This window comes from Diaphorobacter aerolatus, from assembly GCF_014489535.1.
In the GTDB taxonomy this organism is placed as follows: domain Bacteria; phylum Pseudomonadota; class Gammaproteobacteria; order Burkholderiales; family Burkholderiaceae_C; genus Diaphorobacter_A; species Diaphorobacter_A aerolatus.
Window position 1 is genome coordinate 346,029 of the sequence record NZ_CP060783.1, and the last position, 57,671, is coordinate 403,699.

Sequence of the window (57,671 nt, forward strand, 5' to 3'; positions counted from 1 at the left end):
TATTTCAGCGCCAATGTTTGAGCCGGAGCTAGGTGCTCTCGCGCACCACCAGCTCGTATTGCAGTTCCACCGCCGTTGCCTTGGTCACCTGTCCGCGCATCAGATCGAGCAACATGCGCGCGGCGGATTCGCCTACCTGTTTGCGTGGGGTGCGCACGGTGGTGAGGGCGGCACCATCTGGTCGCTGCCGGCGAGGTCGTTGAAGCCGGCCATGGCGATGCGGTCGGGCACGGGAATGCCGAGCCGGTTGGCGGCGAGCAGGCCGCCTTGCGCCAGGTCGTCGTTGCAGAAGAACACGGCATCGACGTCGGGGTTCAGCGCGAGCAGACTTTCAAACAGGCGGCCGCCCAGCGCCATGGAAGAGGGCTCGGCGCTCAATAGTTCAAGACGCGGATCGTATTGCCCGGCCTGCTTGAGTGCGCGGCGGTAGCCCTCGGCGCGTTGCATCACGCGCGGGTCGAGCTGGGCGGCGCAAAACGCAATGCGGCGGTAGCCACGCTCGAGCAGGTGCTGCGTCATCGCCGCGCCAGCGTCGGCCTGCGAGAAGCCGACGCTGGCGACGTTGGGCGCGGTGCTGGTCTCCATCATGTGCACGCAAGGGACGCCGCTGCGCGCAATGAGCTGGCGCGCGGCTTCGCTGCGATCAAAGCCTGTGACCAGCAGGCCCGCGGGACGCATCGGCAGATAGGTGCGCAGCAGCAGTTCTTCTTCGGCAGTGTCGTAGTGGGTCACGCCGATCAGCGGCTGAAAGCCCTGCGGGAACAGCGTGCGATGAATGGCTTCGAGCACGTCAACGAACAGGTTGTTGGACAAAAGCGGCACGAGCACCAGCACCTGCGTGCTGCGCTGCGAGGCGAGGGCGCGCGCGGCCGGATCCGGTACGTAGTGGAGTTGCTCGACCGCCTTGCGCACGCGTTCGACCAGTTGTGGATCGACGCCGCGCTCGCCGCGCAGCGCGCGAGAGACCGTGATCGGGCTGACCTCGGCGGCCCGCGCCACGTCCGCTAGCGTGGTGCGGCCACTGGCGCGTCGGCTTTTCTTCTGGGCGTCAATCAAGGGTTACTCCTGAGCGAATTTGAATTTATTGTGACTTAAGATAGCGCTATCCCAAAGACTTTCACACTCATTTCGACCATAAATTTTGAGATCACTCGCTCCGGGGCATCATTCGATCTTCTCTGAACAAAGATTGGTGATGACACGCAGTGATCGCATTCTTTTCGATTCGGATCGATCATTATTTTGACCATGCAGGATAGCGCTATCCAAACATTCGACTCGCCAGCCATCGTGGTGATGGGCGTCTCCGGCTGCGGCAAGTCCAGCGTGGCCGACGCCTGTGCCCGCGTGCTGGGCTGGGCATTGCACGAGGGCGATGCGTATCACTCGCAGCAGAGCATCGAGAAGATGTCCGCAGGCATTGCGCTCAATGACGATGACCGTTCAGGCTGGCTCGACCGGCTCGCCGAGCTGCTCGCGCCGCAGGCAAGCGGACAGGGCACGGTGCTTACCTGCTCGGCGCTGCGTCGCAAATACCGCGACCGTCTGCGTGCGGCCAATCCGAACCTGGGCTTTGTGTTTCTCGATCTGTCCTATGACGACGCGCTGCAGCGTGTGCAATCACGCCCGGGGCATTTTTTCTCGCCGGCGCTGGTTGCCAATCAGTTTGCAACGCTGGAGCGCCCGAAGGCGAGCACGACGTGCTCACCGTCAATGCCATGGAGCCGATCGAGGCGCTGATCCAGCAGGTTGTTGCCTGGGCCGAGGGCAAAGGCTGGGCCGTGGCCGCGTGCGAAGCGCAACACAAATTCTGAACCACAGCGATATTCCTCAGGGACTCTTCCAACATGACTTCCTCCCAGAACATCATCCATCCGCTGAAATCGGGCGACAGCCTTTCATCAAACGCTTGGCCGAACACCTGATGGTCGCTGCGCTTGCGGGCATGGTGATCGCGGTGTTCGTGAACGTGGTGCTCCGCTATGTGTTTGCGACGAGCATCGTGTCGTATGAAGAAATATCGCGCCTGCTGTTCGTCTGGCTGGTGGCCGTGGGGGCCATCGTCACGGCGTTCGAGGGCAAGCACCTGGGTTTCGACATGCTGACCTCGCGCCTCAAGGGCACGCCCAGGAAGGTGCTGTTCTGGATCAGCCAGTTGCTGGTTGCAGGCTGCATGGTGCTGCTGCTGGTTGGCTCGTGGGAACAGGTCAAGGCGGGAATGGACAGCTACAGCACGGTGCTCGGTTATCCGCTCGCGATGGCGGCTGCCGCCACGCTGGTGCTGGCGGTGGGGCTGCTGGTGTGCGTGGCGGTCGATCTGCGGCGCGGTGAGGCGCCGCAGGCCGATGGCGCCGAAGTGGAATGACAAACCGGTGATGCCCCAAGGAAACCACGCACATGATCGTCACCCTCATTTTTCTGGCCGTGCTGATTGGCGGCATGGTCATCGGCATGCCGATTGCGCACGCACTGATCCTCACCGGCGTCGCGCTGATGTGGCATCTCGACTTCTTCGACTCGCAACTGCTGGCGCAGAACCTGCAGGCGGGCTTCGACAATTTCCCGTTGCTGGCCGTGCCCTTCTTCATTCTGGCGGGCGAGCTGATGAACGCGGGCGGTCTTTCGCGGCGCATCATCGATCTGGCGCGCGCCTTCGTCGGTCACATCCAGGGTGGCCTTGGCTATGTGGCGATTGGCGCGGCGGTACTGCTCGCGTCGATGAGCGGCTCGGCGATTGCCGACACCGCGGCGCTCGCAACCATCCTGCTGCCGATGATGCGCGACCAGCAATATCCGCCAAGCTACAGCGCGGGCCTGCTCGCATCGGGCGGCATCATCGCGCCGATCATTCCGCCGTCGATGCCGTTCGTGATCTATGGCGTCACGACCAATACCTCGATCAGCAAGCTGTTTCTTTCGGGCGTGGTGCCGGGCCTGATGATGGGTATTTTCCTGATCGCCGCCTGGTGGTTCATCGCGCGCAGGAACCGTCTGCCGTCGATGCCACGCGTGGTGTGGGCCGACCGCCTGAAGGCGCTGGTGCAGAGCTTCTGGGCGATGATGATGCCGGTGATCATCCTGGGCGGCCTCAAGGGCGGCATCTTCACGCCGACCGAGGCTGCAGTCGTGGCGGCGGTCTACGCGCTTTTCGTCTCGATGTTCGTCTACCGTCAGCTCACCTGGGCCAGGCTGTACGAGGTGTTTCTCGCGGCGGGCAAGACGACGGCCATTGTCATGTTCCTGTGCGGCGCGGCCACCGTCACGGCCTACATGATCACGCTCGCCGATCTGCCCAACATGCTTGCGGAGAGCTTCTCGGGGCTGATGGGCAATCCGGTGTGGTTCATGGCGCTGATGATGATTTTCCTGCTGGTCGTGGGCACGGCCATGGACCTGACGCCCACCATCCTGATCTTCGGCCCGGTGTGCGCGCCGCTCGCGGTGAAGGCAGGCATCGATCCGGTGTACTTCGGCTTCATGTTCATCTTTGTGGGCTGTATCGGCCTGATCACACCGCCCGTGGGCACGGTGCAGAACGTGGTCGCCGGAGTCGGTCGCATCCGCATGGAAACGGTGATCAGGGGCACGACGCCGTTCCTGCTGATGTATGTGCTGCTCCTGATCCTGTTCATCATCTTTCCGCAGATCGTGACCGCGCCGCTCGCGTGGATGCATTGAAACCGTTTTCGTCCGTCCGACTGTCCCATCCCTTTTACCTGTACGAGGAGAACTCCACATGCGAATCAAATTCACCCTCTGCGCGCTGGCCGTCGCTGCCGTCGCGTCCACCACGGCCGGCTTGGCGCAGGCGCAGGATTTCAAGCCGCGCATCGTGCGCTTCGGCTTCGGTCTGGTCGATGAATCCAATCAGGGCCGTGCCGTGCGCCTGTTCGCCAAGGAGGTGGAAAAGGCCACGGGCGGCAAGATGAAGGTGCGTGCCATCGGCAATGCATCGCTGGGCTCCGACACGCAGATGCAGCAGGCGCTGATCGGCGGCGCGCAGGAGATGATGGTCGGCTCGACCGCCACGCTGGTCGGTCTCGTGCCCGAGATGGGCATCTGGGACACGCCGTTCCTGTTCAGCACCGCCAAGGAAGCCGACATCGTGCTCGACGGCCCGATGGGCGACAAGGTCAAGGCCAAGCTCGAAGCCAAGGGCATGGTCGGCCTGGTGTATTGGGAAAACGGCTTTCGCAATCTCACCAACAGCAAGCGACCGGTCACCAAGGTGGAAGATCTGAACGACGTGAAGCTGCGCGTGATGCAGAACAACGTGTTCCTCGACAGCTTCAAGGCGCTGGGCGCAAACGCCGTGCCGCTGCCGTTCTCCGAGCTGTTCACGGCGCTTGAAACGCGTGCCGTCGATGGTCAGGAAAATCCGTACAACACGGTGCTTTCCAGCAAGTTCTACGAGGTGCAGAAATACCTCACGGTCACCAATCACGTCTACAGCCCGTGGATCGTCACCGTGAGCAAGAAGTGGTGGGATCAACTGAGCCCGGCGGAAAAGAAGGTGCTGCAGGACGCAGCCATCAAGAGCCGCGAGTTCGAGCGCAAGGACACACGCGAAGAAGCCGCTAAGGCGCTGGCCGACCTCAAGACCAAGGGCATGCAGGTCAACGAACTCGCGCCCGCGGAAGTCACGCGCATGCGCGAGAAGCTCACGAGCGTGAACGCCAACATCGCCAAATCGGTGGGCCAGTCCACCTGGGACGAGGTGAACGCCGCCGTGCAGAAGGCGCGCGAGCAGAAGTGAGGGCCACGCCCCTACTCAGGTCTGCGCGGGCCTGATGCCCGAAGGAAAACCTGCTTGAACGAAGCAGGTTTTTCCATTCGTGCCGCCACACTGCGGCATTACGATGGAAGCCACCCCACCTGGACTCAAGCCGTGCCTCGGGCGCGGCCACAACGCATGTCAGTACATCCCACCGTCGAAGCCGTCACGAAGCGCATTCGCGAACGCAGCGCCGCGAGCCGCCGCGCGTATCTGGAGCAAGTCGATTTCCATGCCGGGCGGGATCGCGGCGCGCAGCGCCTCGGCTGCGCGAACGTGGCCCATGCGTTTGCCGCCATGCCGGGCAACGACAAGCTGCGCGTGGTCGCCGAAAGGGCGCCAAACATCGGCGTCGTCACCGCCTACAACGACATGCTGTCGGCCCACGCGCCACTGCAGCACTATCCCGATCTGATCAAGGCCGAGGCGCGTGTTCATGGCGCGACGGCGCAGGTCGCGGGCGGCGTGCCTGCGATGTGCGATGGCGTGACGCAGGGTGCGCCGGGCATGGAGCTGTCGCTGTTCTCGCGCGACGTGATCGCGATGAGCACGGCGGTCTCGCTGTCGCACGACGTGTTCGATGCGGCCCTGATGCTTGGCGTGTGCGACAAGATAGTGCCGGGCCTGCTCATCGGCGCGCTTCAGTTCGGACACCTGCCGACGGTGTTCGTACCGGCGGGTCCGATGACCTCGGGCCTGTCCAACAGCGCCAAGGCCAAGGTGCGCGAGCAGGCGGCACAAGGGCTGGTCGGGCGCGACACCTTGCTCGATGCGGAAATGCACGCCTATCACTCCGAAGGCACCTGCACGTTCTACGGCACGGCTAACAGCAACCAGATGCTGCTCGAGGCCATGGGTCTGCACGTGCCCGGAACGGCCTTCATCAACCCCGGCAACGAGATGCGCGCCGAGCTTACCCGCGAGGCCGCGCGCACCGTGCTGCAAAAGGATTGCCCGCCCATCGGCAGGTTGATCGATGAGCGCGTGATCGTCAACGCCATGGTCGCGCTGCTGGCAACCGGCGGCTCGACCAACCACCTGATCCACTGGGTCGCGGTGGCGCGCGCGGCGGGCATCGTGATCGACTGGGACAATTTCTCTGCCCTGTCCGGCGTCGTGCCGCTGCTCGCTCGCGTCTATCCGAACGGCAGTGCCGACGTGAACCAGTTCCAGGCCGCAGGCGGTCCGGGCTACGTGATCCGCGAACTGCTCGACGGTGGCTTCATGCACGCCGATGTGCTGGCCGTGCGCGCTGGCGGCATTCGCGAATACACGCGCATCCCCGGGAGTGGGAAGGGCGCCTGCATTGGAGCGATGTGGGCGTGTCCGGCGACGACGCCGTGCTGCGCCCGCACACCGCGCCGTTTCAGCCCACCGGAGGGCTCATGCTGCTCAAGGGCAATCTCGGGCGCAGCGTCATCAAGGTATCGGCGGTGCCCGAAGACCGCCACATCATCGAAGCGCCCGCAAAGGTGTTCGATTCGCAGGCCGCATTGCAAAGCGCGTTCCAGGCGGGCGAGCTTGATCGCGACGTGGTCTGCGTCGTGCGCTGGCAGGGCCCCAAGGCCAACGGCATGCCCGAGCTGCACAAGCTCACGCCGCCGCTGGCCGTGCTTCAGAACAAGGGATTCCGCGTGGCACTTGTCACCGATGGGCGCATGAGCGGTGCGTCGGGCAAGGTGCCCGCCGCCATTCACGTCAGCCCGAAGCCCTGGACGGCGGCCCGCTCGCCAAGGTGCAGGATGGCGACATCATTCGCCTTGACGCCATCACGGGCACGCTCGAGGTGCTGTTACCCGCCGACGAGTGGCAGGGCCGCGCCAATGCAACGCCGCCCGAGCCCGAGTTGAAATCCAATGGTCACGGCTGGGGTCGCGAGCTGTTCGCCGGATTCCGCCGCAATGCGCTCAGCGCAGAAGAGGGTGCCTGCACATGGCTTTAGACAAGACACTGACCGCACTGGAAGTGATGAGCGATGCGCCGGTCATTCCGGTCATCGTCGTCCATGATGTGGCTGACGCGGTCCCGATGGCAAGGGCATTGGTCGCCGGGGGCATTCGCATGCTCGAGGTGACGCTGAGAACGCCACAGGCACTCGCCTGCATCGAAGCCATCGCGCGCGAAGTTCCCGATGCCGTGGTCGGCGCGGGCACGGTGCGCACTGCCGCCGACGCCAGGGCCGCTGCCGATGCAGGCGCGCGTTTCGCCGTGAGTCCTGGCTTCACCGAAAAGATGGCGCAGGCCACGCGCGATGCGGGTCTTCCGCTGTTGCCCGGCGTGGCCACCAGCAGCGAAGTGATGATGGCGCGCGAGGCGGGCTTCGATCACCTGAAGTTCTTCCCCGCAATGCAGGCAGGTGGCATCCCGATGCTCAAGGCATGGCAGGGGCCGTTCTTTGACGTCAAGTTCTGCCCGACCGGCGGTGTGTCACCAGCCAATGCCGCGGAGTTTCTGGCGCTGTCAAACGTGGTGTGCGTCGGCGGCTCGTGGCTGGTGCCTGCCGATGCGGTGGCCAACAAGGACTGGGCGCAGATCACGCGTCTTGCCAGGGAAACTCAGGCGCTCGTGAAGACAGATTATTGAATCCCTAACAAGAGCAAAAAAGCCCGTGCAAGCACGGGCATCGCTGCTGCAACCGCTACACGCTGCGCAGCGGATCAGTGCTCTTGACGTCCAAATGACGCCCGTCGCTGCCAGACCTCGAATTTTCCTGGATCAATTCGACCTTGTAGCCATCGGGATCGGTCACGAAGGCGATCACGGTGGTTCCGCCCTTGACGGGACCGGCTTCGCGCGTGACGTTGCCGCCGCTGGCCTTGATTTTTTCACAGGCGGCGTAGGCGTCCGGCACGCCGAGCGCGATGTGGCCGTAGGCCGTGCCCATGTCGTAGCTCGTGGTGTCCCAGTTGAAGGTCAGCTCGATTTCCGCCTGACCGGGATTGCCACCGTCATAACCGAGGAAGGCGAGCGAATATTTGTACTCGGCGTTCTCGGAGGTGCGCAGCAGCGTCATGCCGAGCACCTTGGTGTAGAAATCAACGGAGCGCTGGAGATTGCCAACGCGCAACATCGTGTGGAGTAGTCGCATGCCGCCATTTTGCCCCAGCGCAGAGGATCCGCGATGTCACACCGGCACGGTGTAGTTCAAGGCCATGCGTCCGCCATCGATGGTGATGATGTCGGCGGTCACGTAGCTCGACGCATCGCTTGCAAGCCAGGCTACGGCGTCGGCGACTTCTTCGGGCGTGCCGAGGCGCTTCATGGGCGTGCGGCTCATGACCCTGGCCTTGGCTTCTTCGCTCGTGAGAACGGCTTTCGCGGCGAGTTCGGTGGCAATCGTGCCCGGGGCAACGGCATTCACGCGCACGCCCTTGTCCGCCAGCGACAGCGCCATCACGCGCGTGAGTTGGTTGATGCCGCCCTTGCTGACGTTGTAGCTCGCGAGGTTGGGGATGGCGAGCACGCTGTTCACCGAACTCATGTTGATGATGCTGCCAGAACCCTGGCGGGCCATCTCACGCGCGACGGCCTGGCCCATGAGGAAAGCGCCCTTGACGTTCACGCGCAGCACGGCGTCGAAGTCCGCTTCGGCGATGTCGAGAAAATCCGCGACCTTGAAGATGCCGGCGTTGTTGACCAGCACGTCGATGCGCCCATGCTGCTGCATGACCTGCGTGACGAGCGCATCCACCTCGGTCTTGTTGCCAACGTCGCAATGGATGTAGGTTGCGCCGATGCTTCCGGCAAGCGCTTGTCCGACGGCGTCGTTGACATCGGTGACGACGACCTTGGCCGCCTCGCGTGCGAAGCGCTGTGCGCATGCCGCGCCAATGCCTTGCGCGCCGCCTGTGACGATGCAGACGCGATCCGACAGGCCGAAATGTATGGAAGAAGAGGGGGTTGTCTGGTGGGTCGAGGTGTTCATGCAGGCGAGCCTACGCGAACTCATGTCCTGCTGCCAAGAGGGTTTGCGGCGACGACGGGAATGGCGAATTCTTCGCACGCATGAATCACGAGGTTTGCGTCATGGTGGTGCGGGCGCTCCACCTACATCCGTGTCGTGTTGAACGGAGCAAAGTGCAGGTGATGCTTCCAACCCAAGGACTCTCCATGACGACCAACACGCGCAAACAGGACGGTGAAGAAAAGGCGGCTTCCGAGCCCACCATCATCGCCGAACAGAATCACGCAAAAGAAAAATCTTCGGCGAAAGACGGGGCACCAGCCAGTGCCCCGGTTTCACGCGAAGACGATCAAAAGTCTGCTTCGGGGCCAACGATCATTGCCGAGCAGGAGCGGCATCCGCAAAAGCGGCGTTGAATCCAGTTCACCCAGCGCCGGTCACGCCACGCGCACGGCCCAGGCTGTACGCTCCGGCGCATCTTCGGGGAAGCGTCGAGGCGGCACGAACAGCGGCTCGGGCGGTATATACGGCTCGGTGTCCGGGAAGTCGGGTTGACCGGGCTTGGCGGGCTCCTGCGTTTCTTCTGCGGGAGCGGGCGGCGGCGCGGCGCTGGTGGGGTTCATCAGGTGGTTCATGGAAAATTCTCTATCGGTGGGATGTCAACAATGACGGATGCCTGGCCCGCATATGACGAGCGCTCATTCATTGCGCATTGCGTTTGCGCGTTTCGGCGGCCTTTTTGGCCGAAGCGGACCGCTCGGCGGCGGTGCGGCTGGCCGATGCCTCGCCGCCCAGTTTTCCGCCCTTGCGCGAGGCGGACCGATCAACCTCCTGGCCCCGTCCCGAGCCTGATTTCTTTCCGCCGCCGGTCTCCTTGTTGACGGTGGCCCAAGCGCGGCGCTCGGCTTCCTTATCGCTCACACCACGGCTTTCGTAGCTTTCCTCGATGTGTTCGGCCTGACGCTTTTGCTTGTCGGTGTAGGAAGACTTGTCACCTCGGGGCATGGCTTTGTCCTTGGGGAGACGGCCTTATTCAAACAAGGCCGCAATGGTGACGTCGCAGCGCGTGTGCCTCAACGCCTTGCGAGACAGAAGCCGATCACGGCACCGACCGCGAGCGCCGCACCTGCGACGCGCCATGGCTCTTCGTGCGCGTATTCGTTGCTCACGCGCGCCGCGTCGCGGGTGCGGGTTGCGGTCTCCTCGGCAGCATGCGCGACGGTGTCACGCACACGGCCCACGCCGTCACTGAGGCGCTCGCGCACATCGCGAATCTGCGGAATGGAATCCAGCTCCTTGCTGGACAGCAGACTGCCAAGATCGCTCAGCAGTTGCTCGATTCCACCCAGGCCCTTGGATGCATTGCGGTTCGAGAATTTCATGGTGGATCACCTTTCTTGGTGGAATCTGTGTGGAACATTCACGATAGGCCAGCAACGCAAGGCCGGATGTAGGTGAATGTCATCAAGCTGTGTGGCGAAAAGTGGTTAGGGCCTGTTCACACAACGCACCGGGTGCCTACCCGCGCAAGGAACGCGCCTGGCATGAGCGGCTCTGTCTGGCTTGCGCGACCCCGTGGATTGTCTGAACAGGCCCTAGAAAAAAGCGATACCGGAAAGGACACCGGTATCGCTGATGCGTCGGGTGAACACGCGCTCACGCGCATTGTTCACATCGTTGCGGCGTGACCTGCCGCGACTTCGCTCACAGGTATGGAACGCCGTAGTAGTCATACACGCGTCGGCCGTATTCGTCGTTGTATTCGGGCGCCGCTGCGCGCTCATAGCGCGGCGCGTTCTCGAGTTGCTCCTTGGCAACCGACACCACATAGCCACCCATGCCGGTGTCGTATTTCATGGTGTCCCATGGAAGCGGATAGCGATCCGTGCCTATGCCCAGAAAGCCGCCAAACTCCATGACGGCGTAGCGCACCTGGCCGGACATCTTGTCGATCATGAGTTCGTCAATCGAGCCGAGCTTGTCACCGGCCGGGTTGTACACGTCGGTTCCGCGAACGCGTTCGGAAGAAATGACGCTGGAAGCGGTATTTGCAATAGCCATGATGATTTCCTTTCTGAGTGTGTCGCCACAAAGGTGGGCAGTGGCGGAAGTGAAATGCAGATCAGTGATTTGCACGCACCGTCAGGATAATCACAGTCGAATTTCTCGCCGGTAGTCGCTTGTATGACGGACTTGTAGGGAAATGGCTGTTGGATAATGTATCGGTCGCGTTTGTTAAATATCGCGGAGCGTCGACGGCTGATTATCTGAAAATAAAAAAATCAAATAAAAAAGACCCGCATTTGCGGGTCTTTTCTCAAGCATTGCTGGTGGTTTGATTTACCAGTTGTACTTGTTGTCGGTTTCCCAAGTCTTCACTTGCTTTTCCGCTTCGTCCTGGGCAATACCTTCGCGTTCCTGAATGCGGCCGACGAGTTGCTCGCGCTGGCCGTTGATCACGTCCAGATCGTCGTCAGTCAATTTGCCCCATTGCTCCTTGACCTTGCCCTTGAATTGCTTCCAGTTGCCCTTGATGGTGTCTTCATTCATGACGAGAACTCCTTGAGTTACGGGTTGAAAAATACTGAGATATCCAATGCAGTCAAGTGCTGCAAATCAATCCGTTCGGTGAGGTTTGATAATATTCGGGCTTTCTGGATGGGCTTGTAGGCACGCATCACCATTTGCCGCTTCCAGACTCCTACGACTGTAGTCCATTCCTGTCAGCGCCGCGCGTTTGAAGAAAATGGCGCATATCCCTACACGTCATCTAAACCAGCTCACTAGAATCATGTGCATGTAGGAATTGCCATTCAATCGTCATTATTGAAACGGAATGCCTATTTTCTGTAAGTAATTTACATGCTTGCGTTTTGAAGGAGTCATTCATGCAGCAAATGCACACCCCTCAACCGATTCCGCACGACCCCGGCACGGACACGCCGCCGCGCGATCCGAACCGGCCGGTCGATCCGTCCATTCCTGATCGTCCCATGCCGCATCCGACAGAGCCGCCAGGAATTATTCCGCCGATCGAGTTGCCGCCTGATCCGATGCAGTCGCCTGCGGTGTCCTGAAAAACTGAAGGCACGCCGGAGAATCTGATCATGCCCGTACCGACCACACCACCTACACCGCCCGTGTCGCCCCGCCGACTACCGAGCCGCCGAAGCCAGCCCCCATTGATCCGCCGACGCAGACTCCGCCGGTAGAAGATCCGCCTGCTGAGCCCACGGAGTAAGCGAAGCCGGCAGCAGGCCGGAGAGTTCAATCAGCCCGCAGCGCCACCGGTTGCCGGGGCTTTACGGGGCGTCCATCTGCGCCGCGCGCATCGGTGTCGCGCAGACCGCGTTTCACGTCCTTGTGCGCCTGCTCCATCTCTGGTGACTTGTTTCCACCGGTCATCGAGGTGGATTGGTCGCGCTCATGCGGCAACTTCGCGGTAGAGCCGGGATCTTCGGCTTGCCCGGGCTTTTCCGTGTTCACCTGAACTTCGGGCGTGCGGGTCGCGGGCGGGTTGGGTGTCTGGGGCATTGTCGTTCCTCGGGTTATTCGCATGCGCCGCAGCGGCGCACCGATGTCAGATCCGCAATGAAAAAGCGGCGAGAAGCCATCGGACTTGCCGGTTGCTTCTCGCCGCTTGGTTCATTTCATCATCGAGCAACGGGGCTCGATGTGAGTGAATGGCTCAATAGCCGGTTTCCTGCACATAACGGCGATTGGCGCGGTCCCATGCGGCCTGGAATGCTGGCTGGGCCTTTTCCCATTTCAGCTTGCCGTCCGCGTGTTCTGCGTCCCAGCGGCGCGCCCATTCGGCGCGAGCGGCGTCATAGTCGGTGCCCGCCACGCGTGCTTCCCAGCCAGCGCGGTAGGCCGGGGCGTAGTCGTCGTAGGTGTACTCGTCCGAGTAGTAGGGCTCATCCACGTGAACTTCACGCCAGTGCGCGTCTTCTTCGGTAGGGTTGATGGCTTCGGCGGCACCCTTGCCAGCCAGACCGCCAATCACGGCGCCAACGATGGCACCTGCTGCCGCGCCGATGGGGCCGCCGATGGCGCCCGCAGCAGCGCCGGTCACGGCACCGCCAGCAGCACCAATACCGGTTCCGATTGGATGCGCACCCGGTTCGCCGGTGATGGGATCGCGATTGAGTTTGTCATCTGAAGAGTTCATTGGGGTTTCCCTTTGTTGGTGAAAATCTGAGACTTGCATTGCATGATGGGCAAGTGGCTTGACGCCACTGCTGCCATGTCACCGGGCCTCATCTGCATTGGGCTTTTGTTTGCTGTCGATGTCTGTAGGAGAAGCGAGCCTGCGCTGCTAGGACAGGCAGACTCCGTGCGTTGGGTGAACAGGCCCTAGTTCATCCACACCAGCACCGCGCGCAGCGTGAACTCGGTCACCACGACCTGGAGCACGGCGGTGTGCCAGAGCACGGCGACGTTGTCGAGCGTTGCACGTGCGCGTGGGCGCAGATGGCCCGACCACGACCGCGCGAGCAGATAGCCGCCGACCACGAGCAGTACCAGCAGATGAAATCCCTGATACGCGAGCAGCATGGCGACGGAGGCGTTCCAGCCATCGGCTCGCGGCGAGAGTCCGGCCTCGATCTGTCCGGCAAGCGCCAGTCCGAATGCTGCGCACACGCACAGCAGCGCAATCGCCGTGCGCCAGCGCAACCCTTTTTGCAGCATCGCGTGACCGGCGAGCGGTGACCGCGTACTCCAGAACATCAACGCCGAGCTGGCAAGCACCAGCGCCACGTTGGCGGCACTCCATTGGCCTGCGGGAAGCGCAGAACCGGGGGGAGGGCAGACCTGCAAGGCCATCGAGAGATGGATGTAGCCGTAGATGAACGACGCAAAGATCGTGCAATCCACGACCCCAGAATGAAGGTGGCCCACCACGAGTGGGCGCGCCGCCCGACCGGCTGCGTGGGCAGGAACACGCCCTTGCCAACCCGCGCTTGATCGGTGGGCGCGGCGCGGTCGAGTTGCCAAGTCCACATCACCATGGCGGCGACGGCTCCCACGCCGAATGCAAAAGCCGTCGCGACCCACTCCACGGTGAGCAGCAGAAAGAAGCCCGCCGTGCCGATTGCCGCAAGCAGCGGCTCCCAGCCGTCCGTGGGCAGGCGCAGCAATTGCACGGGCCAGGCGCTACGCACCTCGGTGACCAGTGTTTCGCGGCCGCCGAACACCGTGCCCGGCAACCACCAGCGGCCTTGCTCGACCTCCTGCGCCAGCGCGGGGTTGTCCCACAGCGGTTCGGTGCCGCGCACTTCGGGAATGCTGCGCACGCCGTAGTCGCGCGAAGGCAGCCACTCCAGCGTGCCCGCACGCCAAGGGTTGTCATTGTCGCCCCCGGATTTGAAGGCGAGCGCGCGAATCGCATCCACGAGGAACAGCAGCACGCCCGCAGCCAGGATGAACGCGCCGATGGTGGACAGCAGGTTCAGCAGATTCCAGCCGAGATCACCCGAGTAGGTATAGACGCGCCGAGGCATGCCGAGCAGCCCGCTGATGTGCATCGGAAAGAAGGCCAGATGAAATCCCACGAACATCAGGCCGAAGGCCCAGCGGCCCAGGCGCTCGGACAACTGCGCGCCGTTGAAGACCGGAAACCAGTAGTACAGCGCGGCGAACACCGGAAACACCATGCCGCCCATGAGCACGTAGTGCAGGTGCGCGACGATGAAATAGCTGTCGTGCGCCTGCCAGTCGAATGGCAGGACGGCGACCATCACGCCGGTCAGGCCGCCGAGCACGAAGATGAAATGAAATCCGAGCAGGAACAGCGTGGGTGAGTTCAGCCGCACGCGGCCGCTCCAGAACGTGGCGATCCAGGCAAAGATCTGCAGGCCGCTCGGGATCGCAACGACGAAGCTCGCCACCGAGGTCAGCAGCAGCGCCACCATGCCCACGCCGCTCGTGAACATGTGATGGATCCACAGCAGAAAGCTCACCACGCCCACGCCGATCAGCGCTGCCACGACGGCGCGTTGACCGACCAGCGGCGTGCCGGCCATCGCGGGAACGATCATCGAAACCATGCCGGCTGCGGGCAGGAAGATGATGTAGACCTCGGGGTGGCCGAAGAACCAGAACAGATGCTGCCACAGCAGCGGATCGCCGCCGCGCTGCGGATCGAAGAACGGCCAGTCGAAGGCGCGTTCAAGTTCGAGCAGGGTGGTCGCGGCAATCACCGCCGGGAAAGCAAAGATGATCATCAACGCGCTCACCAGCACCGCCCAGGCGAAGACCGGCATCTTCGACAGCGTCATGCCCGGCGCGCGCGTGAACAGGATGCCGATGATCAGTTCGATTGCGCCCGCGATGGCCGAGATTTCGATGAAGCCGATGCCGAGCAACCAGAAATCCGCCCCTATGCCCGGTGAGAACTGCTTGCTCGTGAGCGGCGGGTACATGAACCAGCCGCCATCGGGCGACATGCCCAGAAGATCGTGCAGAAAAAAGCCAGCCCGCCGATCGCATACGCCCAGAACGCGTAGGCTGACAGACGCGGAAATGGCAGGTCGCGCGCGCCCAGCATGTTGGGAAGCAGGTAGACCGCAATCGCTTCCACCACCGGCACGGCAAACAGGAACATCATCACCGTGCCGTGCATGGTGAAAAGCTGGTTGTAGGTGCCCGCCGAGATCAGGTCGTTGTCGGGCGTCGCAAGCTGTAGCCGCATCAACAGCGCCAGCACGCCGCCAAGCACGAAGAACAGCAGCGCGGCGACGATGTAGTAGGCGCCGATCTGCGTGTTGTTCACCGCCGTCAATACCCGCCAGCCACGCGGCGGCTGCCAGGCGCGTTCCAGCGCCTCGCGCTCGCCGGGCGGGCGCGGCAGCTCGTTGGGAAAGCGTGAAGCCGGGTTCTTCGCGTCGTTCATTTCAACAGGCTCAGCCATGCAGCGATGTCCTCCAGGTCCTGTGGTGGAACGCGGCCAGCGCCGGATGGCATGCGGGCTTCGGGTTTGATGTCCTGCGTGTGGCCAATCCAGTGCGCCATGTTGTCTGGCGTGTTGGCCAGCGTGGCGGCGGCGAGCGAAAGCCGACTACCCACATGCGTGAGATCGGGGCCGAGTCGCGCGCGACCACCGGGTTCCAGGGCATCGGATACACCGCGCACCGTATGGCAGAAATTGCAGCGATTTTCAAGAAATGCGGCGCGCCCGGGGTGCGACAACAATGCGTCGGATCGCGCGATCGGCCTTGCCTGCGCTTGCGCCCAGGCATCGAACTCATGGTGCGGACTCACGACCACGTCCAGCGCCATCAACGCGTGCTGCGCGCCGCAGAATTCCGCGCACTGGCCGCGCCAGCGTCCCGTCGTCCTCGGCGTGAGCAGCAGGTGTTGCAGTCGCCCCGGCACCATGTCCATCTTGCCGCCAAGCGCAGGCACCCAGAAACTGTGGATGACGTCCTCGCTCGCCAGCGCGAAATAGACCGGTCGCCCCACGGGCAGGCGAATCTCGTTGGCGGTGGCAAAGCGCAGGCCGCTGGTGGGGTCGTGATAGCTCACGTCCCACCACCACATGCGTCCGGTCACGGTGACGACGAGCGCGTCGGCGGGTGGAATCGGCCGCCACGCGGGGCGCAGCCATTCGCTGTAGAAGAACAGCACCGTCAACACCACCATCGGCATGGCGATGCCGCCGCCCAGCAGCCAGAGTCTGGCGTTGGGTTTGCGTTGCCGCTTGAATGACAGGGCGAGCAGCAGCATCACGCCGAGAAAGATCACGCTTCCGCCGACGACCAGCGCCGTGGTCAGCTCGATGAACGAGGCCGACTGTTCGCCGCCCGCATGCAGTGCGGACTGGGGCGTGCCAGTGTGCGGGCTCGTCATTTCAATGTTCGCAGGTAGGCCGCCATGTCGCGCGCCTGTTCGGGCGATACCGCAAGCGCTGGCATGTTGGCAGCCGCGATCTGGGCATGGGGATCGATGATCCACGCCTCGAGCGTGGAGGGCCGATTGGGCAGGCGGCCACCGATGTAGCTGCGGCGCGCAAAGCCCTCAAGCGACACGGCGCTGACGCCGCGTGCATCGGCCACACCGGGGATGGCGTGACAACTGCCGCATTGGTATTGCGACATCAGTGCCTTGCCGCGCAGCGCTGCCTGTTGTTCGGTTGTCGATGATGAGGGTCCCGAATCGCAGCCACCGCATAGCACGGCCAGCAAGACTGCAGCGATACCCGAGGCAGTTCGTGGGGAGGACCGGCACGGGCGAGTGCAGGGCGCGGGCAGGTTGTCTCGCATGTAGTCATTATTGGCCGCGCGCCGGTGGCATTCACCGACACGGATGGCCGCAACGGGCGTAGGACAATTTCTTATGCAAAGTCGAAAGTCGAGGAAAAATAAAACGGTGGTGATCACGCTGCTCGTCAGCGCGCTGTTGGTCGCCGCTGCGGCGCTGACGGTTCTGGTCTTCGGTCTGTACAACGTGGCGGGCAATCGCCAGCACTTTCAACCGGTGCACTCCATGCTCGAATACGCGATGCAGCAATCGGTGCGCGCCAGGGCACGTGACATCGCTGTGCCTGACGTCGCCTCCGATGGTAAGGTCGAACGAGGCGCATTGTGCTATCAGCAAAAATGCGTGCAGTGCCACGGTGGGCCGGGGGTGGCCGCAAGCGATTTTGGCCAATCGATGCAGCCGATCCCCGGCCCCTGATGGATGCCACGCAGCGCTGGAACGCGCGTGAGCTGTACTGGATCACACGCAACGGCCTGAAGATGACGGGCATGCCGGCGTGGGAACACCACCTCTCGCAAGATGATTTGTGGGCCGTCGTCGCCTTCGTGCGCAAGATGCCGAAATTGACGCCCGCGGAGTTCGCCGAAATGGTCAGGGCACCCGTCAGCCGCGCGGAAAGCTGCGAGCCGCAGAGCGGCGCAGCGCTTCTCGACGCCGATCCCATGCGCGGCAAGCGCGCGCTGTATGCCTATGCCTGCATCGCCTGCCACACCATCGCAGGCACGGTGCAATCCAATCCGCAGGTCGGCCCGCCGCTGGATGGCATGGGACGCCGCACCCGCATCGCCGGCGTGCTCGACAACACCAACGACAACATGGTGCGCTGGTTGCGGGAGACCGACGCCGTCAAGCACGGCACGGCCATGCCGACGATGGGTGTGAGCGAGCAGGATGCGCACGACATTGCTGCCTATCTCGCGACGTTGCGATAGGCGTGGTGAGTGCTTCAATGGCCCTTAAGGCGCACGCGTCGCAGGGTAAAGCCGGGCCTCGCTCCTACATTCGAGCGCTCGCGCTTGCCGCAACATCAACAGGGTATGGAGGTCTTCACACGCTACCCATCCATCCATCCATCCATCACATCCACCGACTGCTGCCGAGAGCGCGAGAGGAGCACCATGACTGAATCAACTGACGACAACCCATCGGGCATCATCGACGTGGCGGTGCTCGAACTCGAAGATGGATCGAGCGGCACGCTCACCTGTACCTGCCAGGGAACAACGCAGGAGCTGCTCGTCAACGAACGACGCGTGCGCACCACGGCGGACGGCAAGCTGATCGCCGAAGACACGGGCGCCGAGTTGAAGGTGGTGGGCTATCTCGGAACCTGGCGTCCATCGTGAGCCGGGAATAGCCAGTGCCCGCCAGCTTTTCACCCGATTGCAATGTGAGTGCATATGACCGATTCACTGTCGCTCGCGGCTGAGCCTGCTGGCGAGCAGGATGTTCTCGCGCGATCCTGGGAACGCGCGTGGCGCGCGCTGGGCCTTGCGCAGCCCGGTTCTGATGCATTCGAGGCGCTCATGCGTGCCTATGCCGAACCGCAGCGCCACTACCACTCGCAGCAGCATCTGCGCGAAGCGCTCGCGCTGCTTGAAACCGTGCTGCCCACCTGCCGGTCGCCGGGCGAGGTGGAGCTTGCCCTCTGGTACCACGATGCGATCTACGACCCCAAAGCCAAAGACAACGAAGCCCGCAGCGCCGCATGGGCCGCTCGGGTGCTGCGGGAGCAGGGCGCAAGTGACGAGGTAATCTCGCGCGTCGAAGCGCTCATTCTGGCGACCGAACACCGGGCCCAGCCGAGCGACCCGGATGCGCGCCTTCTCGTGGATGTGGACCTCGGCATTCTTGCGGCAGCGCCTCACCGGTTTGCGCAATACGAACAGCAGGTGCGCGCCGAATACGCATGGGTTCCTTCATTCGTCTACGACTTCAAGCGGCGTGAAGTGCTGTGCAGCTTTTTGAGCCGTCCGGGCATCTATGCGACGGATCATTTTCGGGCGCTGTTTGAAACTCGCGCGCGGGCCAATCTCGAACAAGCCCTGCGCTGATTTTTTCCTGATGCAGGCGTGAAGGCATGGTTCAGCGCGTCGTCACTTCCACGTGATAAGTGCCCCAGGGGCAGAGCGCAAAGCGTTCCTTGAGCGGCTTGGCTGCCAGTTCCGGAAAACGGTCGGGCTCGAACACCGACCACAGCGGCCCGATTCCGCCGAGCGCCAGTGGCGCGCCGTCCAGATGGGTAGCAATGATGAAGCGGCGTTGCATGATCTCCGGCGCAGCAATCGCCACGGCATAGCCGTCGAGCGCGCGTACGAGAAATGACAGATTGGAGGCCCACTGCACGCCTGCGGCTTTCATCACGTCGCTGAACAGGGCGCCTTTGAGCACATGCTTCCTGTCGTCGTATTCGAGCGTGGGTTGGATGTCTACCGTTGGCAGCGCGTTCAATGCGGCGAAATCAAACGCATGCGCCCTGGAAAAACGCACCTGATGCTTGCCCATCAACTGGTCAAACCGTGCGTCGAACGGACCGCGATTGCCTGCGCCGATGAGACCGCTGACCGTCAGCAGTACCGGGCCTTTCGCGGATTTGGGTGCATGCTGTGACACGGCGGGGAGTGCGCTCGCGCCCGCGCCCAGCGCCGCACTCCTGACGGCCAGCTTCATGAGACCGCGTTTGTGCATCTGGATGCGCTTGTCGTCGTACCTGGGTTGCTTGTCCATGCCCGGTCCATCCTTTCATGCGAGGCGGTAACTCAGCGCCCAGAAGTATCGCCACGAGTGATAGAGGATTTGTGACGCATGGACGCAAGCCAGCTCACGCAGTGCTTGTTCCGTCGGGAAGTTCTTGAGTACGCGATACGAACCGCCGTCCTTGAGCCTGCGTAGTTGATACGTGTTTCCATCTGCATCGGTGTCGGATATCGGGGTGCTGCTGCCCTCGACGTACAGGTTGTCGATCAGGACGACCCTTGCACCGGGTTTCAGCGTCCGGTGCAGGCCGCTCAGGAATTCATGCTGTCGATCGACAGGCATGTGCGACCACCAGAACCCGCGAATGCTGCATCAAAACCAGCGGCAGGCAGCGGCAGCGCGTAGGCATCACCGACAGCGAATTGCACGTGATCGAGTGGCACGCGGGACTGGGCGATCTTCAGCGTTTCCGCTGCCGCATCCATCGCCAGCACCTGCGAGCAGTGCGGGGCGTAGAACTGCGTCCAGTAACCCGTTCCACAGGCGATCTCCAGAACGTGTCCCGAGCCGATCTGCGAAGGAAGCCAGGCCTCCATTTCGCGCAGATCGTCCTGGCGCTCGGGTTTCAGATAGATGTCATCGTATTCCCGTGCACGGGCTGCGTAGTAGTCTTGCATGGGTCGCCATTGTGGGGTGCATGGCGAGATGCACGCAAGACCTTCGCGATGCGCTCAGTCCTTCTTCGACTGCAGCATCTTGATGATGCTGGAAAAATCCTCGGGGCCGTGACCGGCAATGCTGTGTGCGGCGTAGATCGCGCGGGCCATGCCGCCGAGCGGCGTGCTGGCCTTCACCGACATCGCGCATTCCTGCGCCAGGCCCAGGTCCTTGAGCATCAGGTCGGTGCCGAAACCGCCCGTGTAGCCGCGCGTGGCCGCGGAGTTTTCCTGCACGCCGGGGAAAGGGTTGTAGACCTCCAGCGCCCAGTTGCCGCCTGAACTGCGGCGCATGATTTCCGACAACACCTTGGGATCGAGGCCGTTGGCGACGCCCATGGCGATGGCTTCGCTCGTGCCGATCATCAGGATGCCGAGCAGCATGTTGTTGCAGATCTTGGCGGTCTGGCCTGCACCGACGTCGCCCGCGTGAAAGATGTTCTTGCCCATTTTTTCGAGCAATGGACGCGCGCGTTCGAGATCGGCCTCCTTGCCGCCGACCATGAAGGTCAGCGTGCCGGCAATCGCGCCGCCCGTGCCGCCGGAGACCGGTGCGTCGATGAAGGCGATGCCCGCCGCCTCGGCGGCCTTGGCCACCTTCTGGCTGGTGGCTCCGGCGATGGTGGACGAATCGATGATGAGCGCGCCCTTGGCAATGCTTGCCAGCAGACCGTCCTTGCCATTGCCGCCGAGGAACAGGCCCTCGACGTGCTGGCTTGCCGGCAGCATGGTCACGATGACTTCCGCGCCCTTGACGCCGTCTTGCGCAGACGTGGCGACCCGTGCGCCCTCGGCCTTCACGCGCTCGCAGGCTTCTTTCGACAGGTCGAACGCCGTGACGCTGTGTCCCGCCTTCTGCAGGTTAATTGCCATGGGCGCGCCCATGTTGCCGAGTCCGATGAATGCGATTTGCATGTGTGCTGTCTCCTGGTGTTGAAAGAAGTTGAAAGGGAATAAGGGGATGCCCGGGCGATCAGGGATCGCTCTCGAAAATGCTGTGACGCTTCTTGCTCGTTGCGGCTTTTTTGGCAGGCGTTGCCTTGTTGTTCGTGGCAGTCTTTTTGCGACGTGGCGAAGCCTTGGCACTGGGGTTCCACGCCAGCGCGGCATCTACCCATTCCTGCCATTGATGGCGCGTGGCAAAGGCCGTGGGTTCGACGCAAAAATACCCGCTCATGCCGCCGCGCGAATCGAGTTCGCGCACCCCGGGTTTCTCCGCCACACGGTCATGATCGGCTGGGGCCAGCCGCACCAGCAGTTCCTCATTCTTCACGCCAAGGCACAGCTTGCCATCGACGAAAAAACAGAACCAGCCAAACAGCGGCCGCTCTTCGACGTCGTCGCGATGCGCCAGCGCTTCGCGCACTGCGGCGATGAGCTGCAGGGATTCATCGGAGAGCGGGCGAGCGGGCATGGGGATCAGTCTTTGGCGCGTTTGTCCAGAAGTTGATAAAACCGGAACGATCCTTCAACGAATCACATCCGGCGCATCCCCTCCAGCATGCGCCGCGCGATGATCACGCGCATGATTTCGTTCGTGCCTTCCAGGATCTGGTGCACGCGTGAATCGCGCATCAGGCGCTCAAGCGGGTATTCGCGGATGTAGCCGTAGCCACCGTGCAGTTGCAGTGCCTCGTTGCACACGTTGAAGCCCGCATCGGTCGCGAACCGCTTGGCCATGGCGCAGTAGGTGGAGGCATCGCGCGCGCCTGCGTCGAGCTTGGATGCGGCCAGGCGCACCATCTGGCGCGCGGCGACCAGCTCGGTCGCCATGTCGGCCAGCTTGAATTGCAGCGCCTGAAAGCTGGCGATGGCCTTGCCGAACTGCTTGCGCTCGTGCATGTAGCTCTGCGCCTGTTTCAGCGCGCCTTGCGCGGCACCCACGGAACAGGTGGCGATGTTGATGCGGCCGCCGTCGAGACCCTTCATCGCGATCTTGAAACCTTCGCCCTCGTTGCCAAGCAGGTTGGCAGCCGGTATGCGCACGTTGTCGAAATTGATGACGCGTGTGGGCTGGCTGTTCCAGCCCATCTTTTCTTCCTTCTTGCCGTAGCTGACGCCTTCGGCATGTGCGGGCACGGCAAATGCGCTGATGCCGGCCGCGCCGGATTGCGCATCGCCTGTGCGGGCCATGAGCACCAGCACATCGGTCGAGCCCGCACCGCTGATGAAGGCCTTGCTGCCGTTGATCACGTATTCGTTGCCGACGAGTTCGGCGCGTGTCTTGAGCGAGGCGGCGTCCGAGCCCGCACCGGGTTCGGTCAGGCAGTAGCTGGCGAGCTTTTGTCCGCTGGTGAGGGCTTCGCCCCATTCGCCGCGCACGGCATCGGTCGCCCAGGTGCCAAGCATCCACGTGGCCATGTTGTGGATGGTGATGAAGGCGGTGGTTGACGGATCGACGGCGGCAAGCTCCTCGAACACCAGCGTGGCATCGAGTCGCGGCAGGGCGAGACCGCCCGCATTTTCCGGCGCATACAGGCCGCAGAAGCCCAACTCGCCCGCCTTGGCGATGGCTTCGCGCGGGAAGATGGCTTCGGCATCCCAATGTGCGGCATGCGGCGCAAACTCGGCTTCGGCGAAGGCGCGGGCGGTATCGGCAAAGGCGCGCTGGTCTTCGGTGAGTTCAAAATCCATGACGGAGTCTCCTCGGGGGCTTGTGTGTCTTGTGTCGTCTCGTGGGATCACGGCGAAGGCAGGCTGGCTTCGGGCGGCGGCGGGTTGCCGGTGTGCAGCCACTGCGAGAGCGCGATACGGCGCGATTGCGTCACCTTGACCATGCAGTCGTGATAGAGCTGCACCCACTCGGGCCTGCTCTCCTTGCCGCGGTTGTGGCGATTGCAATACTCACGGCGCGTGCGCTGCCAGTTCTTCTGATCCTGCCTGAGCTGCGGGCGTTCGTGTGCCGACAACGCCGTCATCACGTCGCCGTAGTAGATGTTCAAGGCCGTATCGGCCTCCTGAAATCTCTTGACGGCGCAGGCGTTGACTTCGGCAGCCGTTCCGCCTGGCACGCAATCAGCGCCAGCCTGAGCGAACGCGCCCGAAGCGCCAAGGCTCAACAGCACGGGCAGGGCGGCTCGCGCCACAAAGGGTCGGAGTTTCAATGTCGCAAACATGAGCCCGATTTCACCACGGCTTGCCGCTGCCAGAACAACAAGGCCCGCGCGCTGTGATCGATGGAGCATCAATTCACAGCAGGCGAGCCCTGGTGCCATGAGCGCTTACTTCAGGCTGATGGTGGTGTTCACGCCGTGGCTGGTGGTCGAATCATCGAACCAGCGTGCGGTCACTGTCTTGGTCTGTGTATAGAACAGCACGACCTGCTTGCCGTAGGGGCCCAGATCGCCGAGCTTGGACGCACGGCTGCCGGTGAACGAGAACAGCGGAACTGGCACCGGGATTGGCACATTGATGCCGACCTGGCCGACGTCGATGTCTTCCTGGAACTTGCGCGCGGCCGCACCCGACTGCGTGAAGATCGCGGTGCCGTTGCCGTTGGGGTTGGCGTTGATGAATTCGATGGCCGCATCGATATCGTCCGCGCCCGACAGGCACAGCACGGGGCCGAAGATTTCCTGGTCATAGACGCTCATGCCGGGCTTGACGCCGGAGAAGATCGTCGGGCCAACGAAGTTGCCCTTCTCGTAGCCGGGCACATGGGGCTTGCGACCATCGAGTTCCAGCTTCGCGCCATCGGCCACGCCGCGCTCGATCAGGCCTTCGACGCGCGACAGCGCCGAGCACGACACCACGGGACCTACGTCCGTGCCTTTTTCGGTTCCGCCCGACACCTTGAGCGTCTTGGCCTTCTCGATCAGTTCGGGAATCCATTTTTGCGATTCACCGACCAGCACCACGTGAGACAGCGCCATGCAGCGCTGACCGGCCGCACCAAAAGCGGCACCTGCCAAGGCGTTCAGGGTCTGGTCCTTGTTGGCGTCGGGCATGACGATGGCGTGGTTCTTCGCGCCCATCATGCATTGCACGCGCTTGCCGTTGAGGCTGGCGCGGTTGTAGACGTGTGTGCCGACCTTGGTCGAACCGACGAAGCTGATGGCCTTGATGTCGGCGTGATCGCAGATCGCGTTCACTGCGTCTTCACCGCCGTGAATCACGTTGAGCACGCCCGCGGGAATGCCGGCCTCGAGTGCCAGTTCGCACAGACGCATCGTCACCATCGGATCCTGCTCGGACGGCTTGAGCACGAAGGTGTTGCCGGTGGCGATGGCCATCGGGAACATCCACAGCGGAATCATCGCGGGGAAGTTGAACGGGGTGATGCCGGCGCACACGCCCAGCGGCTGCATGATGGAATAGGTGTCGACGCCGTTCGCCACGTTGTTCGCCAACTCGCCGAGTTGCAGCGTGCCGATGTTGGCGGCGTGCTCGACCACTTCGAGGCCGCGGAACACGTCACCTTCGGCGTCCGGCAGTGTCTTGCCCTGTTCGGCAGTCAGCAGCGCGGCCAGCTCGCTCATGTTTTCGCGGATCAACTGCTGCAGCTTCAGGAAGACGCGGGCGCGCGTGCCGATGGGGGTCTTTTTCCAGGTCTTGAACGCCTGCTTGGCCGAGGCGACGGCTTCGTTGATTTCCTCGGGCGTCGCAAACGGCACGCGGGCCAGCACCTGCTGCGTGGCAGGATTCACGACGTCGCGCCACTGCGTGGTCTTGGACTCGACAAACTTGCCGCCGATCAGCAGCTTGACGGACGGGGCCAGTACGTTGGCGTTGGCAGGTGCGTTCATTGGTGTCTCCTTGGAACCCGGTTGGGTGATTGGGTAGTCGGTCTTCGCATCGTATCTGTGCAAATTTGATGAATCAATAGACAATACTGCAGTTGGGCTTTGCAAATTTGCACATTGAGAGGTTGATTGCTGATGGACTGGGACAACCTGCGGTACTTTCTGGAATTGGCGCGTGCCGGCACGCTGGCGGGCGCGGCGCGGCGCGCCGGTGTCGAACACACGACGGTCGCCCGACGCATTCAGGCGCTGGAAAAGCAAATGGGAGCGCCGCTTTTTGCGCGCGAGTCCGCTGGACACCGATTGACCGAAGCGGGGCGGCAGTTGCTGCCCGCGGTCGAGGCCATGGAAACCGCCGTGCTCGGCGTGGAAAGTTCGGCAGAAGCGCACAGCGCCGACAGCGGGCTCAGCGGTCTGGTGCGCGTGGGCGCCACCGAGGGGTTCGGCACGATGATTCTGGCGCCGCATCTGGCGCGCTTCACGCTCGGGCATCCGGGTCTTTCCATCGACCTGCTCGCGCTGCCCCGATTGCTGCATCTGTCGCGGCGCGAGGCGGACATCGTGATCTCGCTCGAGCGCCCGACGCGTGGCTCGGTCATCGTGTCAAGGCTCGCGGACTACACGCTGTGCCTCTATGGCCAGCGCGAATATCTTGCGCGCAGGCCGCTGGTCACACGGCGCGAGGATCTGCGGCATCACGCCTTCGTCAACTATGTGGATGACCTGCTGTTCACCAAGGAGCTGCAATTCGTCGACAAGCTGCACGCGCCCGAGCGATTTGCGTTTCGCAGCACCAGCATCACCGCACAGTACGAGGCGGTGCGAACCGGGGCCGGACTCGGCGTGCTTCCCGCGTTTCTGGCCGACCGCGACCCCGTGCTGACCCGCGTGTTGCCGCAGGAGGCGAGGTTCACGCGCACGTTCTGGATGAGCATGCCGCAGGAGGCAAAGCAGCTCGCGCGCATCCAGGCGGTATGGAATCTGCTCAAGGAAGTGGCGCAGAAGGAGAAGGCGCTCCTGCAGCCGGATGCGCAGGGCGGGCGCTGATCTGATCGACGGGCCCTAAATAACCATAGTCCTTGATTTTTCTCTCGTTGGCGTCAGGTTTTCGGGAAACCCCGGATATTCAAACGCATCATTGCGGCGCTTTCGCGCGCCCTCGCATCCTTCTTCCTGACCTTCATTGTCGAGGCCGGTGCGCGACGCAAACATGGCCGCATCGGAGGGCCATGCCTTGTTTGATTTGATCCCATCACGGAGTTTTCACCCATGGTTCAACCAGTCAAGCCCGCGCCTCAGGAAGCGCACACGGGTCAGGACGACCTGCAACGCAATCTAAGCAACCGCCATATCCAGTTGATCGCCATCGGTGGCGCCATCGGCACCGGCCTGTTCATGGGCTCGGGCAAGACCATCAGTCTGGCCGGCCCGTCGATCATCTTGGTCTACGCAATCATCGGCATCATGTTGTTCTTCGTGATGCGCGCGATGGGCGAGCTGCTGCTGTCCAACCTCAGGTACCGCTCGTTCATCGACTTCTCGGCCGACTTGCTGGGGCCCTGGGCCGGGTTCTTCACGGGCTGGACCTACTGGTTCTGCTGGATCGTCACCGGCATCGCCGACGTGATCGCAATCTCGGCCTATGCGCAGTTCTGGTTTCCCGATCTTCCGCAGTGGGTGCCCGCGATTGCCTGCGTGGCGCTGTTGCTGTCGCTGAACCTGCTGACCGTGAAATTGTTCGGCGAGATCGAATTCTGGTTCGCGATGATCAAGATCGTGGCCATCGTCACGCTGGTCGGCACCGGTCTCTACATGGTGCTCACGGGCTTCACCTCCCCCGCAGGCCGCGCGTCCAGTGTGTCGAATCTCTGGAGCGACGGCGGCATGTTTCCGCACGGGCTGATGGGATTCTTTGCAGGCTTTCAGATCGCGGTGTTCGCATTCGTGGGCATCGAACTGGTCGGCACCACGGCCGCCGAAGCCAGGGATCCCGAGAGGACGTTGCCGCGCGCAATCAACTCGATCCCGATCCGCATCATCATCTTCTACGTCTGCGCGCTGGTTGCGATCATGGCCGTGACACCGTGGCGTGAGGTGGTTCCGGGCAAGAGCCCGTTCGTGGAACTGTTCGTGCTTGCCGGGCTCCCGCAGCGGCTGGCGTGATCAACTTCGTGGTGCTCACCTCTGCCGCATCGTCTGCCAACAGCGGCGTGTTCTCGACGAGCCGCATGCTGTTCGGCCTAGCGCTCAAGGGCGACGCGCCGCGCGCCTTTGGCGTGCTCTCCAAGGCCAGCGTGCCTTCACGCGGGTTGCTGTTCTCATGCATCTGCCTGTTGGGGGAGCATTCCTGATGTGGGTGATTCCCGATCTGGTGCAGGCGTTCACGTTGGTGACCACCATCTCGGCGATCCTGTTCATGTTCGTCTGGTCGCTGATCCTGCTGTCCTATATCCAATATCGCCGCACACGCGCCGAACTGCATGCCAGTTCGCGCTACCGCATGCCGGGCGGGGTGTTCATGTGCGGCCTGTGCTTGGTGTTCTTTGCGTTCATCCTCGTGTTGCTGACCTTCGAGGCGGACACGCGTTCCGCGCTGATCGCCACACCCGTCTGGTTTGCACTGCTGGGCGCGGCCTATGCGTGGCTGCGCGCTCGGCGTGCTGCCGCTCCCGCCTTGATGACGCCCGCAGAACTGGAGCGCGCGGAGCAGCACAACGGTCCAGCCTGATCTGTGGCCCACAGGGCCCGACCAGCCGTTCAAGAAGCCCGTTCGCGGGCTTCTTGCGCTTTGGACGCGGCCTTCGGCGGACGATGGCAAACTGGCGCGCTTGCGCTCCAACGATTGCCCGATTCATGCAGACACCCGACGCCTCCCAGTTATCGCCGATGAAGAACAAGCTCCTGTGGCTCGTGTCGCTGGGTTTTTTCATGCAGACGCTGGACGGGACAATCGTCAACACCGCATTGCCCGCGATGGCGCGGGACCTGGGCGAGAGTCCGCTGCAAATGCACTCGGTGATCGTCGCCTATTCGCTCGCGATGGCGGTGTTGATTCCCGCATCCGGCTGGCTTGCCGACAAGTTCGGCACGCGGCGGGTATTCATGTGCGCGATTGCGCTGTTCGTGCTCGGATCGGTGCTGTGCGCGATCTCGCCGAATGTCGATCTGCTCGTCGCCGCGCGTGTCGTGCAAGGGCTTGGCGGCGCATTGCTGCTGCCGGTAGGGCGGCTTGCGGTGCTGCGCGAGTTTCCGCGCGAGCAGTTCATCCGGGCCATGAGTTTCGTCGCGATTCCGGGTCTGGTCGGGCCGTTGATTGGCCCGACGCTCGGCGGCTGGATGGTGGAATTTGCTTCCTGGCACTGGATCTTCTGGGTGAACGTGCCGGTGGGCATCATCGGTCTGCTGGCAGCGCGCAAATACATGCCGCTGGGCGAGCAGATGCCGCCGCGCGGCTTCGATGTCTGGGGCTACTTGATGCTGGCCGTCGGCATGGCGCTGGTCTCGCTTTCGGTCGAAAGCATGGCGGGCGGCGGCGTGCGCAGCGCCTCGGCACTGATCATGATGGTGTTCGGGCTGGCATGTCTTGCAGGCTATTGGCTGCATGCGCTGCGCCGTCCCGATCCGCTGTTTCCCCCGAACTGTTCGCGGTACGCACGCTGCGTGTGGGCTTGCTCGGCAACCTGTTTTCGCGCCTTGGCAGCTCGGCCATGCCGTTCATGATGCCGCTGGTGCTGCAGGTCAGCCTGGGGTTTTCGCCGATGTATGCGGGCATGATGATGCTGCCGACGGTGCTGGGCAGCATGCTGATGAAGCCGCTGGTCACGCGCGTGATCTACCGCTTCGGCTATCGCGAGGTGCTGGTCACCAACACCTGGGTGCTGGCTTTGCTGATCTGCAGTTTTGCGTTCATGTCGCCGAGCGTACCGGTGCCGGTGCTCGTGGTTCAGCTCGCGCTGTTTGGTGCGATGAATTCGCTGCAGTTCTCGGCCATGAACACCGTCACGCTCAAGGATCTGATGCCTCATTTTGCGAGCAGTGGCAACAGCCTGCTCTCGATGGTGCAGATGCTTGCCATGGGAATGGGCGTGGCGGCCGCAGGCGCGGTGCTGGCGGCGCTGCAGGGCCACTTCGGTACGGCCACCGCGAGCGCGACGCTCTGGTCGTTTCGCTGGACCTTCGTGGTGATGGGACTATTGACGCTCGCGGCCACGATGCTGTTCGTGCAGTTGCCGCCAAAAGAGCCGCCGACCCCGCATGCCGCAGGGCCGGAGGAACAGAGCTGAGGTCTGCCCGTTGATCAGCTCGCGATCAGTTGATCGCTCGAGTTTTCTCCGAGGAAGCCGCCGCTCTGGTGTGCCCAGAGCTTGGCGTAAATGCCGGCCTTCTCCAGCAACTCGGCGTGCGTGCCTTGCTCGACGATCTGGCCCTTGTCCATGACGATCAGCCGGTCCATCGCGGCGATGGTCGAGAGGCGGTGGGCAATCGCGATCACGGTCTTGCCGTGCATGAGTCCGTCAAGGCTCTGCTGAATGGCCGCTTCGACCTCGCTGTCGAGCGCGCTCGTGGCTTCGTCGAGCAGCAGGATCGGCGCGTCCTTGAGCATCACGCGCGCAATCGCCACGCGCTGGCGCTGTCCACCCGAGAGCTTGACGCCGCGCTCGCCGACCTGCGCGTCGTAGCCGCTGCGGCCCTTGAGATCGGTGAGGCTGTCGATGAAATCGGCGGCTTCCGCCTTGATGGCGGCGGCGCGCATTTGCTCCTCGCTCGCATCGGGGCGACCGTAGAGGATGTTGTCGCGCATCGAGCGGTGCAGCAGCGAGGTGTCCTGCGTGACCATGCCGATGGCGGAGCGCAGGCTGTCCTGCGTCACGTGGCGAATGTCCTGGCCGTCGATGGTGATGCGTCCGCCCTGCACATCGTGAAAGCGCAGCAGCAGGTTCACGAGCGTGGACTTGCCCGCGCCCGAGCGACCGATCAGGCCGATGCGTTCGCCGGGGCGGATGTTCAGGTCGAGATGGTCGATGACGCGCTTGCCACCATCCTTGTAGCCAAAGCTCACGTCCTCGAAATGGATGCCGCCGTGATCGACCACGAGCGGCTTGGCATCGGCATCGTCCACGATGGTGCGCGGCTTGGTGAGCGTGAGAATGCCGTCCTGGATCGTGCCGATGTTCTCGAACAGGCCCGTCATCTGCCACATCACCCAGTGCGAGTAGCCGGAGATGCGCAGCGCCATCGCGATCACTGCCGCGACGACGCCCGCGCCGACCTGTCCATGGCTCCAGAGCCACAGCGCAAAGCCCGAGCTGCTGAGAATCAGCAGCGTGATCATGACGTGATTGGTCAGCTCGAACAGGCTCACGAGGCGCATCTGCGCATAGCCGGTCTGCTTGAACGCGTCCATGGCGTTGCGTGCGTATTCGGCCTCGCGGCGGGTGTGCGCAAACAGCTTGACGGTCGCAATGTTGGTGTAGGCATCGGTGACGCGGCCCGTCATGAGTGAGCGCGCGTCGGCCTGTTCCTTGCCGATCTTGCCCAGACGCGGCACGAAGAAAAAGCAGGCCGCCGTGTAGCAGCAAAGCCAGACGCCGAACGGGATCATCATGCGCGCGTCGAAGCTCGCCGCGAGCAGCAGGATGCTGATGAAGTAGACGCCAACGCCCACGAGAATGTCCACGACGATGAACACCACCTCGCGCACGGCGAGCGCGGTCTGCATGATCTTGGTGGTGATGCGTCCCGCGAATTCGTCGGCATAGAAGGACATGCTCTGGCCGAGCATAAGCCGGTGGAATATCCAGCGCATGCGCATCGGAAAATTGATCGCCAGCACCTGATGCATGATCAGGGTGTGCACCGCCAGCAGCACGATGCTCATGAGCAGAATGGCCGCAATGCCGATCAGGCTGCCTTCGCGCTGCTCCCAGAACTGCGCCGCCGGGGTCGTGGACAACCAGTCCACGACGCGGCTCATGACCCCGAACAGAAACGCCTCATAGACCGAGAGCAGCGCCGATGTCAGCGTCAGCAGGGCGATCCAGCCGCGCATGCCTTTAGTGCACGTCCACAGGAAGGCGAAAAAGCCTTTGGGCGGCAATGAAGGGTCGCGGGGCGGGTAAGGCGATATTCGCCTTTCAAAGATATCGAACAACACGCGTGGTTAACTCCTGCTGCGATGGTACGTGCGCGCGCACGGGCTTGTCCGGCTCCCATGGAGAAACCGTAGGACATTCGGGGACGGATTGCGAACACAGCGGATTCACTTTGTTGCGCGGCTACAAATAATCAAGAAAACACAAGCCGCATTTTGCCCAGTCGTCGATGAACCACGTCAAGGGCACCGGGCGACTGGCTCTCCGCAAGATCGCGCCAAATCAGCAGGCCGACTGGAATGAAAGACAGGCCCGTCATCCCGGTTATGTAATTTCAATTAGACCAGAGACAACGATATGTAAGAAAATGCGGCATCGATTAACTATTGGTTTCATTTGTGAATAGCTGCGGAAGGTATCGCCGTTGCAGATCCAGAGTCAACCACCATTTTTCAGGCTTGCCTGATCGCTCGATGTCCGCGCTCGCGTCTTCACGTTTTCCGTTTCGGTTCTGGCTGCCGAGCCTGCTCGTGGCCATTTCCGGCCTGCTGGGCAGCTACGCGCTGTGGAGACACCAGCAGAGCTCGACCATGGCCATGGCCGAAATGCGTCTGGAGCAGGAGGCCAGCGCCTTCACGCAGGCGATTCAGCGGCGGTTCCAGTCCTATATGGACATCCTGAGTGGCCTGCAGGGCGTGCTCAAGCTCAATCCGCAATTGCAGCGCCGCGACTTTGAACGGCTGGTCGGCAACATGGAACTCTAGCGTCGGCATCCGGGCGCCCTGTGCGTTTCATTCACGCGCTACGTGCCGGGCGCGGAGCGCGACAGCTTTCTTGCCCGCACGCGCAATGAACCCTCGTTCACGGGTGAATCCCACCAGGGCTTTGAGTTCCGGCCAGCGGATTTCTGGCCGGAATATTTCGTGATCGAATACCTCTGGCCGGCCAAGGGCAACCAGGTGCTGGAAGGCCTGGAAATGCACGCCCAGCCGCTCAACATGCAGGCCGTGCTGCGTGCGCGCGATACCCGAAACATGGCGATTTCGGCGCCGTTCTCGCTGATCCAGAGGTCTGGCACGGCAGCAAACGGTGTGGTGATGCGCATGCCGGTTTTCGCGCCTGCAAGTCTGGATGCGAAGGAGGGCGCGTTCTCCGGCACCGTCGACGTCGCCGTGAGCATCAGTGAACTGGTGGAGAGCGTGCAGACGGAGGGACGCTGGGATCACGTGACCCTGCGCATGCAGGATCTGGGCGAACTCAACGCCGACGGCGTGCTCGTGCCGCTCAAGTCGCCCGCCAATCTGTACGAGTCGGTATCGTCGGCGCCGCAGATCGGCGTGCAAAGTCAGAAAGAGGTGCATTTCGGCGGGCGGCTGTGGCGGCTGAAATTCGATCATCTGACGCCGCTGCTCTCGCCGTTCGAGAAGAGCCTGCCGTGGCTCATGGCTGCGATGGGCATTCTGTTCACCTCGCTTCTGACCACGCTCATCGTGCTGCTGAGTTTTCGCCGCGCGCAGGCGCTGAACAACGCCAACGATGCCAACGCCGCGCTGCTTGCGAGCGAGGAGCGTTTTCGCACCATGTTCGGTCAGGCGGCGGTGGGCGTGATTCAGGTCCGAAGCGCGACGGGCGAGATCGAGCGCGCCAACCAGACCTTTGCCGACATGCTGGGTTATGCAGTGGATGAAATCGAAGGCCGCACCTTCCAGGACTTCACGCACCCCGATGACCGCACGATTGGCGCCGAGCAGATGCAGCGCATGATCAACCACAACCTGCCAACGGTGCGTCTGGAAAAGCGCTATGTGCGCAAGAACGGCACGGCCTTGTGGGTCGATCTGACGGCGACGCCGGTGTCGCATCGCAACGGACTTCCCGTGCAAAACGTGTCGGTGATTCTGGACATCAGCGAGCGCAAGCAGATGGAAGAGGCGCTTCGCAACAGCGAGGAACGTTTGCGCGGCATCCTGAACCGTTTGCCGATCGGCATCGCGCAGGTCAAGGATGGCGCGTTTGACTTCAGCAACGAGCGCTACGCGCAGATTTGTGGCTACGACACGCAGGAACTCAGCACGCTCGACGCGTGGTGGACCGCCATGGTGCCCGAGCCGCAGGAGCGCGCGCTGCATCGCACGCGCTGGAACGAAGCCTGCAAGGAGGCACGCGAGGGCAACGGCTACATCCGCGCGATGGAATGTGTGGTCAGGCACAAGACCGGACACTCGCGTTCGCTCGAAATGGCGGGCGTGATCCTGGGCGACAACTACCTCGTCACGCTCGTGGACGTCAGCCAGCGCAAGGCCGTCGAGGAACGCGCGCGCTATCTCGCGTACTACGACCCGCTCACGCAGTTGCCCAATCGACGTCTGCTGCTCGACCGCCTGCAGCAGGCGCTGGCGATGAGTGCCCGGCACCAGACCTACGGCGCGGTGCTGATGCTCGATCTGGACAACTTCAAGAACCTCAACGAGACCCAGGGACACGACATGGGCGACCGCCTGCTGGGCATCGTCGCGCAGCGGCTTCGCAGTTGCGTGCATGCCGACGACACGGTGGCCCGCCATGGCGGCGACGAGTTCGTCGTCGTGCTGCGCTCGCTCGGCGAGAGCGAGCAGGTCGCCGCCGCCGGGGCGGAGGAGGTGGCGCAGAAGATCCTGCACGTGATGCGCGAGCCCTTCGAACTCAGCGACGAGCACCATCACACGACGCTCTCCATCGGCATCACGCTGTTCCATGGGCAGCGCCAATCGCCCGATGAACTGCTCAAGCGCGGCGATCTGGCGATGTACCGCGCCAAGGCCGAGGGGCGTAACGCGTTGCGCTTCTTCGACCCGGAAATGCAGGCCGTGGTCGAGGCGCGCGTGGCGCTGGAGGCCGACATGCGTACCGGCATCGCGCAGGGCCAGTTCGAGCTGGCCTACCAGCCGCAGATGCGACACGGCAAGATCGTAGGCGCCGAGGTGCTGATGCGCTGGCTGCATCCCCAAAGAGGCGCCATACCGCCCGCGCAGTTCATCGCGCTGGCGGAGGAAAGCGGCCTGATTTTTGGTCTGGGCGCGTGGGGTCTCAAGACCGCATGCGAGCGGCTGGCGCAATGGGCCACGAATCCGGTGCTCAGCACGCTCACGCTCTCGGTCAACGTGAGCGCGCGCCAGTTCCACCAGGCGGGCTTCGTCGCGCAGACACTGGCCGCGCTGGCCAGCACCGGCGCAGATGCGCGCGGTCTGCGCCTTGAGCTGACCGAAAGCCTGCTTCTGGAAGACATCGACGACACCGTCAAGAAAATGACGCATCTGAAGAGTTACGGCGTCGGTTTCTCGCTCGATGATTTCGGCACGGGCTACTCCTCGCTTTCCTATCTCAAGCGCCTGCCGCTCGACGAGTTGAAGATCGATCAGGGGTTTGTGCGCGATGTGCTCACCGATCCGAACGATGCAGCCATCGCCCGAACCATCGTGGCGCTGGGCACCAGCCTCGGCCTGCAGGTGACCGCCGAGGGCGTGGAAACCGAGGCGCAGCGCCAGTTTCTGGAACGCAATCACTGTCACGGCTGGCAAGGCTACCTGCTCAGCCCGCCGCTGCCGGTCGAGGAGTTCGAGACGCTGGTGCTGTCGCTGGCGCGTGCGAAGTCTGCCCTCCGGTGGCACGCGTTTGAGTCCTCTTGGAGCGATTACCATCGGCGCAATGACTACGCTCGGCCTGTTTGTGTTGACCGCGCTCGCGGAAATCGTCGGCTGCTATCTGCCCTGGCTGTGGCTGCGCAAGGGCGCGCCGGTCTGGGTGCTGCTGCCCGCCGCCGCGAGTCTGGCGCTTTTTGCCTGGCTTCTGACCCTGCACCCCGATGCGTCGGGTCGCATCTACGCGGCCTATGGCGGGGTCTATGTGTGCGTGGCGCTGGTCTGGCTCTGGGCCGTGGATGGCGTGCGGCCCGGTCTGTGGGACGTGGTGGGCGGGGCGGTGACGCTCGCCGGAATGGCCATCATCGCATTTGCGCCGCGCTCCACCTGAGCCGCGTTCATTGTCAAATTTGGTAGCACCGGTTGGGGCCTGTCTCGAAGCCGGTGCTTGCACGGTATGATCCGGGCCTGAATATCCATTGCGCCCTGATCAATACCGCCTGACTCGTGCGTCTCAACTCCATCAAACTCGCCGGCTTCAAGTCGTTTGCCGAACCCACCAATTTTCTGCTTCCCGGCCAGCTTGTGGGCGTGGTGGGGCCGAACGGGTGCGGCAAGTCGAACATCATGGATGCCGTGCGCTGGGTGCTCGGCGAGTCCAAGGCGAGCGAGCTGCGCGGCGAGTCGATGCAGGACGTGATCTTCAACGGCACCACGCATCGCAAACCCGCCAGCCGCTCGAGTGTGGAACTGGTCTTTGACAACGCCGATCACCGCGCGGGCGGACAGTGGAACCAGTTCACCGAAATTGCCGTCAAGCGCGTGCTCACGCGTGACGGCACCAGCAGCTACTTCATCAACAACCAGGCGGTGCGCCGCCGTGACGTGCAGGACGTGTTCCTGGGTACCGGGCTGGGCCCGCGCGCCTACGCCATCATCGGTCAGGGCACGATCAGCCGGATCATCGAATCGCGGCCCGAAGAGTTGCGGCTGTTTCTCGAAGAAGCTGCGGGCGTGTCCAAATACAAGGAGCGCCGCCGCGAGACGGAAAATCGCTTGTCCGACACGCGCGAGAATCTCACGCGCGTCGAAGACATCTTGCGCGAGCTGAATGCCAACCTCGAAAAGCTCGAAAAGCAGGCCGAGGTCGCGGCAAAGTACAACGCGCTTCAGGCCGACGTCACGCTCAAGCAGCACCAGTTGTGGTTCCTGAAACGCGCGGATTCCGAATCCGATCAGGCCAAGGTGCGCGCTGAAGGCTTGCAGGCGGTCAACGACCTCGAAGCCCGCATGGCCGATCTGCGTGCCGTGGAGGCCGACCTCGAAACCATCCGCCAGTCGCACTACGCGGCAGGCGATCAGGTCAATCAGGCGCAGGGGCGGCTCTACGAAGCGACTGCCGAGGTAGGCAAGCTCGAGGCCGAGATCCGCTACGTGGTCGAAGGTCGCCAGCGCGTGGAGTCGCGGCTCACGCAACTGGCCGAGCAGATCGCGCAGTGGCAGGGCCGCAGGCAGGAGGCGGAGATCGAGCTGGAGACGCTCTCGGGCGCCGGCATGGACGCCGAGGAAAAGGCCGAACTGCTGGCCGCACAGGTCGAGGAACAGGCGATGCAGATGCCCGACCTCGAAGACGCGCTGCGCCAGAGCCAGCAGCGTGCCAGCGAGCAGCGCGCATCGGTCGTGCAGATCCAGCAGCAGATTCAGGTGCTGGCCGCCGAGCAGCGCGGTTTCGGCGAGCAAAGCCGCCAGCTCGAATCGCGTCAGGAACGTCTTCGCACCGACCGCAACGCGCTCGCCGCGCCCGATGAGGCGCGCTTGAACAATCTGCGCAGCCAACTTGAGGAGGCGAGCGAACTCGCCGAAATCAGCGAAGCCCAGCACATGGAGTTGCAGGAATCCGTGCCGCAACTCGACGAGGACCGGCGCACACGCCAGCAGACGGTGAATGCCGAGAGCGGGCGGCAGGCCGACCTGTCGGCGAGACTCGATGCGCTCAAGGCCTTGCAGGAGAAGGTCAAGACGGACGGCAAGCTGCAGCCCTGGCTGGCCAAGCACGGCCTCGAAGGCATGCAGGGCCTGTGGAGCCGCATCCACGTGGAGCCGGGCTGGGAGAGCGCGCTCGAAGCAGCGCTGCGCGAGCGCATGAATGCGCTGGAGATCGGACGCCTCGACATGGTGCGCGGTTTTCTCGGCCACGGCGGCACCGATGCGCCGCCCGCGCGACTGGCCTTCTACAGCAAGCCGCAGGGTGGGGCGACGGCGGCGGGCAATGGTCCGTCGCGACTGTCCGATCTGCTGCGCGTGAACGATGTCGGCCTGCATGCGCTGCTGGTCGATTGGCTGACCGGCTGCCACACCGCACCGTCGCTCGACGAGGCGTTGAACCGCCGCGCGCAGCTCAAGGCGGGCGAGACCATCTACGTCGCCACCGGGCACGCCATCACCGCCCACAGCGTGAGCTTCTACGCGCAGGATTCCGAACAGTCCGGCATGCTCGCGCGCGCCCAGGAAATCGAACACCTTGAAAAGGAGCTGCGTGCGCAGGTGCTGATCAGCGAGGAATCGCGCACGGCCCTGATCCGCGCCGAGGCTGCCTATGCGGACGCGTCGCAGCGCCTGGTCACCGCGCGGCGCGAGGCCTCCGAGGCGAAGACGCGCGCGCACGAGTTGCAGGTCGAGACGCTGCGTCTCACGCAGATGGCCGAGCAGACCCGCGCGCGCAGCGAGCAGATCGGCGCCGACCTGGCCGAGGTGGAAACGCAACTGGACGAGTTGCAGGAGCGCAAGGTGTCGGCCGAGGCACGCTTCGAGGAACTCGACATGCAACTGGCCGACAGCCAGGAGCGCCATGCGCAGCTCGACGAGCGCGTGATCGATGCCGAGCGCAAGCTCAACGAATGCCGTGAGCAGCAGCGCACGCTCGAACGCCAGGCGCAGGAAGCGGTGTTTTCCAAGCGCAGCATGGAGGCACGCCGGGCAGAGCTGTCGCGCACCATGGAGACCGCCACCCATCAGGCAAAGGCGCTCGCCGATGAGGACGTGAGAGCGCGCGAGGAAATGGGCCGTCTGTCGGCAGCGGCGGCGCAGGGTGGCTTGCAGACCGCGCTCGACGAGAAAATGGATCGCGAGAAGTCGCTGGCGGCGCAGCGCAGCCAGTACGACGACCTGACCGCCAAGCTGCGCGCAAGCGACGAACGCCGCATGCAGCTCGAACGCGCCATGGACCCGCTGCGTGCGCGCATCACCGAATTTCAGCTCAAGGAACAGGCGGCGCGTCTTGGTCTTGAACAGTACTCCACGCTGTTGACCGAGGCCGAGGCCGATCTCGCGGCCATCGAGCAATCGATTGCCGAGGGCAACGTGCGCATTGGCGGGCTACAGGGCGAGATCGACCGGCTGCATCGCAACATCGCCGATCTCGGCGCGGTCAACCTCGCGGCGCTCGACGAACTGAACCTGGCGCGCGAGCGCAAGACGTTTCTCGATGCCCAGACCGAAGACCTGACGCTCGCGATGAACACGCTAGAGGACGCGATCCGCAAGATCGATGGCGAGACGCGCACCTTGCTGTCGGGCACGTTCGAGACCGTGAACGAGCATTTCGGCCGCATGTTCCCCGAACTGTTCGGCGGCGGGCAGGCCAAGCTCGTGATGACGGGCGATGAGATTCTCGATGCCGGCGTGCAGGTGATCGCGCAGCCACCGGGCAAGAAGAACCAAACGATTCACCTGCTCTCGGGCGGTGAAAAGGCGCTGACCGCGATTGCGCTGGTGTTTGCGATCTTCCAGTTGAACCCCGCGCCGTTCTGTCTGCTCGACGAGGTGGACGCGCCGCTTGACGATGCCAACACCGAACGCTATGCCAAGCTCGTGGCCAGCATGTCCAAGGGAACGCAGTTCCTGTTTATCAGTCACAACAAGATCGCGATGGAAATGGCCGAACAACTGATCGGCGTGACCATGCAGGAGCAGGGCGTGTCGCGCATCGTGGCGGTGGACATGGAGTCCGCCTTGTCAATGGCGGAGGTCTGATCGATCATGATGCCCATTACCGTCACCGCAGCCCGCACGCGCCGCACAAGCTATTGAATTGCGTATCCGACTCACGTCACGAATTCACCATGAGTACCTTTCAGATCGCATTAATCATCGCCGGCGGACTCGTGCTGGCGATCGTCGTCGGCTACAACGCCTGGTCCACGCACCGCAATGCACCCAAGCGCCCGAGCCCGGTGGAAAACGAACTCGCAGCCGATGCGCAGCCGGAGCGCCTGGAGCCTGGATTTGAAGGAATCGGCTCCGAGAGCGTCGGCCCCGACCATGGCATCGAGCCGAGTTTCGACGGGCATTCGGTCGATCTCAAGGACGCGCTGCAAATGCCGCTGCCGCAGGCCGAGCGTCGCGGCGGGCTCGATCCGCTGATCGATGCGCTCGCGCCCATCGTCGCCGACCAGATCGTCTCGGGCGATGCGGCGCTCGCCGCGCTGCCGCCACGCGCCGCGCGGGCAGCAAGCCGTTCGCCGTGGAGGGCCTGAACGAATCGAACCAGCAGTGGGAAGGGCCTGTTGCCGGTCAGCGCTACCGGCAATTCCAGGCGGGCGTGCAGCTCGCCAATCGTCTCGGTGCACTCAACGAGATCGAGTTTTCCGAATTCGTGATGAAGACGCAGAGTTTTGTCGACGCCATCGGCGCGGCGGTGGATTTTCCCGACATGCTGCACGAGGTCGCGCGCGGTCGCGAGCTTGACCAGTTCGCGAGCGAGCACGATGCGCAACTGAGCTTCATGCTGCGCGCGCGCCATGCGGCGTGGAGCCCTGGCTACGTGCAGCAGAATGCCGCCAAGGTGGGTTTCACGGCCGGTGCCATGCCCGGTCGCCTGGTGCTGCCGGCTGCGGAGGCGGGTCTTCCGCCGGTGCTCACGCTGTCATACGACACGCAGGCCGCGCTCTCGGATGACCCCGAACAATCGGCGATTCGTGACATTTTGCTGAGCCTCGACGTCGCCCAGGTCAACCGCCTGGAGCAGCCGTTTGCGCGCTTGCGCGAGGTGGCGGCCGAGCTGTGCAAGACCATGGACGGCGTGCTGTGCGACCAGAACGGCACGCCGCTTCCCGCGATGACCATGGACCCGATTGCCGCCGATCTGGAAACCCTGTATGACAAGCTCGACAGCCGTGAGTTGTCTGCCGGTTCGGCGCTGGCCCGGCGATTGTTCAGCTGACAGTTACAGTATGGTGGGCATTGTGTTTGCCATGCAAGGGCCGCTCATTCACAATGGCGGCCGTTTTCGTTGGGAATGAGTCGTTTCGTGCGCACCGCAGGCGCATCCTTGCGAGCCGCCCGCATCCATGGCGGCGGTGGCAGAAAGTAAGTAAGCATCCGGCCATGTCCGACAGCATTGATCTTTTCCCCGAGTCGCCGCAGGACGTGCCTGCCAAGGTGGTCGCCAAGGTGAACGCCCTGCGCGAGCAGTTGGGCCGCTGGGCGCATGAATACTATGTGCAGGACGCGCCCACGGTGCCCGACGGCGAGTACGACCGCGTGTTCCAGCAATTGCAGGCGCTGGAGGCAGCCTATCCGCAGATCGTCACGCCCGACTCGCCCACGCAACGCGTGATCGGTGCGGTGCTCGACGGGCTCACGCCGGTGCGCCACGCGGTGCCCATGCTCAGCATCCAGACCGAGACCGACAACGAGGCCAGCGGCGCGCTGGCCTTTGATGCGCGCGTGCGCAAGGAACTCGAGTTGCCCGTGTCGGCTGCGCCGGTCGAGTACGTGGCGGAGCCCAAGTTCGATGGCCTCGCGATGAACCTGCGCTACGAGAACCGCATGCTCGTGCAGGCCACGACGCGCGGCGACGGCGAGGTCGGCGAAGACGTGACGCACAACATCCGCACGATCCGCCAGATTCCGTTGACGCTGCCCGCCGACAAGGACGTGCCGCCGGTTCTCGAAGTCCGCGGCGAGGTCTACATGCGCCGTGCGGATCTGGAAAAGCTCAACGAGCGGCAGGCGGCGGCGGGCGCCAAGCTGTTCGCCAATCCACGCAATGCGGCGGCGGGTGCGGTGCGCCAGCTCGACTCCAGTATCTCGGCGCAGCGACGCCTGTCGTTCTTCGCCTACGGCCTTGGCGAGGTGTCGGCGGCCTCCGATGGCGGACCGGTGTTTCAGACGCATTTCGCCATGTTGCAGACGCTCAAGGGCTGGGGTTTTCCGGTGGCCCCGCAAGTCTGCGTGGCGCGCGGTGCGGCGGATCTGGTCGCATTCCACGAACGCATGGGTGCCGAGCGCGCGGCGTTGCCATACGAGATCGACGGCGTGGTCTACAAGGTCAACAGCCTCGCGCTACAGCGCCAGCTGGGCTTCAAGTCGCGTGAGCCGCGCTGGGCCGTGGCGCACAAATATCCCGCGCAGGAGATGCCCACGCGCCTCGAAGGCATCGACGTGCAGGTCGGCCGCACGGGCAAGCTCACGCCCGTGGCGCGACTCGTGCCGGTGCAGGTCGGCGGCGTGGTGGTGACGAATGCAACGCTGCACAACATCTTCGAGATCCGCAAGAAGGACGTGCGCAAGGGCGATACCGTCGTGGTGCGCCGCGCGGGCGACGTGATTCCCGAAGTGGTGGGGCGTGTGCCGGGAGAGCGGCCGCACTATGTGCCGAACTTCCGCATGCCCGCCCAATGCCCGATCTGCGGCAGCGAAGTGGTGCGCGAAAAGGGCGAGGCCAACCATCGTTGCTCGGGCGGCCTGTTCTGCCCGGCGCAGCGCAAGGAGGCGATTCTGCATTTCGCCGCGCGCCGTGCCATGGACATCGAAGGGCTGGGCGACAAGCTCGTCGATCAGCTCGTTGAAGGCAATGTGGTGCGCGTGCTTCCGGATCTCTACCGGCTGGGCCTGAGCGCGTTGGCGTCGCTCGACCGCATGGCCGAGAAGTCCGCACAGAACGTGCTCGCGGCGCTGGAAAAATCCAAGCAGACGACCTTGCAGCGTTTTTTGTTCGGCCTGGGTATTCGCCATGTCGGCGAATCCACGGCGAAGGATCTGGCGAAGCACTTCGGCAATCTGGACGCCATCATGGACGCAAGCGTCGAGGCGCTGTTGCAGGTCAACGATGTCGGGCCGGTGGTGGCCGAGTCGATCCACACGTTCTTCGCCCAGCCGCACAACCGCGAGGTGGTCGAACAACTGCGCGCCTGCGGCGTGACCTGGCAGGAGGGCGAGCCCAGACAACAGGGCGAGCAATTGCTCAGCGGCATGACGGTGGTACTCACCGGCACGCTGCCCACGCTGAGCCGTGATCAGGCCAAGGACATGCTCGAAGCCGCTGGCGCAAAGGTCTCGGGCTCGGTGAGCAAGAAAACCAGCTATGTGGTGGCCGGGGCCGAGGCGGGCAGCAAGCTCGACAAGGCGCAGGAGCTCGGCGTGACGGTGCTCGACGAAGCCGCCATGCTGGCATTGCTGGGCCGCGCGCCCGGCTGATTTCAAAAGATTGTCCCCGAAGCAGACGACGCGCCATGCCCCAAACAGCGAAGACAACGTGCAGGCCAGGCCTGCTGACGAATCCATGAAGGAGCGGGCGCGGGACAGGCTCAGGCGCTTCCCGTGGCCCGGCAAGCCGTGGAAATCCCAGCGCAACCTGTGGTGGCTGCTGGCGGCGGGGCCGATTGCGCTGTTTCTCTATGTGCTGATCCTGATTCCGTTCACGCCCTCGATCAGCGATCTGCGCAAGGCCAAGACCGATCAGCCCGCGCAACTGGTGTCGGCCGATGGGCGGCTGCTCGCCGAATACAAGTGGATCAACCGCGAGTGGATGCCGCTTGACCAGATTGCCCAGCCCGTGAAGGACGCGTTGATCGCCACCGAGGATCATCGTTTCTACGACCACTTCGGCCTCGACTGGAGGCGCACGCTCTCGGCGGTCGTGCGCACGCTCGGCGGCAACAAGCAGGGTGGCTCGACGATCACGCAGCAACTGGCACGCAACCTCTATCCCGAGGAAATCGGCCGCGCACCCACGCTCAACCGCAAGCTCAAGGAAGCGATCACGGCGCTCAAGATCGAGATGACTTACTCCAAGGACGAGATCCTGGAGACGTATCTCAACACCGTGCCGTTCCTCTACAACGCGTTCGGCATCGAGATGGCGGCGCGCACCTATTTCGACAAGTCGGCGCATGAACTCAACGTGATCGAAAGCGCCACGCTGATCGGCATGCTCAAGGGCACGGTCTACTACAACCCGGTGCTCAATCCGGAGCGCGCACAGGACCGCCGCAACACCGTGCTCGCGCAGATGAAAAAGCGCGAGAAGCTCTCGGAGGCCGACTTCAATGCGCTGAGCAAGCGTCCGCTGCGCATCCGGTTCGAGCGTCAGGCCGAGGTCAATGGCCTTGCACCGCACCTCGCGCAGCAGTTGCGCCGCCAGCTCATCGACTGGGCCGACCGCGAGGGCTACAGCCTTCATTCCGACGGACTGGTGATCCGCACAACCATCAACGGACGGCTTCAGGAACTGGCCAACGAGGCCATCGAAAAGCAGGGCAAGGCGCTGCAGGCCGTTGCCAACAAGGCGTGGGCACCCCAGAGCGTGTGGGGCGCCAAGAGTGCGCTGGTGCAGAAACTGGTGCGCGAATCGGCGCAGTATGAGCAGGCCGTGGCCAAGGGTGGCGACCCGGACGAGGCGCTCAAGAGTCTGCTCGACAACAGCGATTTCATGGGCAAGCTCAAACAGCAGAAGACGCGGTTGCAGGCAGGTTTTCTGGCCATGGATCCACGCGACGGCACGATCCTCGCCTGGGTCGGCAGCCGCGACTATGCGCAGGACCCGTTCGACCATGTGCAGGCCGCACGCCGCCAGCCGGGCTCGACCTTCAAGCCGTTTGTCTATGGCGCGGCTTTCGCCAAGGGCATGCAGCCCGGCGATACCTTCATGGACGAACCGATCGAGATTCCGCTCGACGGCGGTCGGCAGGTCTGGAAGCCCACCGACGACTCGGCTCCGACCTATGCGCCGATGACGCTGGCGGACGGTCTGGCGTATTCCAAGAACATCATCACCGCCCAGGTCATGCAGCAGGTCGGGCCCGAGCGCGTGGCGCAACTGGCGCGGGCGATGGGTGTGCGCGAATCAAAGCTCGACGAGGTGCCGGCCTTGGCGCTCGGCACGAGCCCGGTGACGCTCAAGGAGATGGTCGCCTCGTATGGAACCATTGCCGGTGCGGGTGCCTATATCGCTCCCACGGTGATCACACGCATCGAAGACAAGGACGGCAAGGTGCTCGAAGAATTCGGCACCGCCAAGCCGCAGCGCGCACTGGCGCTCACGCCCGCGCAGCAGTTGCGCGATGCCATGCGCGCGGTGATCAACAAGGGCACGGGCGTGGCGATCCGCTCGCGCTACGGAATCAATGCCGATGTGGCCGGCAAGACCGGCACCACGCAGGACAACACCGATGGCTGGTTTATCATGATGCATCCGCAGATGGTCGCGGGCGCGTGGGTCGGATTCAACGATGGCCGCATCACGCTGCGCAGCGACTACTGGGGCAGGGCGCGCACAGTGCACTGCCGATCGTCGGTCAGGTGTTCCAGCAGGCGATCCGCGCCAAGATGGTCGACACCAATCTGAAGTTCGTCAATGAGCCGGAACAGAGCATCATCGGCGATGCCATTGGCTCGGTGCGCAACTGGGTGGTTGATCTGTTCGGCCGTTCCACCGATCAGGTCCAGCCGCCTGCCGCGACCACGCCGCAGGTGCAGGGTTCGCAACTGCCGCCGCGCACCCAGCAGGCACCCGTCACTTACGACGACCAACGTCCCGAGATCGGTGAAGCGCCACTCACGCCACTACAGAACGCCACGCCCGCAGCCGACCCCGAGCCGCCGCCATCTGGCGCAGGCGAATCCCAGGATCCGTTCTGGACACCTCCGGCTACGCGCCAGCCGCTGCAGATCGGTCCCGCCCCGGCATCGGGCGGCGCGCCGCCAATGCCGGTGAATGGCCAGATCGTGACGCCCGCGCAGCAACCGGCGCAGCCGCCCAATCCGGCCCCCAGCCGGTTCCGCAACCCGTGCAGCCGCCCATGCCGTCACCCATACCGACGCCCCCGGAATACATGCCGCAACCCGCCAACAGCGCGCCGCCGCCCATGCCTGGCGGTGGCCAGCAGGTACAGCCGCCAGCGCCGGTGCCGGGCGTGGTGATCACGTCGCCAGTGCAGCGCGGCGCTCCCGCCGCCATCGGCCCGAACTAAGGCGAGCCGTTGTGAGCGCATGGGCCGCGTGTCGCAAGTTGCGACACGACGGCGCACCGCTGTCCTACATGCGACCGATCACGAGTGCCTTAGTCTGAGCCGTCGCCGCGCCTTGCCGTTGTCGTCGCTTCACCAGCCGGGTGAGAGCGCACGGTTTTGCGCGGTTCTCACGCCTTGATGGCAGAAGAAAAAAATACCATGTTCTGGACCATAGTCTGCACGGTGGTGGTGACGCTGCTGGTCGTGGTGGTGGCGAGCAATTTCACGCTGTCCGAAAAAAAGATCGAGCGACGCGTCAAGCATCTCTATCCGGTGCGCGGCGAGCAATTTCGCCGCGACATGGGCAATTTGCTCGGACCTGCCATCGTCGGCGGCAACCATATACGGGCGCTCCAGAACGGCGACGAGATCTTTCCCGCGATGCTGGAGAGCGTGCGCGCTGCCAAAACCAGCATTTGCTTCGAGACCTACATCTATTGGTCCGGCGACATTGGCGAGGAATTCGCGGACGCGCTGGCCGAGCGCGCGCTCGCGGGCGTCAAGGTACACATCACGCTCGACTGGGCAGGTTCGCTCAAGATGGAGGAGCGCCTGATCGAGCGCGTCAAGAAAGCCGGTGCCGAGGTGCAGCGCTACCGCCCATTGCGTTGGTACACCGTTGACCGGATGAACAATCGCACGCACCGCAAATTGCTGATCGTTGATGGCGAAACCGCGTTCACCGGCGGTGTCGGCATTGCCGATCAATGGCAGGGCCATGCCCAGGACGAGGACCATTGGCGCGATCTGCATTTCTGTTTCAGCGGCCCTGTCGTGCTACAGGCGCAGGCCGCGTTCAACGACAACTGGATCAAGACCACGGGCCAGGTGCTGACGGGCGAGGACTACTTTCCGGCCCAGCAGCGTCACGGTCCGACCGATGCGCAACTGTTCATCGCATCGCCTGCGGGCGGCAGCGAGAGCATGCACCTGATGTATCTGATGTCGATTGCGGCGGCAACCCGCACCATCGACCTGCAGGCCGCGTATTTCGTACCCGACGAATTGATCATCAAGGCACTGATAGCGGCGCTTGAGCGCGGTGTGAAGGTGCGCATCACGGTTCCCGGCAAGCACATCGATTCCGGATCGGTGCGAACCGCCTCCAAGGCCACCTGGGGCGACCTGCTGGCGCGCGGCGTGAAGATCTACGAGTACCTGCCCACGATGATGCACAACAAGCTGTTGATTCTTGACGGTGAAATGGTGTCCGTAGGTTCCACGAATTTCGACGTGCGTTCGTTTCGCCTGAACGACGAGGCGAGCCTGAACGTGTACGACGAGGTGTTCGCCGCCAACATGACGCAGGTGTTCGAGACCGATCTGGAACAGTGCCGCGAATACACGCTGGAAATGTGGGAGAACCGCTCGCTCAAGCAGCGCCTGCTGGAGCTGGTGGTGATGCCGTTTCGCTCGCAGCTCTGAGAACGCGACTCAGGCAAACGCCTTGGGTGCCTGGAGGTCGACGTCGTGTACCTGCACGACGCCGCTTTTGCAGTCCTCGAACCACAGGCGCAGCGTGGTGCTCACGGTGCGAAAGGCAATCTCGTCCCACGGGATTTCATCCTCGCGAAACAATCGCGCCTCGATGGTTTCATGGCCCGGATGGAACTGATCGCTCAACAGATCGGCACGGTAGAAAAGGTGCACCTGCCCGACGTGCGGCACGTTGACCAGCGAGAACAGCCGCCCCATGCGGATTTGCGCACCGGCTTCCTCATCCGTTTCGCGTGCCGCGCCTTCCGAGGTGGTTTCGTTGAGTTCCATGAAACCGGCAGGCAGCGTCCACTTGCCCCAGCGCGGCTCGATGTTGCGCTTGCACAGCAGCACGCGCCCGTCCGGCATCACCGGGATGGTGCCGACCACGTTGAGCGGGTTGTCGTAATGAATCGTGTGGCAGGACGGACAGACGGCGCGCGTGCGCGTGTCGCCATCGTCGGGGATGCGGTTCTCAACGGCGGTGCCGCAGTTGCGGCAAAAACGAACGGGGGCGCGAAATGTCATGGGTTGGTTCTGGTGGTGGCGCAGGATGGCATGGGCAGGCAGGCCGAGCCGATGAGTGGCTTGCGCTTCTGCGGCCCACGGTCCAGTTCGGTCTCAGACGAGCTTGACCTTCAGCGCGGGCAGACCCGTGACGCCGCCTTCCAGCACATCGCCCTTGACGACGGCGGCCACGCCCTCGGGGTGCCCGAGAAGATCAGGTCACCGGCTTGCAGCTCCCAGGCCTGCGAGAGCGCTTCGATGGTTTCGGCAATCGACCAGATCAGCTTGGTCACGTCGCTTGACTGGCGCTTCGCACCATTCACCTCGAGCCAGATGGCCGCGTTCGCGATGTCGCCCGCCTGGTCTGCGGGAACGATGGGCGTGATCGGCGCACTGTGGTCAAAGCCCTTGGCGATGTCCCACGGACGGCCTTGCTTCTTGGCTTCGGCCTGAAGGTCGCGGCGCGTCATGTCCAGGCCCACGGCATAGCCGAAGATGTGGCTCGCGGCATCGGCGGCCTTGATGTTTTTGCCGCCTTTGCCGAGCGCCACCACGAGTTCGATCTCGTGGTGCAAATCCTTGGTGAGCGTGGGGTAGGGCATTTCTCCGGTTGCGCCATCGCCGACGACCATCACGGCATCGGCCGGTTTCAGGAAGAAGAACGGCGCCTCACGGCCCGAGAAGCCCATCTCCTTGGCGTGCTCGGCGTAGTTACGGCCCACGCAGTAGATGCGATGCACCGGGAAAAGCGCGTCGCTGCCGACGACCGGCACGGTGGCAATGGGAGCGGGAGTGAATGCGTAGCTCATGGTCTGGGATGTCTGCTGATATGTTGAAGATGTGCAGCGCTGGCGCGGCATGGACTGCCACAGTGTGCCACGCACCAAGCGGGCTTGAACATAGTAGTGCCCACGCTGGCGCAATCGGGCGAGCTTGCGTATGCTTTGCTTCCCATGAAGCTGTTCAACTACTTTCGCTCCTCCGCTTCGTTCCGGGTGCGCATCGCGCTCGCGCTCAAGGGATTGACGTATGAGTATGTGCCCGTGCACCTTGTGCGCGCGGAGCACCGCGATCCCGCCTACGCCGGGCGGGTGGGCGACACCTTGGTCCCTTCACTCGAAACCGATGAGGGCCACCTGCTCGTGCAGTCGATGGCGATCATCGAATATCTGGACGAGACGCACAGGCAGCCGCCGCTGCTGCCTGCCGACGCACTCGGCCGCGCGCACGTGCGGGCGCTTGCACAGATGATCGCCTGCGAGATCTCTCCGCTCACCAATCTGCGGGTGCTCAAGCACCTGCGCAACGATCTGATGGTGGATGAGTCGGGCAAGGACGCGTGGTATCGCCACTGGACACGCAATGGCCTCACGGCCCTTGAGCGCCAGCTTGCGCTGCTGGCGCGTGAGCGAGCCGCTGCCGGCCAGACCGCGTCGCGCTATTGCTGGGGTGATACGCCGACGCTCGCCGACTGCTGCCTGGTGCCGCTGATCTTCAATGCCCAGCGTTTTCACGTCGATCTCGATGGACTGAACCTGACGCTTGCGGCATTCAAAAACTGCATGGAATTGCCTGCGTTTCAGAACGCGCAGCCGTCTGCCTGCCCGGATGCCGAGGCCTGAGGTGCGGCAAGCCTACGCCGCTCCCTACGACTGGTTGACGCCCGATTGGCCCGCACCGGCCCATGTGCGCGCGCTGTGCACCACGCGCGCCGGTGGCGTCAGCGTGGCGCCGTGGGACAGTCTCAATCTGGGCGAGCATGTGGCCGATGATCCGGCGACCGTCAAGGCGAATCGCGCGGTGTTCACGCGGGCTCTCGCGCTCTCGTCACCCGGTCAAACGGCGAGTCCGGTGTTCATGAATCAGGTTCACGGCACCCATGTGGAGTCGATTCGCCGGAACACGCCCGATGGCATCGAGGCCGATGCCTGCACGACGCAGGAGGCTGGCGTGGCCTGCGTCATCATGGTGGCCGACTGCCTGCCAGTGCTGTTCACCAACGCGGCCGGTGATCGGGTCGCGGCGGCCCACGCGGGCTGGCGCGGTCTTGCAGGTTCGGCGACCGGAGTGGGCGTGCTTGAAGAGGCGGTGCAGCGGTTCGACCCGTCCGAGGCGGTATTTGCCTGGCTCGGGCCATGCATCGGATCCAAGGCTTTTGAGGTCGGAGCCGAGGTTCGCGCCGCCTTCTGTGATGCGGACGCCAGTGCCGAGGTTTTCTTCAGCGCGCTGGGGGAAAATAAATTCCTCGCCGATCTCGCCGGGATTGCGCGGCACAGGCTCGAGCGTGCGGGAGTGCGTTCCGTTCACGGCAATGACGGTACCGTAGCGTGGTGCACGTTCAGCAACCCGTCAAGGTTCTTCTCGTACCGGCGCGATCAGCGCATTCTTGGCGGCAGCGGGCGGTTGGCCGCCGCCGTCTGGATCGACGGCTGAATCGCCGGCAGGGGCAGGCACCGGCCTGGCTGCTGCCTCCTGCTGGGCTTGCCGCCACTGCCGCTCGGCCTGTTCCTCGCGCGCCTTGCGCAGGCGTTTGCGTGCGGGCGTGCTGAAGATGTAGGCAATGATCGATACCGGCAGCAGCCCGTAGAGCACGAAGGTGACGAGCGCGCCGAGCACGCTGCCGTTGATGGCGCTGGCCTCTGCCACGGCCACCATCAGCGCGACGTACAACCAGCCGATCACTATCAGCACTAACACCATATTTGGTAAAACTCCGAAACAACTAAAGCGGGATCGGCCCGGACGAAGTAAGGGAAACGCTGGCCGCAAGCGGTAGGATGCTGTGACTGATTCTCGAAAGTCAGCAAGCAACCAGAACGTAGGAGACACCATGGATTCTGACGCACAATGGGCCAACGGAGCCCGCCAACTCCAGCAAATGTGGGCAGAGAACTGGAGCAAGATGATGCAATCAATGCCGCCTGCCGAACTCGGCGCGCTGGCGGCGATGAATCCACAGTCCCAGGTCAACATTTCGCCCGACAAGCTCAAGGAGCTTCAGCAAAACTACCTGAAGGAACTGCAGGCCCTGATTTCGGGCGGGCTGCAGGCTCAGGCCGAGCCACCGTCCGACCGCCGTTTCAAGGGCGAGGGCTGGACGCAGAATCCGGTTGCTTCCGCGGTCGCTTCGGCCTACATGTTGCAGGCGAACGCCCTGTTGGGCATGGCAGACGCGGTTCAGGGCGATGAAAAGACGCGCCAGCGCATCCGGTTCGGCGTGGAGCAGTGGCTGGCGGCAATGTCTCCGAGCAACTTCCTGGCCTTCAATGCTGATGCCCAGAAGATGGCCATCGACACCAAGGGCGAGAGCATCGCCAAGGGCGTGGCCAACCTGCTGCACGACATGCGCCAGGGCCATATCTCGATGACCGACGAGAGCCAGTTCGAGGTCGGCCGCAATGTCGCCACCACGGAAGGCGCGGTGGTCTACGAGAACGAGTATTTCCAGCTTCTCGAATACAAGCCGCTCACGGCCAAGGTCTATGAACGGCCCTTCCTGCTCGTGCCGCCGTGCATCAACAAGTTCTACATTCTTGATCTGCAGCCCGATAACTCCGTGATCCGTTATCTGGTCTCCGAAGGCCACCGCACCTTTGTGGTGAGCTGGCGCAATCCGGACGAGTCCATGGGCAACGCCACGTGGGACGACTACATCGAGGACGCCGTGATCAAGGCCATCGAGACAGTGCAGGAAATCAGCGGCGCCGAGAAGATCAACGCGCTGGGTTTCTGCGTCGGCGGCACCATGCTGGTCAACGCGCTGGGCGTGCTCCAGGCACGAGGCGAATCGCCCGTCGCGAGCGCGACGCTGCTCACGGCGCTGGTGGACTTCACCGATACCGGAATTCTCGACGTCTTCATCGACGAGAACTTCGTGCGTTTCCGTGAAATGCAGATGGGCGGCGGTGGGCTGATGAAGGGGCAGGACCTGGCCTCGACCTTCAGCTTTCTGCGTCCCAACGATCTGGTATGGAACTACGTGGTCGGCAACTACCTCAAGGGGAAACGCCGCCCGCATTCGACCTGCTCTACTGGAACAGCGATTCGACGAATCTGCCGGGACCCTGGTATGCATGGTATCTGCGCAATTTCTACCTCGAGAACAACCTGCCCAAGCCCGATGGCGTGACGGTCTGCGGCGAGACGCTGGATCTGTCCAAGGTCGATCTGCCGCTCTACATCTACGGCTCGCGCGAAGACCACATCGTGCCGATCCAGGGCGCGTATGCGTCCACACAGATATTCCCCGGCAAGAAGCGCTTCGTGATGGGTGCATCCGGCCATATCGCCGGAGTGATCAATCCGCCGGTGAAGAAAAAGCGCAGCTACTGGGTTCAGGCGCAGACCCGCTTCCCGGCGTCGTTCGACGACTGGCTCGATGGTGCGACCGAACACCCGGGCAGTTGGTGGACCGACTGGTCTGGCTGGCTTTCGGGTCACGCGGGCAAGCAGATCGCCGCACCCAAGACCTATGGCAAGGGTGCCCGGTTCAAGGCGCTGGAGCCTGCTCCGGGAAGCTACGTCAAGCAAAAGGCCTGAAGCGCAAAGCGTGGGCTGACGCGCTCCGCAAGCTGCCGTTTTGCCGCCCTTGAATTCACATTCTGCGGTGGCCTCTAAGGGCAAGTCATGACAGGGTAAGTCAGCGCACGCAGTGTCGCAAAGCTCCGCAAGAATCTTGTGTAAGTGTCGGGAACCCATGCCGCAGGCGATGTTGTCACCAACCTCGGCAGCGCCTGGCAGGTGGTTGCCGAATCGTTTGAAAAGGACTGTCAGTCATGAGTGAAGAAATCGTCATCGTTTCCGCTGTACGCACGCCGGTAGGCAAGTTCGGCGGAAGTCTCGCCAAGATTCCCGCCACCGAACTCGGTGCCATCGTGATCAAGGAGGCGCTGTCGCGCGCCAAGGTGCCGCTCGATCAGGTTGGCGAAGTCATCATGGGCCAGGTACTGGCCGCGGGCGCGGGCCAGAATCCGGCACGCCAGGCCATGATGAAGGCGGGCGTCGCCAAGGAAACCCCGGCACTCACGATCAACGCGGTCTGCGGCTCGGGCCTCAAGGCGGTGATGCTCGCGGCGCAGTCGATTGCCACCGGCGACAGCGAAATCGTCGTCGCGGGCGGTCAGGAAAACATGAGCGCGTCTGCCCACGTGCTGCCCAATTCGCGCGACGGCATGCGCATGGGCGACTGGAAGCTCGTGGACACCATGATCGTGGACGGCCTGCAGGACGCCTACAACCACTACCACATGGGCATTACGGCGGAGAACGTGGCCAAGCAATTCGACGTCTCGCGCGAACAGCAGGACGCGCTTGCGCTCGCAAGCCAGAAGAAGGCCGCTGCCGCGCAGGATGCCGGTCGTTTCAAGAATGAAATCGTCGCTGTGGAAATCCCGCAGAAGAAGGGCGATCCCGTCAAATTCGAGGCCGACGAATTCATCAATCGCAAGACCGACGAGGCGGCGCTCGAACGGCTGCGCCCGGCGTTCGACAAGGCGGGTTCGGTGACCGCGGGCAATGCGTCCGGTCTCAATGATGGAGCGGCCGCTGTGGTCGTGATGAAGGCCTCCAAGGCCAAGGAACTCGGCCTCACCCCGCTTGCACGCATCGTTGCCTACGGCACGACCGGACTTGATCCAACGATCATGGGCATGGGCCCGGTCTCCGCCACCAAGAAGGTGCTCAAGCGCGCTGGCTGGAAGGTCGAAGACGTCGATCTGTTCGAACTCAACGAAGCCTTCGCGGCACAGGCCTGCGCGGTCAACAAGGAACTCGGCGTGGATCCCGCCAAGGTCAACGTTAACGGCGGTGCGATTGCGCTGGGCCACCCGATCGGCGCATCCGGCTGCCGCGTACTGGTTTCGCTGCTGCACGAGATGGAGCAGCGTGGTGCGAAAAAGGGCATTGCCGCACTGTGCATCGGCGGCGGCATGGGCGTTTCGCTGGCTGTGGAACGAGCATGAAAATGTGACGGGATCAATTCACTCCGCCAATAAAGTGTGAGCATTCGTAGCAGCCAGTGTTTTCCTGCAGTGTGCTGCGCGCAATCTTGGGTAGAGTGAATCCGTATCGGATGAATCATTAACAAAGGAGATAGTCGTGAGTCAAAAAGTAGCGTACGTCACAGGGGGAATGGGCGGCATCGGTACCGCGATTTGCCAGCGTCTGCACAAGGAAGGTTTCAAGGTGATCGCAGGCTGCGGTCCCACTCGCGACCATGCAAAGTGGCTGGGTGAGCAGAAGGCCCAGGGCTACGACTTCTATGCATCGGTGGGCAACGTGGGCGACTGGGATTCGACCGTTGACGCGTTCGCCAAGGCCAAGGCAGAACACGGCACGATCGACGTGCTGGTGAACAACGCGGGCATCACGCGTGACCGCATGTTCGTGAAGATGTCGCGCGAAGACTGGGACGCGGTGATCGAGACCAACCTCAACTCGATGTTCAACGTCACCAAGCAGGTGGTCAGCGACATGGTCGAAAAAGGCTGGGGCCGGATCGTCAACATCAGCTCGGTCAACGGCGCCAAGGGCCAGGCCGGACAGACCAACTATTCCGCAGCGAAGGCCGGCATGCACGGCTTCTCGATGGCGCTGGCGCAGGAACTCGCCAACAAGGGCGTGACCGTCAACACTGTGAGCCCGGGCTATATCGGCACGGACATGGTCAAGGCGATTCGCCCTGAAGTGCTCGAGAAGATCGTCGGCTCGGTCCCGGTCAAGCGTCTGGGCGAGCCGAGCGAAATCGCCTCGATCATCGCTTGGCTGGCCTCGGATGAAGGTGGCTATGCCACCGGCGCCGACTTCTCGGTCAACGGCGGTCTGCACATGCATTGATCTGTCGAATTCCGGGGAAGCCAAAAACGGCACCCCGAAAAAGCCAAACCCCGCGATTGCGGGTTTTTTTTGGCTCGAAGGTAGCGCTGAGCTACAGGATGGGCGGAGATGGCGTGAAGCCGGGCCGCTGCGCGAGGTTCAACTGAGGCGGTGATACACGAAACGGCATCTGAACATCAGCTTCCAGGCGGTCTGAACCGTTCAGAAACGCAGGGGAGCGCGCTTGCGATCACGTTCGTCGTCGGGCCAGGCAGCGAGGGTAGCAATGGTGGTCATGTGAAAACTCCTTTGTGAGTGTTCAACGCTGAGCGATCTTTGTTCGTTGACACCCACTCGAAAGGAAATGCAAATTTACCGAGGGTTTACGCGGATATCCGTGAAGAAGAAAAATTTGAGGTGTTTTTATTTAAAAATCAAAGGGTTGGAGACAATATCTCAACCATCAAATGAAACTTAGAAGGCCGAATTCCAAACACGCTTGCCTTACATTTTCAACGCGCTCGAAACATGATCGTGAGGCTCCACCGTCCCTGTTCATGGCGCCAGATTCAATCCGCGCCATTGAAATCTGATGGACAAAAACAAAAACCCCGCATTGCGGGGTTTTGTGTGAGGACCGAGGCCGTGTGTACTGAACAACTATGGAACGTTCACTGCCTTGCGTCGTTGAAAGGGGCTGGAAATCACGAGCTCCAGCTGACTCGAACGAATCATCTCAGAAGCGGACGGGTGCACGCTTGCGATCACGTTCATCATCGGGCCAGGCTGCGAGAATTGCGGTGAAGATCATTTCAGAAAACTCCTTAGATGCGTGTTCAACGCGTCTCCAAGGGTTTGCGTTGACAGCGCATTCAAAGTTTTTTGCACTTCGGTTTTGATCGATATATTTTGAAATTCATTCAATGCTGACAAGGAATTACCTCACGCATTGAATGTCGTTTCTTGAATATGCGATACAAATTTTCCGAATATTCCACTGCCTCAGGCCGTCGCACCCATTTCCTGCTGGATAGCCTCGATTTGCCCCGATAGCTCCAGCCAACGCTCTTCCGACCGTTCGATGGAGTCGTTCACCGCCTTGAGCTGACGACCCGCCTCGGCGATGTCGGCACCCGACAGGCCCGCGGTGGCCAGCTTGAGCTCAAGCGCCGCGCGCTCGCTCGCAAGCTGGGGCAGGCGTTTGTCGATCTGATCGAGTTCCTTCCTGTAGGGCTTGGTCTTTTCGGCGACCTGCTGGCGCGCCAGCGCAGCCAGGCGGCGCTGCTCACGCGGATCGCCCTTGCCCTGGGAGGCGTCGATTGCCGGAGCCTGGGCCACCACCTGCACCGGAACAACCACCGTTTCCTGAGATTGCCTGGCCTGTTCGCGCAGGCGCTTGGATTCGTCGAGCAGATAGCGCTGGTAATCGTCGAGATCGCCGTCAAACGGATCTACCTTGCCGCGCCCGACCAGCCAGAAATCGTCGCACACGGAACGCAGCAGCGCGCGGTCGTGGCTCACGAGCATGACGGTGCCGTCGAAGCTGTTGATCGCCATCGACAGCGCCTCACGCGTCGTGAGGTCCAGGTGGTTGGTCGGCTCGTCGAGCAGCAACAGGTTGGGGCGTTGCCAGACGATCATGGCGAGCACCAGCCGCGCCTTTTCGCCGCCGCTCATGGTGCCTACGGCCTGGCCGACCATGTCGCCGTTGAAATTGAAGCTGCCAAGGTAATTGCGCAGATCCTGTTCGCGCGAGGGCTCCTTCGAGTCCGGGCCGAGTTCCTTGGCGAGCCGGACCATGTGCACGAGCGGTGAATCGTCGGGTCGCAGCACGTCGAGTTCCTGCTGCGCGAAATAGCCGATGTTCAGTCCCTTGCCCTCGGTGACCGTTCCGGCGAGCTGCGACATCTCGCGCGCAATGGTCTTGACCAGTGTCGATTTGCCCTGGCCGTTCGCGCCCAGGATGCCGATGCGCTGACCGGCCAGCACCGAGCGGTTGACGCCGTGCAGGATGGTGGTGGCCTGCATGCCGTCCTCGGTGCGGTAGCCGAAGCTCGCGTCGCTGATCGCGAGCATCGGATTGGGCAGGTTGGCCGGTTCCTTGAATTCGAAGCTGAAATCCGCGCTGGCCAGCACCGGCGCAATCTTCTCCATGCGCTCGATGGCCTTGACCCGGCTTTGCGCCTGCTTGGCCTTGGAGGCCTTGGCCTTGAAGCGGTCGATGAACTTCTGCAGGTGAGCAATCTTGTCCTGCTGGCGTTCGTAGCTCGACTGTTGAAGCACCAGTTGCTGGGCACGCAGTTCCTCGAACTTGCTGTAGTTGCCGCCATAGCGCGTCAGTTTGGCGTTCTCGATGTGCAGGGTGACGTCGGTCACCGCGTCGAGAAATTCCCGGTCGTGGCTGATCACGATGAGCGTGCCGGCATAGCGCTTGAGCCAGGCTTCGAGCCAGACGAGGGCGTCCAGATCCAGGTGATTCGTGGGTTCGTCCAGCAGCAGCAGATCGCTCGGGCTCATCAGCGCGCGGGCGAGTTGCAGGCGCATGCGCCAGCCGCCGGAAAAACTGTTCACCGGCCGTTCCAGCTCGTGTACCTGAAAGCCGAGGCCAGAATCAGCGACTGGGCCCGCGACGTCGCGTCGTGAAAGCCGGCATCGGCGAGGTCGGAATGTGCCTGGGCGATGGCCATGCCGTCGCCAGCGACCTCGGCCTCGTGCAGCGCGGCGCGCAGTTCGGTGAGACGCGAATCGCCGTCAAGCACGAATGCGGTTGCCGATTCCGAGGTCTCGGGCATGTTCTGCTCGACCTGGGCCATGAGCCAGTGCGCGGGAATGTGGAATTCGCCCGCATCTTCATGGAGGCTGCCATTGAGCAGGGCAAACAGCGTGGACTTGCCCGCGCCATTGCGCCCGACCAGTCCGACTTTTTCGCCGGGGTTGATGGTGACGGAGGTGCTGTCCAGCAGCACGCGCGCGCTGCGGCGCAGGGTGACATTGCGAAGGGTGATCATGGAGGGGGCGATTATCCCAGTGAATCGATTCAACCCGGTCCAGTCGGGATACATGCGCAAACACCGCCGATCTCCGGGCCTTGTCGCTGTCTTGGTAAGGTAGGGCATTCGCCGCAGCCTGGAGTCATCGTCATGGAGCAAGGACAAGAGCCCATTTCCCGTCAGTATCACCGCGACGACCGCAGAGGCAGATCGATCAGGATCGCTCTGAGCGTGCTGGTGATCGCCGCGCTCGCGGTGGCTGGCTGGCTCTACTGGCAACGCTCGTCCATCGAGCCGCCAGTACGCGAGGCCGCGCCTGCCGCCACCGCGCCCGCGCAAGACCGCGAAACCACCGTATCCGCGCCCGTCGCCGAAGAGAATCACCCGCTCGAACCGGAGGCCGACGACAAGGGCAATCCGCCGCTTGCCGCCGACGCCAATGCGGCGCTCGAAGACACGGTGACCCAGTGGCTTGGCAAGGACAGCGTGCTGCGATTTGTCGCTATCGACGGGCTCGCCCACCGCGTCGTCGCCACGATTGACAACCTGCCACGCGCGCAAGTGGCCTCGCGCCTGTGGCCGCTGCATCCCGCCGGGGACGCATGGCGGTGGTGCAGACCAACGACGGCATGCAGATCGCTCCCGAGAACGCGGCGCGCTATGACGGCGTGGTGGGTTTCGTTACCGCAATCGATCCCGCCAAGGCCGCGTCGGTCTACAAGCACGTCTATCCGGTGCTGCAGCACAGCTATGAGGAACTCGGCTATCCCGGCAAGCAGTTCAACAACC

At 63.1% G+C, this 57,671-nt stretch carries 43 protein-coding genes and 13 pseudogenes (1 of these 56 only partly in view); 30 read left to right on the top strand and 26 right to left on the bottom strand.

Features of this window, described 5'->3' with window-relative positions:
* Positions 1-28 precede the first annotated feature (28 nt).
* Positions 29-1,056, bottom strand: a pseudogene (gene gntR, locus H9K75_RS01665) (HTH-type transcriptional regulator GntR).
* A 240-nt stretch (positions 1,057-1,296) separates the two neighbouring features.
* Between gntR and H9K75_RS01670 the strand changes: the two are divergent.
* From H9K75_RS01670 to eda, 6 genes and pseudogenes are all read left to right on the top strand, one after another.
* Positions 1,297-1,814: pseudogene (locus H9K75_RS01670) on the top strand (gluconokinase).
* A gap of 110 nt (positions 1,815-1,924) precedes the next feature.
* A complete protein-coding gene (locus H9K75_RS01675) occupies positions 1,925-2,365 on the top strand; it encodes a TRAP transporter small permease (protein WP_187724525.1) in 441 nt (146 codons plus the stop codon).
* Positions 2,366-2,397: 32 nt separating this feature from the next.
* Positions 2,398-3,678 (top strand): TRAP transporter large permease, encoded by a 1,281-nt coding sequence (locus H9K75_RS01680; protein WP_187724526.1) that lies wholly within the window; start codon positions 2,398-2,400, stop codon positions 3,676-3,678.
* A 58-nt stretch (positions 3,679-3,736) separates the two neighbouring features.
* A complete protein-coding gene (locus tag H9K75_RS01685; protein ID WP_187724527.1) occupies positions 3,737-4,756 on the top strand; it encodes a TRAP transporter substrate-binding protein in 1,020 nt (339 codons plus the stop codon).
* Positions 4,757-4,912: 156 nt separating this feature from the next.
* Positions 4,913-6,716: pseudogene (gene edd / locus H9K75_RS01690) on the top strand (phosphogluconate dehydratase).
* Complete coding sequence (eda, locus tag H9K75_RS01695; RefSeq protein ID WP_187724528.1) at positions 6,707-7,357, top strand: bifunctional 4-hydroxy-2-oxoglutarate aldolase/2-dehydro-3-deoxy-phosphogluconate aldolase; 651 nt, start codon at positions 6,707-6,709, stop codon at positions 7,355-7,357. Before edd ends, eda begins: the two are co-directional and overlap by 10 nt.
* A gap of 55 nt (positions 7,358-7,412) precedes the next feature.
* Here eda and gloA read toward each other — a convergent pair whose 3' ends face one another.
* Complete coding sequence (gene gloA / locus H9K75_RS01700) at positions 7,413-7,862, bottom strand: lactoylglutathione lyase (protein ID WP_187724529.1); 450 nt, start codon at positions 7,860-7,862, stop codon at positions 7,413-7,415.
* A gap of 36 nt (positions 7,863-7,898) precedes the next feature.
* Complete coding sequence (locus H9K75_RS01705) at positions 7,899-8,699, bottom strand: SDR family NAD(P)-dependent oxidoreductase (RefSeq protein ID WP_187724530.1); 801 nt, start codon at positions 8,697-8,699, stop codon at positions 7,899-7,901.
* Positions 8,700-8,884: 185 nt separating this feature from the next.
* On the opposite strand from H9K75_RS01705, the gene H9K75_RS01710 reads away from it, so the two are divergent.
* A complete protein-coding gene (locus H9K75_RS01710) occupies positions 8,885-9,094 on the top strand; it encodes a hypothetical protein (protein ID WP_187724531.1) in 210 nt (69 codons plus the stop codon).
* A 21-nt stretch (positions 9,095-9,115) separates the two neighbouring features.
* Here the strand turns inward: H9K75_RS01710 and H9K75_RS01715 are convergent, their stop codons facing one another.
* The 4 genes from H9K75_RS01715 to H9K75_RS01730 all read right to left on the bottom strand — a co-directional run bounded on the left by H9K75_RS01715 (position 9,116) and on the right by H9K75_RS01730 (position 10,739).
* Positions 9,116-9,313, bottom strand: a complete 198-nt coding sequence (locus tag H9K75_RS01715; protein WP_187724532.1) for a hypothetical protein — start codon at positions 9,311-9,313, stop codon at positions 9,116-9,118.
* A 67-nt stretch (positions 9,314-9,380) separates the two neighbouring features.
* Positions 9,381-9,683, bottom strand: coding sequence for a plasmid stabilization protein (locus tag H9K75_RS01720; protein ID WP_187724533.1), 303 nt, complete (start codon positions 9,681-9,683; stop codon positions 9,381-9,383).
* 68 nt (positions 9,684-9,751) lie between these two features.
* Positions 9,752-10,060: a glycine zipper domain-containing protein gene (locus H9K75_RS01725; RefSeq protein WP_187724534.1), complete on the bottom strand. Its 309-nt coding sequence runs from the start codon at positions 10,058-10,060 to the stop codon at positions 9,752-9,754.
* Between the two features lie 322 nt (positions 10,061-10,382).
* On the bottom strand, positions 10,383-10,739 hold the full coding sequence (locus H9K75_RS01730) for a PRC-barrel domain-containing protein (RefSeq protein ID WP_187724535.1): 357 nt from the start codon (positions 10,737-10,739) through the stop codon (positions 10,383-10,385).
* A 119-nt stretch (positions 10,740-10,858) separates the two neighbouring features.
* Between H9K75_RS01730 and H9K75_RS01735 the strand changes: the two genes are divergently transcribed.
* Entirely contained in the window at positions 10,859-11,017 is a 159-nt protein-coding gene (locus tag H9K75_RS01735) for a hypothetical protein (RefSeq protein WP_187724536.1), read from the top strand.
* Position 11,018: 1 nt separating this feature from the next.
* On the opposite strand, the gene H9K75_RS01740 is transcribed toward H9K75_RS01735, so the two are convergent.
* Complete coding sequence (locus H9K75_RS01740) at positions 11,019-11,228, bottom strand: CsbD family protein (protein ID WP_187724537.1); 210 nt, start codon at positions 11,226-11,228, stop codon at positions 11,019-11,021.
* Positions 11,229-11,566: 338 nt separating this feature from the next.
* Between H9K75_RS01740 and H9K75_RS01745 the strand changes: the two genes are divergently transcribed.
* Entirely contained in the window at positions 11,567-11,755 is a 189-nt protein-coding gene (locus tag H9K75_RS01745) for a hypothetical protein (protein WP_187724538.1), read from the top strand.
* 190 nt (positions 11,756-11,945) lie between these two features.
* Here the strand turns inward: H9K75_RS01745 and H9K75_RS01750 are convergent, their stop codons facing one another.
* The 5 genes and pseudogenes from H9K75_RS01750 to H9K75_RS01770 form a co-directional block, all read right to left on the bottom strand.
* The gene (locus H9K75_RS01750; RefSeq protein ID WP_187724539.1) at positions 11,946-12,212 is read right to left on the bottom strand and encodes a hypothetical protein; all 267 of its coding nucleotides are present in this window, start codon (positions 12,210-12,212) and stop codon (positions 11,946-11,948) included.
* 154 nt (positions 12,213-12,366) lie between these two features.
* Positions 12,367-12,849, bottom strand: coding sequence for a hypothetical protein (locus H9K75_RS01755; RefSeq protein ID WP_187724540.1), 483 nt, complete (start codon positions 12,847-12,849; stop codon positions 12,367-12,369).
* A gap of 185 nt (positions 12,850-13,034) precedes the next feature.
* Positions 13,035-15,573 (bottom strand): annotated as a pseudogene (ctaD, locus tag H9K75_RS01760) (cytochrome c oxidase subunit I).
* Positions 15,570-16,529 (bottom strand): cytochrome c oxidase subunit II, encoded by a 960-nt coding sequence (locus H9K75_RS01765; RefSeq protein WP_187724541.1) that lies wholly within the window; start codon positions 16,527-16,529, stop codon positions 15,570-15,572. Before H9K75_RS01765 ends, ctaD begins: the two are co-directional and overlap by 4 nt.
* On the bottom strand, positions 16,526-16,855 hold the full coding sequence (locus tag H9K75_RS01770) for a c-type cytochrome (protein WP_226858668.1): 330 nt from the start codon (positions 16,853-16,855) through the stop codon (positions 16,526-16,528). The genes H9K75_RS01765 and H9K75_RS01770 overlap by 4 nt, the downstream gene beginning before the upstream one ends.
* Before the next feature lie 193 nt (positions 16,856-17,048).
* Here H9K75_RS01770 and H9K75_RS23305 point away from each other — a divergent pair, with 193 nt between their 5' ends.
* The 4 genes from H9K75_RS23305 (at position 17,049) to H9K75_RS01785 (ending at position 18,994) form a co-directional block, all read left to right on the top strand.
* Positions 17,049-17,357: a c-type cytochrome gene (locus tag H9K75_RS23305; RefSeq protein WP_226858455.1), complete on the top strand. Its 309-nt coding sequence runs from the start codon at positions 17,049-17,051 to the stop codon at positions 17,355-17,357.
* A complete protein-coding gene (locus H9K75_RS23310) occupies positions 17,357-17,872 on the top strand; it encodes a c-type cytochrome (protein WP_226858456.1) in 516 nt (171 codons plus the stop codon). Before H9K75_RS23305 ends, H9K75_RS23310 begins: the two co-directional genes overlap by 1 nt.
* A 186-nt stretch (positions 17,873-18,058) precedes the next feature.
* A complete protein-coding gene (locus H9K75_RS01780; RefSeq protein WP_187724543.1) occupies positions 18,059-18,286 on the top strand; it encodes a hypothetical protein in 228 nt (75 codons plus the stop codon).
* A gap of 54 nt (positions 18,287-18,340) precedes the next feature.
* Positions 18,341-18,994 (top strand): HD domain-containing protein, encoded by a 654-nt coding sequence (locus tag H9K75_RS01785; RefSeq protein WP_187724544.1) that lies wholly within the window; start codon positions 18,341-18,343, stop codon positions 18,992-18,994.
* Positions 18,995-19,025: 31 nt separating this feature from the next.
* Here H9K75_RS01785 and H9K75_RS01790 read toward each other — a convergent pair whose 3' ends face one another.
* From H9K75_RS01790 to H9K75_RS01820, 8 genes and pseudogenes are all read right to left on the bottom strand, one after another.
* Positions 19,026-19,667 (bottom strand): molybdopterin-dependent oxidoreductase, encoded by a 642-nt coding sequence (locus H9K75_RS01790; RefSeq protein ID WP_319016865.1) that lies wholly within the window; start codon positions 19,665-19,667, stop codon positions 19,026-19,028.
* 15 nt (positions 19,668-19,682) lie between these two features.
* The gene (locus H9K75_RS23315) at positions 19,683-19,979 is read right to left on the bottom strand and encodes a hypothetical protein (RefSeq protein WP_226858457.1); all 297 of its coding nucleotides are present in this window, start codon (positions 19,977-19,979) and stop codon (positions 19,683-19,685) included.
* Entirely contained in the window at positions 19,949-20,314 is a 366-nt protein-coding gene (locus tag H9K75_RS23320) for a class I SAM-dependent methyltransferase (protein ID WP_226858458.1), read from the bottom strand. Before H9K75_RS23320 ends, H9K75_RS23315 begins: the two co-directional genes overlap by 31 nt.
* Before the next feature lie 54 nt (positions 20,315-20,368).
* Complete coding sequence (gene mmsB / locus H9K75_RS01800; RefSeq protein WP_187724545.1) at positions 20,369-21,268, bottom strand: 3-hydroxyisobutyrate dehydrogenase; 900 nt, start codon at positions 21,266-21,268, stop codon at positions 20,369-20,371.
* A 58-nt stretch (positions 21,269-21,326) separates the two neighbouring features.
* The gene (locus tag H9K75_RS01805; protein WP_187724546.1) at positions 21,327-21,767 is read right to left on the bottom strand and encodes a TfoX/Sxy family protein; all 441 of its coding nucleotides are present in this window, start codon (positions 21,765-21,767) and stop codon (positions 21,327-21,329) included.
* A gap of 54 nt (positions 21,768-21,821) precedes the next feature.
* Positions 21,822-22,987: pseudogene (locus H9K75_RS01810) on the bottom strand (acyl-CoA dehydrogenase family protein).
* Positions 22,988-23,034: 47 nt separating this feature from the next.
* Positions 23,035-23,469: a lysozyme inhibitor LprI family protein gene (locus H9K75_RS01815; protein WP_187724548.1), complete on the bottom strand. Its 435-nt coding sequence runs from the start codon at positions 23,467-23,469 to the stop codon at positions 23,035-23,037.
* Positions 23,470-23,574: 105 nt separating this feature from the next.
* Positions 23,575-25,098 carry a CoA-acylating methylmalonate-semialdehyde dehydrogenase gene (locus H9K75_RS01820; protein ID WP_187724549.1) on the bottom strand — a complete coding sequence of 508 codons (1,524 nt, stop codon included), beginning with the start codon at positions 25,096-25,098 and terminating at the stop codon, positions 23,575-23,577.
* Positions 25,099-25,230: 132 nt separating this feature from the next.
* Between H9K75_RS01820 and H9K75_RS01825 the strand changes: the two genes are divergently transcribed.
* The 3 genes and pseudogenes from H9K75_RS01825 (at position 25,231) to mdtD (ending at position 29,378) form a co-directional block, all read left to right on the top strand.
* On the top strand, positions 25,231-26,142 hold the full coding sequence (locus tag H9K75_RS01825) for a LysR family transcriptional regulator (protein WP_187724550.1): 912 nt from the start codon (positions 25,231-25,233) through the stop codon (positions 26,140-26,142).
* Positions 26,143-26,364: 222 nt separating this feature from the next.
* Positions 26,365-27,823: pseudogene (gene cycA, locus H9K75_RS01830) on the top strand (D-serine/D-alanine/glycine transporter).
* A gap of 125 nt (positions 27,824-27,948) precedes the next feature.
* Positions 27,949-29,378, top strand: a pseudogene (gene mdtD, locus H9K75_RS01835) (multidrug transporter subunit MdtD).
* Between the two features lie 14 nt (positions 29,379-29,392).
* Here mdtD and H9K75_RS01840 read toward each other — a convergent pair.
* Entirely contained in the window at positions 29,393-31,246 is a 1,854-nt protein-coding gene (locus tag H9K75_RS01840; protein WP_187725865.1) for an ABC transporter ATP-binding protein, read from the bottom strand.
* 399 nt (positions 31,247-31,645) lie between these two features.
* Between H9K75_RS01840 and H9K75_RS24995 the strand changes: the two genes are divergently transcribed.
* The 8 genes and pseudogenes from H9K75_RS24995 (at position 31,646) to H9K75_RS01875 (ending at position 46,521) form a co-directional block, all read left to right on the top strand.
* Entirely contained in the window at positions 31,646-31,951 is a 306-nt protein-coding gene (locus tag H9K75_RS24995) for a hypothetical protein (RefSeq protein WP_319016866.1), read from the top strand.
* 42 nt (positions 31,952-31,993) lie between these two features.
* Positions 31,994-34,705 (top strand): annotated as a pseudogene (locus H9K75_RS01845) (bifunctional diguanylate cyclase/phosphodiesterase); the annotation flags it as partial.
* 166 nt (positions 34,706-34,871) lie between these two features.
* Positions 34,872-35,195 carry a YnfA family protein gene (locus H9K75_RS01850; protein ID WP_187725866.1) on the top strand — a complete coding sequence of 108 codons (324 nt, stop codon included), beginning with the start codon at positions 34,872-34,874 and terminating at the stop codon, positions 35,193-35,195.
* Between the two features lie 116 nt (positions 35,196-35,311).
* Positions 35,312-38,836, top strand: coding sequence for a chromosome segregation protein SMC (gene smc / locus H9K75_RS01855; RefSeq protein WP_187724551.1), 3,525 nt, complete (start codon positions 35,312-35,314; stop codon positions 38,834-38,836).
* A gap of 89 nt (positions 38,837-38,925) precedes the next feature.
* Positions 38,926-40,025: pseudogene (locus tag H9K75_RS01860) on the top strand (cell division protein FtsZ).
* A gap of 164 nt (positions 40,026-40,189) precedes the next feature.
* The gene (gene ligA, locus H9K75_RS01865; protein ID WP_187724552.1) at positions 40,190-42,283 is read left to right on the top strand and encodes an NAD-dependent DNA ligase LigA; all 2,094 of its coding nucleotides are present in this window, start codon (positions 40,190-40,192) and stop codon (positions 42,281-42,283) included.
* Positions 42,284-42,368: 85 nt separating this feature from the next.
* Positions 42,369-45,007 (top strand): annotated as a pseudogene (locus H9K75_RS01870) (transglycosylase domain-containing protein).
* Positions 45,008-45,255: 248 nt separating this feature from the next.
* Positions 45,256-46,521, top strand: coding sequence for a phospholipase D-like domain-containing protein (locus H9K75_RS01875; protein WP_187724553.1), 1,266 nt, complete (start codon positions 45,256-45,258; stop codon positions 46,519-46,521).
* A gap of 9 nt (positions 46,522-46,530) precedes the next feature.
* On the opposite strand, the gene H9K75_RS01880 is transcribed toward H9K75_RS01875, so the two are convergent.
* Positions 46,531-47,100 (bottom strand): NUDIX hydrolase, encoded by a 570-nt coding sequence (locus tag H9K75_RS01880; protein WP_187724554.1) that lies wholly within the window; start codon positions 47,098-47,100, stop codon positions 46,531-46,533.
* A 93-nt stretch (positions 47,101-47,193) separates the two neighbouring features.
* Positions 47,194-47,888: pseudogene (locus H9K75_RS01885) on the bottom strand (fumarylacetoacetate hydrolase family protein).
* Positions 47,889-48,032: 144 nt separating this feature from the next.
* On the opposite strand from H9K75_RS01885, the gene maiA reads away from it, so the two are divergent.
* Together maiA and pgeF are read left to right on the top strand one after the other, a co-directional pair.
* Positions 48,033-48,701 carry a maleylacetoacetate isomerase gene (gene maiA, locus H9K75_RS01890; RefSeq protein ID WP_187725867.1) on the top strand — a complete coding sequence of 223 codons (669 nt, stop codon included), beginning with the start codon at positions 48,033-48,035 and terminating at the stop codon, positions 48,699-48,701.
* A complete protein-coding gene (pgeF, locus tag H9K75_RS01895) occupies positions 48,688-49,512 on the top strand; it encodes a peptidoglycan editing factor PgeF (RefSeq protein ID WP_187724555.1) in 825 nt (274 codons plus the stop codon). The genes maiA and pgeF overlap by 14 nt, the downstream gene beginning before the upstream one ends.
* On the opposite strand, the gene H9K75_RS01900 is transcribed toward pgeF, so the two are convergent.
* Entirely contained in the window at positions 49,429-49,779 is a 351-nt protein-coding gene (locus H9K75_RS01900; RefSeq protein WP_187724556.1) for a hypothetical protein, read from the bottom strand. The two genes, pgeF and H9K75_RS01900, sit on opposite strands and share 84 nt — an antisense overlap.
* 130 nt (positions 49,780-49,909) lie before the next feature.
* Between H9K75_RS01900 and H9K75_RS01905 the strand changes: the two are divergent.
* The 3 genes and pseudogenes from H9K75_RS01905 to phbB all read left to right on the top strand — a co-directional run bounded on the left by H9K75_RS01905 (position 49,910) and on the right by phbB (position 53,913).
* Positions 49,910-51,618: pseudogene (locus H9K75_RS01905) on the top strand (PHA/PHB synthase family protein).
* 236 nt (positions 51,619-51,854) lie between these two features.
* The gene (locus H9K75_RS01910; protein WP_187724557.1) at positions 51,855-53,039 is read left to right on the top strand and encodes an acetyl-CoA C-acetyltransferase; all 1,185 of its coding nucleotides are present in this window, start codon (positions 51,855-51,857) and stop codon (positions 53,037-53,039) included.
* A 136-nt stretch (positions 53,040-53,175) separates the two neighbouring features.
* Positions 53,176-53,913, top strand: a complete 738-nt coding sequence (gene phbB, locus H9K75_RS01915; RefSeq protein ID WP_187724558.1) for an acetoacetyl-CoA reductase — start codon at positions 53,176-53,178, stop codon at positions 53,911-53,913.
* Positions 53,914-54,894: 981 nt separating this feature from the next.
* On the opposite strand, the pseudogene abc-f reads toward phbB, so the two are convergent.
* Positions 54,895-56,900: pseudogene (gene abc-f, locus H9K75_RS01920) on the bottom strand (ribosomal protection-like ABC-F family protein).
* 557 nt (positions 56,901-57,457) lie between these two features.
* Here abc-f and H9K75_RS23325 point away from each other — a divergent pair.
* Positions 57,458-57,671, top strand: the 5' end (the start) of a protein-coding gene (locus H9K75_RS23325; RefSeq protein ID WP_226858459.1) for a DUF3014 domain-containing protein. The gene runs 248 nt beyond the window's last position; 214 of the gene's 462 nt are visible here — the first part of the coding sequence; its start codon is at positions 57,458-57,460; its stop codon lies beyond the right edge, outside the window.

Coding starts and splice junctions, on each gene's coding strand:
- gloA (WP_187724529.1), bottom strand. CDS start 7,862: ATGCGACTACTCCACACGATGTTGCGCGTTGGCAATCTCCAGCGCTCC.
- H9K75_RS01790 (WP_319016865.1), bottom strand. CDS start 19,667: ATGGACAAGCAACCCAGGTACGACGACAAGCGCATCCAGATGCACAAA.
- H9K75_RS01675 (WP_187724525.1), top strand. CDS start 1,925: ATGGTCGCTGCGCTTGCGGGCATGGTGATCGCGGTGTTCGTGAACGTG.
- H9K75_RS01680 (WP_187724526.1), top strand. CDS start 2,398: ATGATCGTCACCCTCATTTTTCTGGCCGTGCTGATTGGCGGCATGGTC.
- H9K75_RS01875 (WP_187724553.1), top strand. CDS start 45,256: ATGTTCTGGACCATAGTCTGCACGGTGGTGGTGACGCTGCTGGTCGTG.
- H9K75_RS01900 (WP_187724556.1), bottom strand. CDS start 49,779: ATGGTGTTAGTGCTGATAGTGATCGGCTGGTTGTACGTCGCGCTGATG.
- H9K75_RS01880 (WP_187724554.1), bottom strand. CDS start 47,100: ATGACATTTCGCGCCCCCGTTCGTTTTTGCCGCAACTGCGGCACCGCC.
- H9K75_RS01825 (WP_187724550.1), top strand. CDS start 25,231: ATGGACTGGGACAACCTGCGGTACTTTCTGGAATTGGCGCGTGCCGGC.
- H9K75_RS01815 (WP_187724548.1), bottom strand. CDS start 23,469: ATGTTTGCGACATTGAAACTCCGACCCTTTGTGGCGCGAGCCGCCCTG.
- H9K75_RS01730 (WP_187724535.1), bottom strand. CDS start 10,739: ATGGCTATTGCAAATACCGCTTCCAGCGTCATTTCTTCCGAACGCGTT.
- eda (WP_187724528.1), top strand. CDS start 6,707: ATGGCTTTAGACAAGACACTGACCGCACTGGAAGTGATGAGCGATGCG.
- H9K75_RS23310 (WP_226858456.1), top strand. CDS start 17,357: ATGGATGCCACGCAGCGCTGGAACGCGCGTGAGCTGTACTGGATCACA.
- H9K75_RS01780 (WP_187724543.1), top strand. CDS start 18,059: ATGACTGAATCAACTGACGACAACCCATCGGGCATCATCGACGTGGCG.
- H9K75_RS23320 (WP_226858458.1), bottom strand. CDS start 20,314: ATGCAAGACTACTACGCAGCCCGTGCACGGGAATACGATGACATCTAT.
- H9K75_RS01745 (WP_187724538.1), top strand. CDS start 11,567: ATGCAGCAAATGCACACCCCTCAACCGATTCCGCACGACCCCGGCACG.
- H9K75_RS01820 (WP_187724549.1), bottom strand. CDS start 25,098: ATGAACGCACCTGCCAACGCCAACGTACTGGCCCCGTCCGTCAAGCTG.
- pgeF (WP_187724555.1), top strand. CDS start 48,688: ATGCCGAGGCCTGAGGTGCGGCAAGCCTACGCCGCTCCCTACGACTGG.
- H9K75_RS01785 (WP_187724544.1), top strand. CDS start 18,341: ATGACCGATTCACTGTCGCTCGCGGCTGAGCCTGCTGGCGAGCAGGAT.
- H9K75_RS01685 (WP_187724527.1), top strand. CDS start 3,737: ATGCGAATCAAATTCACCCTCTGCGCGCTGGCCGTCGCTGCCGTCGCG.
- ligA (WP_187724552.1), top strand. CDS start 40,190: ATGTCCGACAGCATTGATCTTTTCCCCGAGTCGCCGCAGGACGTGCCT.
- H9K75_RS01715 (WP_187724532.1), bottom strand. CDS start 9,313: ATGAACCACCTGATGAACCCCACCAGCGCCGCGCCGCCGCCCGCTCCC.
- mmsB (WP_187724545.1), bottom strand. CDS start 21,268: ATGCAAATCGCATTCATCGGACTCGGCAACATGGGCGCGCCCATGGCA.
- H9K75_RS01740 (WP_187724537.1), bottom strand. CDS start 11,228: ATGAATGAAGACACCATCAAGGGCAACTGGAAGCAATTCAAGGGCAAG.
- H9K75_RS01725 (WP_187724534.1), bottom strand. CDS start 10,060: ATGAAATTCTCGAACCGCAATGCATCCAAGGGCCTGGGTGGAATCGAG.
- H9K75_RS01850 (WP_187725866.1), top strand. CDS start 34,872: ATGACTACGCTCGGCCTGTTTGTGTTGACCGCGCTCGCGGAAATCGTC.
- H9K75_RS01765 (WP_187724541.1), bottom strand. CDS start 16,529: ATGACGAGCCCGCACACTGGCACGCCCCAGTCCGCACTGCATGCGGGC.
- H9K75_RS01720 (WP_187724533.1), bottom strand. CDS start 9,683: ATGCCCCGAGGTGACAAGTCTTCCTACACCGACAAGCAAAAGCGTCAG.
- H9K75_RS01710 (WP_187724531.1), top strand. CDS start 8,885: ATGACGACCAACACGCGCAAACAGGACGGTGAAGAAAAGGCGGCTTCC.
- H9K75_RS23315 (WP_226858457.1), bottom strand. CDS start 19,979: ATGCCTGTCGATCGACAGCATGAATTCCTGAGCGGCCTGCACCGGACG.
- H9K75_RS01750 (WP_187724539.1), bottom strand. CDS start 12,212: ATGCCCCAGACACCCAACCCGCCCGCGACCCGCACGCCCGAAGTTCAG.
- H9K75_RS01705 (WP_187724530.1), bottom strand. CDS start 8,699: ATGAACACCTCGACCCACCAGACAACCCCCTCTTCTTCCATACATTTC.
- H9K75_RS01805 (WP_187724546.1), bottom strand. CDS start 21,767: ATGCCCGCTCGCCCGCTCTCCGATGAATCCCTGCAGCTCATCGCCGCA.
- H9K75_RS01755 (WP_187724540.1), bottom strand. CDS start 12,849: ATGAACTCTTCAGATGACAAACTCAATCGCGATCCCATCACCGGCGAA.
- H9K75_RS01910 (WP_187724557.1), top strand. CDS start 51,855: ATGAGTGAAGAAATCGTCATCGTTTCCGCTGTACGCACGCCGGTAGGC.
- maiA (WP_187725867.1), top strand. CDS start 48,033: ATGAAGCTGTTCAACTACTTTCGCTCCTCCGCTTCGTTCCGGGTGCGC.